Genomic DNA, 50784 nt, shown 5'->3' on the forward strand with positions numbered 1-50784 from the left:
AATATAAAACAGAATATATAAAATAAGTAATAAATCTATGGAAGAAATTAACGTAATAAAAGTTTAGAGAGTTTTTATAATAAATGGATAAATTGGAAAAATAAAAATGTGATTTATATAAATCAGGAGGTGATTATATGCTTTATAAAAAGAAATGGACTTTGAGACATTTCGGGAAAATAGAACAAGATAAAATGAGTGAAAAAATTGGTATTTCCCCGGAAATAAGCCAAATATTAAAAAATAGAGACATAATAACAGAAAAAGATGCGGAAATATTCATGAATCCATCTTTAGATTATTTAAGAGACCCATTTTTGATGAAAGATATGCAAAAAGGTGTAGATAGAATAAAAGAAGCTATCGAAAAAAATCAACGAATATTTATTTATGGAGATTACGACGTGGACGGCGTATCGTCAACTTCTGTATTAGTTTTATATTTTAAGTCGATAGGATATGATGTTAATTATTACATACCAAATAGATTAAAAGAAGGTTATGGAATTAGTGTTGAAGCATTAGAAAAAATCAATGAAATGGGATGCGATTTATTAATAAGTGTTGACTGTGGGATTACATCAGCAAAAGAAGTAGAATTTGCGAAAGAACTTGGAATGGATGTTATAATTACTGACCACCATGAATGCCAAGATGAAGTGCCAGACGCAATCGCAGTAATAAATCCCAAACAAGAAGACTGTACTTATCCATATGATTTTTTATGTGGATGTGGAGTAGCATTTAAATTAATACAAGCTTTAACACCACCAGAAGAATTTAAGACAACTATGTACAATTATCTAGAAATTGTGACATTGGCTACAATATGCGACATAGTGCCATTAAAAGATGAAAATAGAATAATTGTAAAAAATGGTCTTAAAATTATGAAAGATGGTAAAAATATAGGTTTAAAAGAGCTTATAAAAGTATGTGGCATAGACACTCACCAAATAAAATCATCACACATAGGATATTCTGTAGGGCCTAGAATAAATGCATCAGGTCGTCTAGGATATTCTTACTTAGGAGTAGAGCTTTTCACAGCAGATGACCCTAAAAAAGCAAAAGAAATAGCGCTTGATTTAGAAGAAAAAAACAGTGAAAGACAGTTAATAGAAAGCAAGATGTATAGTGAGGCTGAGGCGATTATAAATAGCGACCCGGCATACCAAGATGATAAAGTTTTAGTTATAGCTAATGAAGGTTGGCAACATGGAATAATAGGAATAGTAGCATCAAAATTAACTGAAAAATATTATAAACCAACAATCTTATTGACTATAGAAGAAGGTATGGCGACAGGGTCTGCAAGATCAATAAAAGGATTTAGCATATTTGATGCACTTGTCAAATGCAAAGACTTAATGACTAAATTTGGTGGACACGAACAAGCAGCAGGACTTTCTATGAATATGGAAAATATAGATGAACTTAGAAAAAGAGTAAATGAAATAGCTGACTACAATTTAAGCCAAGAAGATCTAATTGAAAATGTAAAAGTAGAATATGAGCTACAAGAAGGTCAAGTAGATTTAAAATTAGTAGATGACCTTCATTTATTAGAGCCATTTGGAATGAGTAATCCAACACCGAGATTTATAATGAGGGATTTACTTCTTTCTAATATAGGGTTTGTTGGAGCAGCAAAACAACACCTTAAATTAACTCTTCAAAAAGACCATGTCTATGAGGCTATAGGATTTAATATGGCTTATTTAGCAGATGATTTTACTAGAGGAGATAAGGTAGATGTATTGTTCCAACTTGATGAAAATAACTATAACAACAATAGAAAAGTACAATTTTTACTTAAAGATGTAAGAATGGCACATCCAAAATCTGCGATAAAGGATTTTAATTCTATTAAGTTATTTTCAAAGATTGTTCCAAAAGATACGAACAATTTATACCAAATAGATTACAATTTAGAAAATAAAAGAATAAAAGAGAATAATTTTGGAGAAAATGAAATATCAGATAATTTTTATAATAAAAGTAATGATATAAAAAATATAAATATATTTGAGTATTTCAAAGAAGACACTTTAGTAATGTGTAATACGTTAAATGGATTTTTTAGAGCATATTCAGACTTATCACTTATAGAAGAAGAATTTGATGTCGAATTTGGCAAAATATCTAAAAATACACATAAAATAAAACTTATATTTTCTCCTAATCTTGATAAATTAGATTTAAACATATATAATAGTATTATTCTTTACGATGTTTTATATAATAAACAAGAATATTTGTATTTATTAGATAATATTGGTACAAATAGTAAAATTATGAAGTATTATGACGAAAAAAGTAAATTATATTTAAATAATATAATGGAAAACATAGTACCTACGAGACAAGAATTTATATTTGTATATAAATATTGTATTACAAATAAACATATAGATATCACACTTAATAAGATAAAGGCTGTATTTGGAATTATGCCACTTAAATTATTTACTATATTAAGTGTATTTAGAGAATTTAATTTATTAAATTATGAAATAAACGATAAAAACAATAATTTAATTATAGATTTTACAGAAGAATCTGTATCTAAATTTAATCTTGATGAAAGTTTGATACTTACGAATATGAAACATCTAAGAGAGAGTTGCTTAGAACGCTATTAGGAGGAATCTAAAATGGATTTAAAAAAATGTGTAAGGGTTATTGAAGATTTCCCAAAAGAGGGAATTAGTTTTAAAGACATAACAACTTTATTACAAGATGGAGAAGCTTTAAAATATACTATTGATCAAATAGCAGAAGATTTAAAGGATAAAAACGTAGATATAGTTGTTGGGCCAGAAGCAAGAGGATTTTTAATAGGAACTCCAGTTGCTTATGCATTAGGTGTTGGGTTTGTACCTGTTAGAAAACCAGGAAAATTACCAGGAGAAGTTGAAAGATTTGAGTATGATTTAGAATATGGATCAAACATATTAGAAATACACAAAGATGCAATAAAACCAGGTCAAAGAGTAGCAATAGTTGACGATTTACTAGCTACAGGAGGAACTACTGAAGCAGCAATAAAACTAATAGAACAATTAGGTGGAGAAGTAGTTTCAACACAATTCTTAATAGAATTAGAAGATTTAAATGGTAGAGATAAATTACAAGACTGCCATGTAAATGCTCTAATTAAATACTAGAATAATAATAGTTGGTATATACCAACTATTTTCATATATATAAAAATATAGGATAATCAGGTGGTAATATGTATGACAAGGAATTACAAGAAATTTTAGATAAAATTAAAAAATACGCTCCTAACGCCGACGTAACACCAGTTATAAAAGCATACGAATTAGCAAAATCTGCTCATGCAGGCGTATTTAGAAAATCGGGTGAGCCATATATAATTCATCCAATAGCTGTTGCAAATATCTTAGCCGATTTAGAGCTAGATATGGAAGTTATAGCAGCAGGTCTACTACACGATGTCGTAGAAGATACACCTTACACATATGAAGACATTACAGAACTATTTGGAAAAGATATAGCCGACTTAGTAGACGGAGTAACTAAATTAGGTAAAATTAAGTATCAAACAAAAGAAGAGTCTCAAGCTGAAAACCTTAGAAAAATGTTCTTAGCAATGGCTAAAGATATTAGGGTTATATTAATTAAATTAGCTGATAGACTTCACAATATGAGAACTCTTAAATTTATGCCAGAGGAAAAAGCTAAATATAAAGCTAAAGAAACTCTAGAAATATATGGTGGAATTGCTCATAGAATAGGTATCTCAAAGATTAAATGGGAATTAGAAGACTTAGCTTTAAAATATATCGATCCAGAAGGTTATCGAGAACTTTCTGATAAGATAACAATGAAAAGAAGTCAAAGGCAGGAATACATAGATAAAATAGTACATTTATTAGAAGAAAAATTCAAAGAAGTCGATATAAATTGCGAAGTATCTGGTAGACCAAAACATTTTTATAGTATCTATAAAAAAATGAAAAAGAAAAATAAAACGTTCGAAGAAATTTATGATTTAACTGCTGTAAGAATAATTGTCGATACAGTTAAAGATTGTTATGCTGTTTTAGGAATGGTTCATACAATGTGGATTCCAATGCCAGGTAGATTTAAAGATTATATTGCTATGCCAAAACCAAATCTTTATCAATCTCTTCATACAACGGTAATTGGTCCTGATGGAGAACCTGTAGAGATACAAATTAGAACGCATGAAATGCATGAAATAGCTGAAAACGGTATAGCTGCCCACTGGAAATATAAAGAGGGAATCACAGGCAACCAAGATGCTAAGATGGAACAAAAATTAAAATGGCTAAGACAAATGATGGAATGGGAAAAAGACGTCCAAGACCCACATGAGTTTTTAGATGCATTAAAAGACGATGTATTTAATAGCCAAGTTTATGTATTTACACCAAAAGGAGATGTAATCGAATTACCAGCAGGTTCAACTCCAATTGACTTTGCTTATAGAGTGCATACAAACGTAGGAAATAAGTGTACTGGTGCAAAAATAAACGGTAAAATTGTTCCTATAAATTATAAATTACAAAACGGCGAAATTGTTGAAGTTATAACATCTTCAAATTCAACTGGACCTAGTCGTGACTGGCTAAATATAGTACAGACACCAACTGCTAGAAATAGAATAAGACAATGGTTCAAAAAAGAAAGAAGAGAAGAAAATATCGAACGTGGTACTGATATATTAGAAAAAGAATTTAAACGTTACAATATACCATACAAAAATTCAAGCATTCAAAAATTCTTAAATCAAGTTGCAAAAAAATTCAATCAACCAACATTAGAAGATTTAATTGCAACTATAGGATATGGTGGTATAGCAACATCACAAGTTATGCCAAAAGTCAGAGATTTCTACAATAAAGAAGTCAATCGACAAGAAAAAGAAAAAAGAATGCAAGAAAAAGAAGACAAAATTAAGAAAAACTTTGATGAGCATGAATATGCTAAGAAAAGAAAGAAAAAAGACAACGGTATAACTGTAAAAGGATTAGACAACATACTTGTAAGATTTGCAAAATGTTGTAACCCACTTCCAGGTGATGATATAGTAGGATATATCACTAAAGGTAGAGGTGTTGCAATCCACAGAAGAGACTGTACTAATATAAAACTAGACGATGAATTCCTACAAAATAGACTTGTAGAAGTTGAGTGGAATAATCCTGAAAAGAGCAAATTTGAAGGAGAAGTAAAAATCATCGCAGTAGATAGAGTAGGTCTTTTAAATGACATTATACATGTTGTATCTATGGAAAAACTAAGCATAAGCGGTATAAACTGTAGAGTCCTAAAAGACAACACAGCAAATATCAGCTTATTAGTCGAAGTTAACGATATATCAGAATTAAAACAACTTATGAAAAAAATAAAATCAATTCCAGGGGTTGACGACGTTTCAAGAATGAGAAATTAATCCCAGAATTTTATATACTCATAAAATAATTTGAAATTTAGGGAGGCAGATATGAGAGCTGTTGTTCAAAGAGTAGCGAGTTCGAGAGTTACTGTAGATGAGAGAGTAACTGGAGAAGTTAAAAAAGGGTTATTAGTATTATTAGGGGTAACTCATGACGATACTTCTAAAGACGTAGACTATATGGTAGATAAGGTAACTAACTTAAGAATATTCGAAGATGAAAATGATAAAATGAACTTATCTTTAAAAGATATAGGTGGAGAGGTAATGGCAGTATCTCAATTTACACTTTATGGAGATGCGAGAAAGGGAAGAAGACCAAGTTTTTCTGATGCAGCAAGACCAGATGTAGCAAATCCTTTATATGAAGAATTTGTAGAAAAATTAAGAGCTCAAGGAATAACTGTAGGGACAGGGGAATTTGGTGCTCATATGATGGTTGAACTTACAAATGATGGACCAGTAACAATCTTATTAGAATCGAAAAAAGCTTTCTAGGAGGGGATTTTGATGATAATTGAAAAAGTTGTAGATAGATTTATGGATGAAAATACTTACATCATTGGAGATGAAAAAACAAAAAAATGTGCAATAATAGATCCAGGTGGAAGTACTATAGATATATTCAATAAAATAAAGCAACATGGACTTACTGTAGAATATATAATATTAACTCATGGACATGGAGATCATATATGCCGTGTACCAGAAATTAAAAGCAAAACAAATGCTAAAGTAATAGCTCATGTAAATGAAGAAGAAGTATTAATAGATAGAAATAAAAATTTAAGTGCTCAACTTCCAGGACCTTTAGTTGAATTTGAAGCGGATAAATATGTTCAAGAAGGTGATATTATAGAACTTGGAAGCCTTAAATTAAAAATTATACACACTCCAGGTCACACAAAAGGTGGAATGTGCATAAAAGTAGGAGAACACATATTCACAGGGGATACTTTATTTGCAGGAAGCATAGGAAGAACTGATTTTTATGGCGGAGATTACAAACAAATGATGAAATCTTTAAGAAAATTAGCTAAATACGATGATAATGCAGTAATATACCCAGGACATGGACCTACATCTACAATTGGAGTAGAAAAAAGAATGAATCCATATATGCAACAAATTTAAGTTTTTCCAGTACTGTTTTAGCTAATCAAGGCAGTACTGGTTTATTTTTTAATAAAATAGAAATAAAAAAGGAGACATAAAATGATAGGAGTTGTTCTAAAAGGACATGATTATAAATATGAAGTAAGTGAACTTATAAAATTATTCACTTCTGATTTTAGATTTATAGACGAGAGAGACTGCATGATGGTAATAGAAAACAGCATTTTCTATCATGGAGATAAAGTTTTTTCAAGAACTGTTTATTGTGAAAACTACGAAGAAATACTTAGCAATGTAGACCACAGAGACTTAAGTGGTTTAGATGAAAGAGCTCGTAAAAAAACAATAAAAGAAACAATTAAAAGAAGTATGTTCAAAATACTTGAACAAAAATTTAAATCTAATGTGCCTTGGGGTATTCTTACAGGAATAAGACCTGTAAAAATTGTCCATGCTTTATTAGACGAAGGAAAAGACGAAGAATATATAAAAGAAAAGTTAAAAGAAGATTATTATATAAAAGATGATAAAATAGAATTAGCATTAAACATAGCAAAAAGAGAACGACAATTTATCTACCCAATTGATGAAAATAAGGTATCATTATACGTAGGGATTCCTTTCTGTCCAACAAGATGTTATTATTGCTCATTCCCAGCAAATCCTGTTGATAAATTTGGTGGCAAAAAACCACTATATGTAGAAAAACTTCTTCAAGAAGCTAGAGGAGTGGCAGAACTTCTTAGAGATAATAATAAAGAAATAGAAACATTATATATCGGTGGAGGGACTCCAACAACTTTATCACCAGAAGAAATGGACACACTAATAAAAGGATTATATAAAGAATTTGATTTAAGCAAAATAAAAGAATTCACTGTTGAAGCTGGAAGACCAGACACAATAAACAGAGAAATCCTTGAAGTTCTTAAAAAACACGGTGTAGACAGAATTAGTATAAATCCACAGACTATGAATGACGAAACTCTACAAAAAGTAGGAAGAAAACACAGTGTAAATGATATAATTGAATGTTTCCAGTTGGCGAGAGAGCTAGGATTTGATAATATTAATATGGACATAATTTTAGGGCTTGTAGATGAAAATCTAGAAATGGTAGAAAACACTCTAAAACAAATAGAAAAACTTTCTCCAGAAAGTTTAACAGTCCATACACTAGCAGTTAAAAGAACATCTAAATTAAAAGAAAACATAGATGATTACGAATTAACTCAATTTGACGAAATGACTAAAATGATAGATTTATCTATGAAATATGCTAAAAAAATGGGACTTAACCCATATTACATGTATAGACAAAAACATATGCTAGGAAATCTAGAAAATATAGGTTATGCTAAAGAAGGATACGAATGTATCTATAATATTCAAATTATGGAAGAACGTCAAAGCAATATTGCCTTAGGGGCAGGTTCAATCACGAAATTTGTATATACAGATGAAAACAGAATCGAAAGAGTAGAAAACGTCAAAAATCTAGAACAATATATTGATAGAGTTGACGAAATGATAAATAGAAAATATGAGGAGGTACAGAAAAATGTTAAGTAAAGCACCTAGAGGAACTAAAGATATAACACCAAAGGATGTTTATAAATGGCATTATATAGAAAAGAAATTTAGAGAAATTTGTGCATTATATGGATATGAAGAAATAAGAACTCCTATCTTTGAACACACAGAAGTATTTTCTAGAAGTGTTGGGGACACAACTGACGTAGTTCAAAAAGAAATGTATACTTTCACAGATAGAGGAGATAGACAATTAAGTTTAAAACCTGAAGGTACTGCAGGTGTTATCAGATCATTTATAGAAAACAAAATGTACGCTGATACACAACCAACAAAATTATACTACATAACTCCATGCTTCAGATATGAAAGACCACAAGCAGGTAGACAAAGACAATTCCACCAATTTGGTATAGAAGTATTAGGAAGTGATGGACCATCAGTAGATGCTGAAGTTATAAGTCTTGCAGTTCAATTCTTCAATGAAATGGGACTAAACAACTTATCTGTTAATATAAACTCTGTAGGATGTCCTACATGTAGAGAAGAATACAACAGAAAATTAAAAGAATATCTAGACCAAAAAGTAGACGTATTATGTGAAACTTGTCTAGAAAGAAAAGATAAAAATCCAATGAGAGTTATCGACTGTAAGAACCCTCACTGTAAAGAAAACTTACAAGACATACCTTTCATGATAGACCACTTATGTGAAGATTGTAAGGATCACTTTGACAAATTACAAACTTACTTAAAAGAAATGGATATAAACTATGTAGTTGATAAAACTATAGTTAGGGGATTAGATTACTACAAAAAGACAGCGTTCGAAATTATATCTAACGACATCGGTTCTCAAAGTACAGTTTGTGGTGGAGGTAGATACGACGGACTAGTTGAAATGCTTGGTGGACCTAAAGGTATAAGCGGTATAGGATTTGCTCTTGGAGCAGAAAGATTATTATTAACTTTAGAAAATAACAATATAGAAATCGAAAATCCAAAATCAACTGATATATATATAGCAACTATAGGTGATGCAGCTAAGACTAAGAGCTTTAAATTAATAAAAGATTTAAGAACTAATCACATAAGTGCAGACAATGACCACTTAGATAAGAGTTTAAAAGCTCAATTTAAGTACTCTGACAAACTTAACGCTAAATACACAGTAGTTATAGGTGATGATGAGTTAGCTAACGATACAGCAACACTTAAAAATATGAAAACATCAGAACAAACAACTATAAAACTAAGCGAATTAGTTGACGAACTTAAAAAAAGATTATAATCTAATATATGAAAAATACTAGAGGGGCTGCTTATATTTTTGCTAACCACAAAATAGTAGTCCTCCTTTAGTGTGTAAATGATAAAGGAGAAAAACATGGAGACATTAAAAGGATTAAAGAGAACTCACTATTGTGGAGATCTTAGAATGGACAATGTTGGCGAAGAAGTTATTCTAAATGGTTGGGTTCAAAAGAAAAGAAACTTAGGCGGATTAGTATTCGTTGACTTAAGAGATATAAGAGGAATAAGCCAAATAATATTCGATGCTGACGTAAGTAAAGATGCATTTGAAAAAGCCGAAAAATTAGGTTCAGAATATGTTATAGCTGTAAAAGGTATAGTTCGTGAAAGACAAGCTAAAAACCCTAACATGGCTACTGGAGATATAGAAATATCAGCTACAGAACTTAGAGTTCTTAGCAAATCTCAAACTCCACCAATATATATAAAAGATGACGACAACGTATCTGAAGATAAAAGATTAAAATATAGATACTTAGACTTAAGAAAGCCTTCTATGCAAAATAACTTAATAATGAGAAGTAGAGTTGCTCAAATAGTAAGACAATACTTATCTGAAAACAACTTCTTAGAAATAGAAACACCTTTCTTAATAAAACCAAGTCCAGAAGGTGCTAGAGATTACCTTGTACCAAGTAGAGTTAACCCAGGTAAATTCTACGCTTTACCACAATCACCACAATTATTCAAACAAATATTAATGGTAAGTGGTATGGACAGATACTTCCAAATAGTTAAATGTTTCAGAGATGAAGATTTAAGAGCGGATAGACAACCAGAATTCACTCAAATAGACTGTGAAATGTCTTTCGTTGATGAAAATGATGTTATGACTATGATGGAAAACATGATAGGAAAAATATTCAAAGAAATACACAACATAGATATAGAATTACCACTTAAGAGAATGACTTATAAAGAAGCTATGGACAGATTTGGTTCTGATAAACCAGATACTAGATTTGCTATGGAACTTACAGATTTATCAGATTTAGTTAAAGACTGTGGATTTGGAGTATTCTCATCAGCTGCTAATACTGCTAACTCAAGCGTTAGAGCTATAAATGCAATCGGTGGAGCAGATGCATTCTCTAAAAAAGGAATGAAAAAATTAGAAGAACATGCTAAAACTTATAAAGCTAAAGGTTTAGCTTGGATAAAAGTTACTGAAGAAGGCATAGACTCTCCAATAGCTAAATTCTTCACAGAAGAAGAAATAAAAGCTATATTAGACAGAATGGACGCTAAAGCTGGAGACTTAATATTATTCGTAGCTGACAAAAACAAAGTTGTATACGATGCATTAGGTCAATTAAGACTAGAAGTTGCTAGAAAAATGGACTTAATAGACAAAAACAAATATAACTTATTATGGGTAACTGAATTCCCACTATTCGAGGAAGATGAAGAAACAGGTAGAATGATAGCAATGCACCATCCATTCACTTGCCCATTAGACGAAGATATAGATAAATTAGACCAAGAAGATAAAACTCAATTAAGAGCTAAAGCTTATGATATGGTATTAAATGGATATGAGCTTGGTGGAGGTAGTGTGAGAATATCTGATGAAGAAGTTCAAGAAAAGATGTTCAAAGCATTAGGAATGAGCCAAGAAACTGCTAACGAGAAATTCGGATATTTATTAGAAGCATTCAAATACGGTGTACCACCACATGCTGGTCTTGCATTCGGATTTGACAGACTTATGATGTTACTTACAGGAGCTGACAACATAAGAGAGGTAATAGCATTCCCTAAAAACCAAAATGCTATATGCCCAATGACTAATGCACCAGGATTACCAGAAGACGGTCAATTAGAAGAATTAAGCATAAAAGTTGAATTAGAAGAACAAGAATAATACAAACTATACTTAGTATAATTTGCATTATGAAAAGACTGCATATTTAATATGCGGTCTTTTTTAATTCTAAGGAAATTATACATTATCTGGTTTGTGGATAATGTATAATTTCCAACCTATTAACTTAAGCAACGGAATCTTTGATTCGTTGGCGCCATGAGCGAAGTGAATTTTAAGCAACGGAATCTTTGATTCGTTGGCGCTATGAACGAAGTGAATTTTTTGATTTCAATTACTTTCAAGATAATAGAAGTTAAGGTGTAATTGATAAATATTATCAATTATGGTTGACTTTTTGTAAAAGGTATTATAATATAATATTATATTATAATGATAATCAATATCATTTGTTTGACAAATAGAAATAAATAAACTAGAATTAAATTATCATAATGATAACGAGAATAAATAAAAGGGGTTGGAACGAATATGAGTTTAGTAGTAGTTGGTGGAAATGAAAGAATGAAAAGAGACTATATACAGTTAGCGAAAAATAGGGGATATAAAGCTAAGGTAGTTTTAAATATGTCGTCAAAAGTTAAGAGGTCGATTGGAAGTCCAGATGCAATAGTTATATTTACTTCAACAGTGTCACATAAACTAATGGCATCAGTAGAAACTCAAGCTAAAAAACAAGATATTCCTATAATAAGAAATAAAAACAATAGCAAATTTGCTTTTGAACAATCTCTAGATTTAGTAGACGAATGTACAGGTGTTTGTAGAGTTTGTAAAAATAAAAATTGTATAATGAAACATCAATAAACATATTACATATAAAGTTTAACATCAAAAGGATATTTATTTAAGAATATTATTTTATAAAAGATAATAACCAAATATTGATATAGGTAATATCAAAATATTACTATAAAAATTCATAAATTTAGGCTATAATATATATAGTAAAAAAATGGTTATAGAAAGTCATTAGGGTATAACCAAAAAAATCTCAGGATTCCTAGTCCCCTGAGATTTTTTTTATGAAAATATATTATTCAACGTAATGCTTAATTCCATATTGCAAAATTTTTGCATCAATTCCTAAAAATCTAGCATACAACCAAACAGCAGGACTGCGTAACCTACCTTGTGAACATCCAATTAATATTCTTAATTTTTTATTATTAGATATCTCTAGTAATTTTCTTTTTATAAACTGCCTATTTTTAAAGAGTCCATAAAAAACGATAATTCCAGCTAGATATAGATGTTTATGTAGTAGTTGATGTTGTGCTATATTTATTACAGGAACATTATGTTGTAGTAAAGTTGTAGAATTAAATTCTTCGGAGGATCTAACATCAACTGTTTGATTGTAATTATCATTATTTAAATCAGTAAATATGTCTTCTCCACAAAAGAGAAGTAGGATTTTATCTAAATTTAATATATTTGACAAATGAGCCTCCTTTCAATTAATTACATAATCGATTATATTTATTATACATCAAAATTAATTAATTCTATTATAATAAAATAAAAGGGATTATTAAATTTATGTTAAATTAATCCTAATAAATGATAATTATTATTAGGAGAGAAAAAAAGTATATATGCTATAATAAATTTAGGCAATTATATTATATAAAATTATAGTTTAAAAATTTTAGAACAATGAATAGAGAAGTTTCACTTATAGGAGTAGAGGATACTTTACAGGTTAGGGGGAATAGACATATGATATTTTATTACTCGGGGACCGGAAATTCTTTATGGGTAGCTAAAGAATTAGGTAAATATCAAAATGAGATGTTGATAGATATAGCTAGAGAAATGCAAAAAAATCAAGAAGAATATGTTTACGATTTAGGAAGAAAAGAAAAAATAGGATTTGTATTTCCCACATATTCATGGGCACCACCCCAAATAGTTGAAAATTTTATAAAAAAAGTAAAATTTAATGGATATAGACAACATTACCTATTTTCTGTATATACTTGTGGTACTGATACAGGATGTATGTCAAAGTACTTAGATAATATGTTTAAAGATAAAAAGATGGAAATATACTATACAACATTTATAAAAATGCCAGAGAATTTTATAACTATGTTTGATTTGGATTCAACTCTTTTAAGAAATAGAAAATTAGAAGAAGCTCAAAAAAGCATAGTTAGGATAAATGAACAGATTAAAGATAGACAACTGCATGCATTTGATAAAGATAAATACACCATAATGGATTATTTTAAAACATATATAGTAAAAAGATTATTTTATATTTGCTGTATGGGAACATCAAAGTTTAATGTTGATAGCAAATGTAACTCATGTGGCCTTTGTGTTAAAGTTTGCCCATATAAAAATATAGAATTGTATAAAGGAAGACCAATGTGGTCACAACACTGCACAAAGTGTATGGCGTGTATCTGTAGATGTCCTCAAGAAGCAATACAATATGGAAAAGGTACAAGGAAAAAGGGAAGATATTATAATCCGTTGTTGAAACAAGAAAATGAAAATAGTGAACAAGTATAGGATTTGTTAAGGAAAGATATTTATAAATAAAAAGCAACTTAGTAGTTGCTTTTTTATTTTTAAGGAAATTATATATTATTTGGTTTGTGGAAAATATATAATTTCCAACCTATCAACTAAATCAACGGAATCTCTGATTCGTTGGCGATATGAGTGAAGCGAATTTTTGTTTTGTAAAAATATTATGTGGTGATTTATTTTGTATCAAAATATATAATAAATAAATATAGAAAATGAACACAGGACAATAATTTTGTTACAATTTAAGAAATAATGGGTAGAATAAAGAGGAGGGATTTGAATGGATAAATTATTTTTTTATGATACGGAGTTAGGAAGACTAGGTATAAGAGATAATAGCCAAAATATAACAAATTTATATTTTGAATCAGAAAATATATCTAGAGACGACGTAATTATAGAAGAAAGTGATTTAACCAAACTGGCTTACACTCAAATAAGAGAATATCTAGATGGTCAAAGAAAGGTATTTGATTTGCCCCTTCATCCAAATGGGACAGAGTTTCAGATAAAAGTATGGAAGGCATTAACTGAAATACCTTATGGCGAAACTAGGTCTTATAAAGATATAGCCATTTCTATTGGAAATGAAAAGGCATGTAGAGCTGTAGGTATGGCTAATAATAAAAATCCAATTCCTATAATAATTCCATGTCACAGAGTTATAGGAGCAAATAAAAAATTAGTAGGATATGCAGGTGGATTAGATTTAAAGGAAAGGCTTTTAGATCTAGAAGGTATATCAGTACAAAAAAATAAAGTTAATAAGTAAAAGAAATCAAATTTTAATAAAAATATTAAATTAAATAAGATATATATAAATAGTAGAGGAGGATATCAATGGATTGTTGTAAAATTAACAAAAATCTATTGAAATTAAATTTATGTTAAATATAGGATGTCATTTATCAGTCTCAAAAGGATTTGAAAATATGGGAAAAGAAGCCCTAACAATAGATGCAAATACGTTTCAATTTTTTACAAGAAATCCAAGAGGAGGAAAAGCAAAACAATTAGATCAAAATGATATAAATAAATTTTTAAATTTAGCAAAAGAAAATAATTTTGTTCAATTATTAGCACATGCGCCATATACTTTAAATGCTTGTGCAGCGGATGAAAGTAAAAGGGAGTTTGCAGTAAATACATTTATAGATGATTTAAAAAGATTAGAACTAACTCCAAACAACTTATATAATTTCCACCCAGGAAGTCATGTTAAACAAGGAGCAGATGTAGGTATAAAATATATAACAGATATGTTAAATCAAGCACTTACAAAAGAACAAACAACAACAGTTCTTCTTGAAACTATGTCAGGAAAAGGAACGGAAGTAGGGCGTAATTTTGAAGAATTAAAAGCTATAATAGATGGAGTAGAATTAGATGAAAAACTAGGTGTATGCTTGGATACATGCCATGTATTTGATGCAGGATATGATATAGTAAATGACTTAGATGGAGTACTAGAAAGATTTGATAATCTTATAGGATTAGATAGATTAAAAGCAATACATCTAAATGATAGTTTAAATTCTTGTGGTAGTCATAAAGATAGACATGCTAGAATTGGTGAAGGTCAAATTGGGCTTGATGCTATAGTTAGAATTATAAATCACGATGCATTAAAACATCTACCATTTTTATTAGAAACACCTAATGAACTAGATGGATATGCTAGAGAAATAGAACTTCTAAAAAGTAAGTATAATGGATAAAAAAACACTATAACGGTTGACTTTGTATACTAAAAACTATTAAAAATATATTTATCAAAAAAAGTGGCGTTAAAAAAATATCAAATGTTGTGTCATGCAAATTGATGTGATACTATTTAAGTATAAATGGTAAATATTACATGTGAGATGTTGGGAGCGATATTAAAAAAGGCAGACCTGTCTTTACTTAGTATTGCTCTTTTTATTGACATATGAATTTAGGGGGTATTTTAGTAATACTAATTAGTATCTAAATTAAGAAATAAGTAGTATACAGAGGGAGTTTTAAATGGATATTAGATTTTATAATGAAATAGAAAGCAATCCAATAATAGCAGCAGTAAAAGATATGGATGGATTACATAAGGCTGTAAAAATAGATTCAATAAGAATCATATTTATTTTATTTGGTGACGTCTGTAATATAGCACAAATAGTAGACGAAATTAAAGAAAATAATAAAGTTGCAATGGTACATATTGATTTAATTGTGGGGTTAAGTGCAAAAGATATATCTGTTGATTTTATAAAGAAAAACACTAAAGCAGATGGAATAATAACTACGAAGCCTAATTTAATTAAAAGGGCAAAAGAATTATCATTATACACAGTTTTAAGATTTTTCTTAATCGATTCTATGGCTTTGGAAAACGTTTTTAAATCGCAAAACAACGTAAATCCAGATATAATAGAAATTTTGCCAGGAGTAATGCCAAAAATAATAAAAAGAATTTCAAAACAAATAAAATGTCCACTTATTGCTGGGGGATTAATCACAGACAAAGAAGATATAATGGATGCACTTTCATCAGGAGCTGTATGTGTATCTTCAACAAATCAGGACACTTGGAAAATGTAGTAGAATATCAAAGAGGCACAAAGGTATGAGGACAGACATTAATTTAGGGATATTATATATGACTATTTAAGTACAACTAGTCTATATAATTATATATATTTTTATTTATAATGTATAAGGTTTAGAAGGAGGATTTTGAATATGTCTAAATATGTAATGGCGCTTGATGCAGGTACAACTAGTAACAGATGTATTATTTTTAATGAAAAAGGAGAAATGTGCAGTGTAGCACAAAAAGAATTTACTCAATACTTTCCAAAACCAGGTTGGGTTGAACATGATGCAAATGAAATATGGTCATCTCAATTAGGTGTAGCTGTTGAAGCTATGGCTAAATTGGGAATAGGTGCAGATGATATAGCAGCTATAGGTATAACAAATCAAAGGGAAACAACTGTAGTTTGGGACAAAAATACAGGAGAACCAGTATATCACGCAATAGTTTGGCAGTGTAGAAGAACTTCAGAATACTGTGATACTTTAAAAGATAAAGGATTAACAGATAAATTTAGAGAAAAAACAGGTCTTATAATAGACGCATATTTCTCAGGAACAAAATTAAAATGGATACTAGATAATGTTGAAGGCGTAAGAGAAAGAGCTGAAAAAGGAGAATTATTATTTGGTACTGTTGAAACTTGGTTAATATGGAAATTAACTAAAGGTAAATCTCATGTAACAGATTACTCTAATGCATCTCGTACATTATTATTTAACATAAAAGATCTAACTTGGGATAAAGAAATATTAGAAGAATTAAACATACCAGAATGCATGTTACCAGAACCAAAACCATCAAGCTGTATATATGGATATAGTGATGCGTCATTCTTTGGTAAAGAAATACCTATTGCAGGGGCAGCAGGAGACCAACAAGCAGCATTATTCGGTCAAACTTGCTTTAATCCAGGTGAAGCAAAAAATACATATGGAACTGGATGCTTTATGTTGATGAATACAGGAGAAACTCCAGTTTATTCTAAAAATGGATTAGTAACAACTATAGCATGGGGCTTAGATGGAAAAGTTAATTATGCTTTAGAAGGTTCTATATTCGTTGCAGGGGCATCTATACAATGGTTAAGAGATGAACTTAGAATAATAGATTCTGCTCCAGATTCAGAATATATGGCTAAAAAAGTTAAAGATACTAATGGTTGCTACGTAGTACCTGCATTTACAGGTTTAGGTGCGCCTCATTGGGATCAATATGCAAGAGGAACAATAGTAGGTTTAACTCGTGGAGTTAACAAATACCATATAATAAGAGCTACATTAGAATCATTAGCTTATCAAGTAAATGATGTATTACAAGCTATGAAAGCTGACTCAGGAATTGACTTAGCTGCACTTAAAGTAGATGGTGGTGCTAGTGCCAATGATTTCTTAATGCAATTCCAATCAGATATAATAAATGCACCAGTTAAAAGACCTTGTTGTGTAGAAACTACAGCTATGGGTGCTGCATATTTAGCAGGTTTAGCAGTAGGATACTGGGGTAGTAAAGAAGACGTAATTAAAAACTGGGCAATAGATAAAGTGTTTACTCCAGCTATGGATGGAGAAGATAGAGAAGAAAAAATCAAAGGATGGAACAAAGCAGTTAAATGCTCATTTGGATGGGCTAAAGAAGATGAAGAAGCAACTTCAGAAGCATAGAAATACTTACGAAATTTAAAAAATACCAATGATAAGAATTAAAATTAAATAATATGAGTTAAAATAAGAAGGGGGAATATGTTATGTTAGCATATATAGCAGAATTTTTAGGTACTATGATTCTTATAATTTTAGGGTGTGGAGTTGTTGCCAATGTAAACCTAAATAAATCAGGTATGAAAGGTGCAGGACCTATCCAAATAACATTAGGTTGGGGGCTTGCAGTTATGATTCCCGCATATATTTTTGGTGCAGCATCAGGCGCTCACTTTAATCCAGCATTAACAATAGCACTAGCTTTAGATGGCACAATTTCTTGGTCAGTAGTTCCAGGATATATAATTGCTCAATTTGCAGGAGCATTTTTAGGTGCTTGCTTAGTATATGTATTATTTAAAGGTCAATTTGATGCAACAGAAGACGGCCCAACAAAAAGGGGGGTATTCTGTACAGCACCATCAATAGAAGACAAACCTTTAAACTTCTTAAGCGAAATTATAGGGACTTTTATTTTAGTATTTGCAATTAAAGGTATCAGTAATGTAGCAGGAGCAGGAGATATAGGACTAGGTAACATATTTGTATTTGGTATAATCGTTTCAGTAGGTATGTCATTAGGTGGTTTAACAGGATATGCTATCAACCCAGCTCGTGATATCGGACCAAGACTTGCACATGCATTATTACCAATCGAAGGTAAATGCGACTCTGGTTGGGGATATGCAATAGTTCCATTATTAGGACCAATAGTTGGTGCCATCATAGCTGTATTAGTATATGGAGCAATTCCATGGTAGAATAACACTGTTAAAAAGATATCATGGAAAAATGTTACAATTTTATTGTAATAAAAATTAATTTAAAGTATTATATAAGTGAGGAACTTTTGTAGCTTATACAAAAGTTGCTCATCTAGTTTATAAGAATAAAGAAAACGTATTCAAATGTAAAATTAAATATTAAGACTAGAGAATAGAGATAAAGTCAAGGAAATTAAAAGCCTATTAACGTAGGTTTTAATTTTCTTGGCTTTTTTAATACATACGAAAATTAATATTTAAAAAGGAGAATGGATTATATGTATGATGTAGTAATAATAGGAGCTGGTGTTTCAGGGAGTGCATCAGCAAGAGAATTATCAAGATATAAAGTAAATGCTTGTGTTATAGAAAAAACAGAAGATGTGTGTTCAGGAACATCAAAAGCAAATAGTGGGATTGTTCATGCTGGATTCGATGCTCCAGAAGGTTCATTAATGGCAAAACTAAATGTAGAAGGAAATTTAATGATGGAGGAGTTATCTAAAGAATTAGATTTTCCGTTTAAAAAGAATGGATCTTTAGTAATTTGCCTATCAGAAGAAGATATGCCAAAGTTAAAAGAGTTATATGACAGAGGGATAAGAAATGGAGTTAAAGAATTAAAAATATTAAATAAAGAAGAAGTTTTAGAATTAGAACCTAATATAACAGACGATGTTTACGCTGCATTGTATGCTCCTACTGGTGGTATTGTATGTCCTTTTGGTCTTAATATAGCACTTGCAGAAAATGCAAATACAAACGGTATAGAATTTAGATTTAATACAGAAGCTCAGGATATAGAAAAGATAGATGGTGGATTTATAATTAAAACAAATCAAGGGGATATAAAAACAAAATATATAGTTAATGCAGCAGGAGTTTATGCAGACAAGTTCCACAATATGGTAAGCCAAAATAAAATAAATATAACAGCAAGAAAAGGTGAATATTGCTTATTAGATAAGACTGCAGGAAATCATGTTTCAAGAACAATATTCGCGCTTCCAGGAAAAATGGGAAAAGGTGTATTAGTTTCTCCAACAGCTCATGGAAACTTAATAGTAGGGCCTACATCAACTGATATAGATGATAAGGAAGGAGTTAATACAACTAGAGAAGGATTAGATACAGTTATAGGAAAATCATCAATGAATGTTAAAAATATTCCTATGCGACAAGTAATAACATCATTCTCAGGGCTTAGAGCTCATGAAGATAACCATGAATTTATAATAAAAGAGCTTGAGGATGCAAAAGGATTTATAGATTGCGCTGGAATAGAATCACCAGGATTGACAAGTTCTCCAGCAATAGGAAAAATGGTAGCAGATATATTAAAAGAAAAATTAAACTTAGAAGAAAACCCTAATTTTGTAGGAACTAGAAAAGGAATACTTGACCCAAATACATTGAGTTTAGAAGAAAGAAACCAATTAATAAAAGAACAACCTGCATATGGAAATATAATTTGTAGATGTGAAATGATTACAGAAGGTGAAATTATAGATGCAATACGTAGACCTTTAGGTGCAAAATCATTAGACGGAGTAAAAAGAAGAACTAGAGCAGGGATGGGACGTTGCCAAGCAGGATTCTGTTCACCAAAGACTATGGAAATATTAGAAAGAGAGTTGAGTATTTCTATGTTTGATATAACAAAGGCCGGTGGAGAGTCAAATATGGTACTTGGTTTAGTTAAAGATTCAATATAAGGGGTGAATGAGGATGAAAAATTATGATCTTGTAGTAGTTGGTGGAGGACCAGCAGGGCTTGCAGCAGCAATAGCAGCAAAAGAAAATAAAATAGATTCAATATTAATATTAGAAAGAGATAACGAATTAGGGGGAATATTAAATCAATGTATTCACAATGGTTTTGGACTTCATACTTTTAAAGAAGAACTAACAGGACCAGAATATGCAGATAGATTTATTCAAAGAGCGAAAGAACTAAACATAGAGTATAAATTAAACACTATGGTTATGGATATAGATAGCAATAAAACAGTAACAGCAATGAATAGAGAAGAAGGATTATTTACAATAGATGCAAAATCAGTAATTCTTGCAATGGGATGTAGAGAAAGACCAAGAGGTGCATTAAACATACCTGGATACAGACCAGCAGGTATTTATTCAGCAGGAACAGCACAAAGATTAGTAAATATCGAAGGATTTCTTCCAGGACGAGAAGTAGTAATACTAGGTTCTGGGGATATAGGACTAATAATGGCTAGAAGAATGACATTAGAAGGAGCAGATGTTAAAGTAGTTGCAGAACTTATGCCTTATTCAGGTGGATTAAAGAGAAATATCGTACAATGCCTAGATGACAATGATATTCCTCTAAAATTAAGCCATACAGTAGTAGATATAAAAGGTAGAGAAAGAGTAGAAGGAATAACTATTGCAGAAGTTAAAGATGGAAAACCAGTTGAAGGAACAGAAGAATTCTATTCTTGTGATACATTATTATTATCTTGTGGACTTATACCAGAAAATGAATTATCTCGTGAAATAGGAGTAGAAATAAACCCTATAACAAATGGACCATGTGTAAATGAAAGCTTAGAAGCTAGTGTTGATGGTGTGTTTGCTTGTGGTAATGTGTTACATGTTCATGATTTAGTTGACTTTGTTTCACAAGAGGCAGCAACAGCAGGTAAAAATGCAGCTAAATATATACTTCAAGGAAAGAAAGAATCTAAAAAAACAATAGAGATAAAAGCAGTTGATGGAGTTAGATACACAGTTCCAAAAACTATAAACGTAGAGAATATGGATGATGAATTAACTGTACGTTTTAGAGTAGGGAATGTATTTAAAAATGCCTATATATCAACTTACTTTAATGATGAAAGAGTTGGGCACAAAAAACGTAGAGTTATGGCACCAGGAGAGATGGAACAAGTTGTTCTTAAAAAAGAAGAACTTGAAAACTTTACAAATTTAGATGATATAACTATAAGAATTGAGGAGGCTTAATTATGGGAGCTGTAGAAGTGAGTAATAAAATCGAATTGATTTGTATAGGATGCCCTTTAGGCTGCAATTTAACTGTTGATATGGATGGTTCAGAAGTTGTTGAAGTAAAAGGAAACACTTGTAAAAAGGGAAAAGAATACGCAGTAAAAGAAGTAACAAATCCAACAAGAATAGTTACTTCTATTGTAAGAGTTAAAAATGGAAATATAGCAGTAGTTTCGGTTAAAACTAAAGAAGATATTCCAAAAGCAAAAATACACGACTGTATAAAAGCGCTTAAAGATGTAGAAGTTGAAGCGCCTATAAAAATAGGTGATGTATTGGTATCAAATATTGCTGGAACAGGTGTGGATATTGTATCAACTAGAAATATAAGAAAAAAACAATAGAGATTTAGAATAAATAGTGTTAGAACATAATATCTAACACTATTTTTTTGATACAAAATAAATAGCTATATGAATAAAAATTCGACTTGAATAAAATACTATAATTGAAGTTTATTAGAAATATTAAGAGAATGTTAAGTTAATTAAGTACATTTTAAATCTATCTTAAGTTTGTTGAATACTTTATAACTTGGATTTATACTTAATTACATCATAACAAAGTAGTATATATTGATAATATTACAACTGAAAAGGGTGAGTCATAAATATGAAAAGAAGAAATTATCTTATATCAATAATTATTGCAGTTATGATAATTACATCATCTACAAATGTATTTGCTGTAGACAATAATAGCTGGACAGATGCGACAAAAACATCACAAGGCCAGAGTAAAAAGTGGAGTGAATGGTGTGACAAATGGGAAAAAATAAAAAACTCTCCAACACAAATGTCATTATCACCAGGTAGTGATGAAACACAACTGAATTTTGCATGGTATTCAAAAACATGTGAAATAAAGCCGAACTTGAAAATAAGTGATAATCCAGAAATGAAAAATTCTACAGCATTACAAGTCACAACAACAAATGCAACAGAAGGATTCAAAAGCAATAAAGCAACAGCAACAGATTTAAAACCAAATACTAGATATTATTATAGCTATACAATCAATGGGAAATGGACAAAACCAACACTATACCAAACTAAAAACTCCAAGAGATATAGTTTTGCTTTTGTTGGAGATCCACAAATAGGTGCATCATGGAGATGTATGCCAAAGGATTTGAGCGAAGATGAAATCCAGGATAGAGCAGTTAGAAACGACAGCTTTAACTGGAATAATACTATCGAAAGCATTATAAAAAGAGATTGTAACATAAGTTTTATAATATCATCAGGAGACCAAATACAATCGAGAGATAAAGGTAAATCTAATGCTTTATACAATAAAAATGAAATTGAATATTCAGGGTATTTAAGCCCATCACTATTAAAATCAATGCCTGTAGCAACTACGATTGGAAATCATGATTCACCAAGCGGTAACTATTCATACCACTTTAATACTCCAAACCAAAGCGGACTAGGGCAGACAACAGCAGGCAGTGATTATTATTATAGATATGGAAATACTTTATTTATAATATTAAATAGCAATAGTAAAAAATTTTCTGAGCACAAAGAATTTATAGAAAATGCAATAAAACTAAACGAAGATGCCACATGGAGAGTAGTATCAATGCACCACGATATATATGGCTCTGGAGAACATTCTAGCTCACCTAAATTAACTAGAATGAGATATAAAATCGTACCAATATTAGAAGCAAATAATATAGATGTTGTATTAACAGGGCATGACCACATATATTCAAGATCATATATATTAAAAGGTGCAAAGCTGGATGAATCATCTATGATTACTGAAAAAGACTATGAAAAATATACAAATGGAGAAAAAGAAAAAAATGAACAATATGAAAATTATATGAGGTCTATAGAAGACGATTATGCAGTAACAAATAAATCATTTATGGTAGTTAAAAAGCCTAAAGGAGTTTTATATCTTACTGCTGATTCATCTACAGGAAGTAAGTATTATAATTTATCAGAAAAACAAGAAGCCTATATAGCATCAAGATGGCAGGAAAGTGTGCCAACGTATTCAATAATAGATGTCACAAATAAAACATTTACAATAAATACTTATAGAACTGATAATAATAAAAAAATAGATTCATCATTTACAATAAAAAAATAAATTTAAAAGCAATTATCTAAAAGACTTATAAATTTAAAAAGATGCATGTGAGATAAATATTTATCATGCATCTTTTTTATTATTTAAAGTAATAGACGAAGTCGTTGGTGTTATGAATGAAGTGAATTTTAAGCAACGGACAAAGTCGTTGGCGTCATGAACGAAGTGAATTTTTTCTATTTATTTAACTTTGAAAGTATGCTATTTGCGACGCTAAGTCCATTGGCAGATGCTTGTTGTAACCCTCTAGTAACAGACGCACCATCTCCCATAGCACGAAGATTTTTAACACTTGTTTCAAAATCTTTATTTACAATTACTTTATTAGAGTAAAATTTGACCTCAACTCCATAGAGTAGAGTTTCATCACTTGCAATGCCGGGAGTAACTTTATCCAATGCTAAAATCATTTCTTTTATATCGACCATTATTCTATGAGGTATAACTAAAGATAAATCACCAGGGACTGCATCTTTAAGTGTAGGAATTAAGTTATTTCTACAAAGTCTTTTTTCTGTAGTTCTTCTTCCTCTTTGAAAATCACCAAAAGTTTGGACTAATATCTTGCCATCACACAGCATATTGCTAAGTTGAGCGATTTGCTTACCGTATTCTATCGGTGTTTTAAATGGTTTAGTAAAGTTTTTAGATACTAATAGTGCGAAGTTTGTGTTGTTAGTTTTAAATTCTTTTGATTTATATGCGTGACCATTTACAACAGCTAGCCCATCTTCATAATATTCAGTAGCGACTTCACCTGATGGATTAGTACAAAATGTTCTAACCTTATCGTCAAATGTAGGCGTATAGTATACCAATTTAGCCTCATATAGGTTTTTGTTTAAAAATTCCATAACTTCATCCCTAACTTCAACACGAACACCAATATCTACAGTACCTACTTGGGTCTCTATATGGTGTTTTTTACATATATTTGAGAACCATTCAGAACCTTCACGACCGATACCACTGACAATTTCATCACCAAAGAATTGTCGGCCATCATCTAAAATAACACCTTTTGCAACATTATCTTCTATGATAATATCATCAACCATAGTGTTGAAAATCATCTCAATACCAGCTGACAACAAGTGTTCTTGAAGTTTGGAATATATTTTATATCCCTCTTCAGTACCCAAATGTCTAATTGGACATTCGATTAATTTTAAGTTAGCATTTATAGCTTTTCTTCTTATTTCAGTAATTTCTTTTGCTTTATCGATGCCATAAACTTTAGTATCAGCACCGAATTTTAAATATATAGAATCAGATTCTTTAATAAGTTCAATAGTTTTATCATAGCCTAAAATTTCAGGAAGATTTCCACCTACATCTGGAGATAGTGATAACTTACCATCAGAAAAAGCCCCAGCACCTGCAAATCCAGTAGTTATAGAACAGGGTTTGCATCCAACACATTTTTTAGTTTTACGTTTAGGGCAATTTCTTTTTTCGATAGGTCTGCCTTTTTCAATCATTAATATATTTAGATTTTTGTTGTTCTCAATTAATTCATATGCACAGAAAATCCCGGAAGGCCCTGCACCTATAATAATAACGTCGTATTTCTTCATAGAAAATACTCCCTTTGTATAAAATGAAATTTATATTATTTAAGATAAAAATTATCTTTTCATCGATTTAATTATAGCCTTCATATCTTTATCAACACGAAGAGACTCACATATTTTTTGTAGTGATTTATTATATGTGAAATCATCTAATTTATTATTTTTAAGATAATTCATAGTTTTTTCCTCAAATTTTACAAAACACAGTGATATAGCCCAAGCAACAGCCATTTTTACATAATAGCCTTCATGTTTAACCTCGTCTAAAGTTTCTAAAATAAGATCTATGTAGTCTTCTGTAATGTAGTAATTTAAAATAATTACAACAGCAAATCGAATTTCAAATTCTTTATTTGATTTAAGATAGGGTTGTATAAATTCCCAAACTTTTTCCTTATTTTTATTTACAAATTTAAGGCTATTGCAAAAACTATCGCAAATAGCCCAATTATCTATCTTTGGAACAAAGCTTTCAATATAGTTTAATTTTTCATCAACATCACATTTTGCATATGCTATTACAAGGCCATTAATCATGACTTCTTCATAATAATCATTACTTGAAGTTGCTAAAAAATCTTTCCAATCCCCTTTGGCAATTTCTTTAGCAATTTCTCTTAACTTTGGCAGTCGAACTCCGATTATATTATCGGTATTTGGGCATAATCCGCTGTGAAATTTTTTATATTTCTCATCAGATAGTTCAAATAATTTATCTTTTAGGTTATTCATTAAATCACCTCGTTATGTTAATCTTTTACAAGAAAATAGTAGCATAAGATGTTTAAAATTTATAGCATATTGAGGTAAAGAATAAAAAGATTGTGTAAAATAAAACCTAATATATGAACCATTGTATGATAGTAAGTGCAATATGATATATTTTAAAATGTTAAGTTAGAACTATAAAAAATTATATCTTAAAAATGGTAAAAAAAGTTGCATTAAAGCCGAAAATTATATACAATAAATATATACATATAGTGCCCAGTTATTTAAATGTATTAATTATTTACCAAGAAGAAGGTGATTTTCACCTTCTATTTTTTTGAAAAATTTTTAGATGATTTTAGGCATAATTTATTCGAAAATTTAAAATATAATTGACACAACAAACTATATTATGGTAATATTCTTATTAGAAATGAGGAATGTTACTAATTACTAGGCATAACCAAATTCTTATTTATAGATGAATCTAAGTAATCTTTATAAATGGAGAAGAGGTGTGTCTTTTTTTATGCAATCAATTAATAACTGTGGGGGGATGTAATATGGAAATTTTAAGAGTTTATAATAATAATGTAGCAGCTGTCTTACAAAATGGTGATGAAATGATTGTTTCAGGCAGAGGAATATGTTTTCAAAAAAAGAAAGGCGATGTAATCGATGAAACTAAAATAGAAAAATATTTCACACTAAAAGATAAATTTGTAATATCACGTGTTGAAGAGTTACTTCAAAATATATCAACAGAATATTTAGACATAGCAGATGAGATTATAAAGATGATAAAAGAAAACTCTGACTTAGAACTTAGTGAAAATATCTATATTACATTAATAGACCATATTAGTTTATTTATGGAACGAGAAAAAAAGAACATATCTTTTGAAAATCCTCTATTAATGGATATAAAACATATCTATAGAAAACAATATGATGTAGCAAAAAAAGCTAGAACTATAATTGAAAATCACTTTGATATACGAGTATCAGATGATGAGGTGGGATTTTTAACCTTACATATAGTAAATGCATCAATGAATGAATCTTTTAATATTACTATGCGCGCGCCAAAGTTGATTCAAGTAATATTAGAAATTATTAGAGTTCATTTTGATATTACATTTGATGAAAAATCAATTAGATATGAAAGATTTCTTAGACATCTACAGTTCTTTGTCAGAAGAGTTTTAGATGAGAGTCTAATACAAGAGGAGGATACATTTTTATATAATATGAGTAAAAATGCTTATCAAGAAGCTATAGATTGTGTAAATAAGATAGCATTATTTATAGAGCTTAATTACAAAAAAAATGTAACAAAAGCAGAGATGGGTTATCTTGCATATCATATAGTTAATATAGTCAAAGAATTGAAACCAGAAGAATATTTTAATATAAAATAAGAAGGGATGAATAAGAATGGACTATAGAAAGATATCTACCGAAATATTAGAGTGTATAGGCGGTGAAGATAACGTTTCACACTTTGAACACTGTTCTACTAGATTACGTTTTACATTAAAAGATGTTAACAAAGTTAAAGTTGGTGAATTAAAACAAGTTAAAGGCGTGCTTGGGGTTGTAATGGGTGTACAATGTCAAGTTATAATCGGAAATAACGTTGTTGAAGTTTATGATGAAATATTAAAAATAGCATCATTTGATACAAAAAACTCTAGTGAAGAAACTAACAAAGATCAGAAGTTAGGGGCAAGAATTATGGACTTTGTGATAGGGGTATTTCAGCCACTAGTGCCTGCAATCGCTGGAGCAGGTGTATTAAAATCTATAATATCATTATTAGTATTATTAGGGGTTTTAAATAATACTAGTGTAGCATACACAGTTTTTAATAATATAGGTGATGCAGCACTATACTTTATACCATTGCTCGTAGCTAATTCAGCAGCTAAAAAATTAAAATGCAATCAAATGGTTGCGATAGCAGCAGTAGGAACATTGTTATTGCCTAATATAACTGCACTTCTTGCGACAGAAGGTGGAGTTAAGTTATTCGGTCTTACATTAAAGAATATAGCATATGCTTATCAAATTTTCCCAGCTTTACTAACTATATTCTTACTAGCATTTGTAGAAAAATTCTTTAATAAAATTACACCAAAACCAATACGTATATTCTTTGTACCAATGATGTGTTACATAATAGTTTTACCTTGTACATTATTATTCTTAGGACCACTAGGATATAATATAGGTACTTTATTAACAACATTAATATTAACAATTTATGCAAAAGTAGGGTTTATAGGGATAGGATTGTTTGCGATGTTATTACCATTATGTGTTGCAACAGGTATGCATAAAGCATTCCTTCCATATGCTATATCAACTTACTCAGAAGTAGGAAAAGAGTTTATTTATATGCCAGCATCATTAGCACATAATATAGCAGAAAGTGGAGCTTGTTTTGCTGTTGCAATTAAGTCAAAAGATACAGAGACTCGTTCAACAGCAGTATCAGCAGGTATATCAGCATTATTTGGAATAACAGAACCAGCACTTTATGGTCTTACACTTCAAAATAAAAAAATATTAGGAAGTGTTATGATTGGGGCAGGAATATCAGGTTTATTTTTAGGACTATTTTCTGTAGAAGCATTTGTTGTAGTTGGGCCAGGACTTGCATCTATGTCAATGTTCATAAATCCAGACAATAGTATGAATTTTATGTATGCAGTAATAGGTTTTGTAATAGCATTTGTAATTTCATTCATAGCATCTATAATATTATATAAAGAAGAAACTGCAACAAATGCTAAACAAGAACAAACAAGCAAAGTACAAGAAAATAATGATGTAATAGAAGAGGATGTAACTTTAGAAAGTCCATTAACTGGAGAAATGATAAATATTGAGGATGTAAATGATGGAGTGTTTGCAGGAAAAATACTTGGAGATGGAATTGCGATAATACCATCAGAAGGTGTTTTAAAATCACCAGGTAACGGAAAAGTAAGTATGATAGCAGATACAAAACATTCTATAGGATTAACTTTAGATAATGGGACAGAAGTATTAATGCATGTAGGATTAGATACAGTAAAATTAGACGGAAAATATTATAATGTTAAAGTATCAAATGGACAAACTGTAAAAACAGGAGACAATCTAATAGAATTCAATATAAATAAAATAAAATCAGAAGGTTATGAATTAACTACGCCAGTAATAGTAATTAACGGTGATAAATATTCAATTGCAAATTCAAAAACAGGTCCAGTTAAAGCTGGAGAAATATTATTTGATGCTATAAAGATGGAGGCTTAAATATGGGATTTCAACAAGGATTTTTATGGGGTGGCGCAGTAGCTGCCAATCAATTAGAAGGAGCCTGGGATGAGGCTGGGAAAGGGTTATCAGTAGCTGATGTTGCAACTTATAAACCTAATGTAGATGTAAAAGAATATAAAAAACATGTAGAAGTTTCTTTAGAAAAAATAAAAGAAGCAATGGCAGATAAAGATACAACTTATTATCCAAAAAGAAGGGGTATAAATTTTTATCATACATATAAAGAAGATCTAGCATTATTTGCAGAAATGGGATTCAAAGTATTACGTGTTTCTATAGCATGGAGTAGATTATACCCAACAGGAGAAGAATTAACTCCAAATCAAGAAGGGGTAAAATTCTATAAAGACATGTTCAAAGAAATGGTAAAACTTGGAATTGAACCATTGGTTACACTATCTCATTATGAAATGCCTCTTGAATTAGCATTAAAATATAATGGTTGGAATGATAGAAGTGTAATTGATATGTTTGTTAGATTCTCAAAAACTTGTTTTGAGGAGTTTGGAGAATATGCAAAATTATGGTTAACGTTTAATGAAGTTGATAGTATAATACGTCATCCATTTACAACAGCGGGAATAATACCAGAACTATGTGATGGAGATGAAATAAAATGTTGTTACCAAGCATTACATCATCAATTTGTTGCAGCAGCAATAGTTACTAAAATGTGTCATGAAATTATACCTGGCAGCAAAATGGGATGCATGCTTACAAAGCTAATGACTTATCCTAGAACTTGTGCTCCAGAAGATGTTTTAGCAACACAAGACAAAAATTTAGATAATAACTTCTATGCAGATGTAATGGTATTGGGTGAATATCCTAGATTAAAAACTGTTCAATTAAAAAATAATGGACATTATCCGAAAATGGAAGAAGGAGATTTACAAATTTTAAAAGAAGGAACAGTAGACTTCCTATCTTTTAGTTATTATATGACAATGACTGAATCAGTTGATCCAGATGCTGAAAGGGTACCAGGAAATACAGTTCTTGGAGTAAAAAACCCATATTTAAAATCTAGTGATTGGGGGTGGCAAATAGATCCTATAGGTCTTAGAATATCTCTTATAGAACTATATGACCGTTACAGAATACCTCTATTTATAGTTGAGAACGGAATAGGTGCAAAAGATGTGGTAGAAGATGATGGAAGTATACATGACCCATACAGAATAGACTATTTTAGAGCACATTTCAAAGAAATGAAAAAAGCAGTAGATGCTGGTGTTGAGTTGATGGGGTATACTAGTTGGGCACCAATAGACTTAATAAGTGCTTCAACTTCACAAATAACAAAAAGATATGGATTTATATATGTAGACCAAGATGATTTAGGAAACGGCTCACACGAGAGAAAGAGAAAAGACAGTTTTTATTGGTACAAAAAAGTAATAGAAACTAACGGTGAAGATTTAGATTAATTATTAAGATAAAAAGTATAGGATTATAAAATTTAGTCCTATACTTTTTAGTTATAAATTATTAATTGCTATAAAATAAATCATCTTTATCTCTAGGGCCATTTTGATTTGCTGATGAACCATTTTTGTTCAAGTCAGTTAAATCTGTAACATATTCTGAGTAAAAATGAGGATCTCTATTTATATTATTAGAATCATAATGCTCTGTGTTATCATATCTTGAATATGTTTCAGTTTCTTGTGCGCAGTGGGCACAAAGTTTTGTTTCTGGCAAGATATCGAGTCTTTCTGATTCTATTTTGTTATGACATCTTTCGCAATATCCAAATTCATCATTATCAATTTTATTTAGTGCATCATTGACTTTATCTAATTGGTATTGTTGATGGTCTGTTAAACTATTTTGCATATCGTTCATATAAACTTCAGTACCAATATCTCCTGGATGGTTATCATAACTAGATAATTCACCAGAACTATATCTTTCACTAGTGTGACGCGATGTATTACCAAATAGCGTATTATCCTTCATTTCTGATATTAAATTTTCGAGTTCTACCTTTTCTTTTTTTAATTGTTTTTTATAATTATTTGAGTCCATATTATCATCCCTCGCATAAAATATTTATTAAAAATGTCGATTCTATTATATGGAGTATTCAAAATCATATACCCGGGGATAATAGTAAAAAATATATTGTTTTTTAGGCTCTTAGAATCAAAAATGTCATAAATAAAAAAATAAATATACCAACTTTTTACAGATCGATGTAAAATTATGAAAAATTTAGTATAATATTAAGGTATAACAAAATATATATTTATTTTTTGGCAAGTGTTTTGTCGTTTGCAAATTAAAAAAATAATATTACAGTATAAACATAAATTATTTGTAACACAAATAAAATTTATGTATAAATTTTGTAATAAAACTGTAGGTATTTTAACGATTAATGGTATAATAATACTTATAGGATTAATAAGATAAACGTGTGAAAGGATGTATTATAAAATGACTAATGAATTATCAATGCAAGAGCTGTTAGACCAACAAGAACAACAGTTAGACAAATTAAAAGTAGGGGAACTTATAACAGGAACTATAACTAAAGTAACTCATGATGCAGTTGTACTTGGTTTAGATTGTGGATTTGACGGAGTAATCATATCAGACGATTTAAATATAGAAAAGGGCAAAGAAGTTGCTGATGTTTATAAAGTTGGCGACAAAGTATCTGCTGTTATAACTAAAGTATCTCCTAAAGATGGTACTGTAAGATTATCAAAAGTATTAGCAGATAAAGAACAAGACTTAAAAGATGTAGAAGCAGCATATAACGAACATAAAATAGTTACTGCATATGTTGAAAAAGCTATACCAAGAGGTGTATTTGCAAAATACAAATCAATTCAATTATTTATACCAATATCTCAAATAGACACTAAATTTGTAAACGATACAAAAGAATATGTTGGTGCAAATTTAGAAGTTTATATAATAGAATTCAACACAAACAGAAACAAATATGTTGCATCTCATAGAGAAGTATTACAAGAAAGAATAAACGTAGAAAGACAAGAAAGAAAAGAAAGAGAAAAAGCAGAAAGAGACGCAGAAAGAGCTAAAGTTAAAGCTGAAAGAGATGCAGAAAGAGCTAGGGTTAAAGAAGCTAGACAAAACATATTCGATTCTCTTGAAGTAGGACAAAAAATACATGGTAAAGTAACAAAAATAATGCCTTATGGAGCTTTCATAGATATCGGTGAAGGTTTAGAAGGATTAGCTCATATAAACAACTTAGCTTGGAAAAGAGTAGAGTCTGTTGAAGATGTAGTTTCTGAAGGACAAGAATTAGACGTTTATGTATTAGAAGTAAATAAAGAAAATAATAGAATAGCTTTAGCAGTAAAAGATATAAACAACGATCCATGGCAATTAATAGCTAAAGAAGTTGCTGTTGGTGATGTTATAACTGGTAAAGTTGTTAGAACTATAGATAGAGGAGCTTTCGTTGAAATAAAAGAAGGTGTTGAAGCTTATTTACCAATATCTCAATTAAGCGAAAAAAGAGTTCCAACAGTAAGCAGCGTAGTAAATCCTGGTGATGAAATAGAAGCTAAAATATTAAACTTCCATCCAGAAGAAAAAAGAATGTTAATATCTATAAAAGAAGTTAATGCAGAGCCAGAAGAAGATTACACTCAATTTATGAAACCTGAAGAATCTTTAGGTGCTACAATTGGCGACGCTATAAAAAAAGCTGGAAAATAATAATTAAACATTAAAATAAGAGCTGTCTCAGTATTGGGGCAGCTTGAATCATTTTATACTAAATATCATAGAGAGGAAGAATAATGAAAGCAATAATAGATATGCATACACATACTGTTGCAAGTGGACACGCTTACAGCACGATACATGAAAATATACAATTTGCTAAAAAACATGGCATGAAATTTCTTGGGACATCTGACCATGGTTCAACAATGACAGGCGGACCAGCAGAATACTTTTTTCACAATCTAAAAGTAGTTCCAAGAGAAATGGATGGCGTTAAAATATTAAGAGGTATGGAAGCTAATATACTTGATGTTAATGGAAATATAGACGAATTAGATTCAAAAGCTCTTGATGGTCTTGATTATCTAATAGCTAGTCTTCATATAGTATGTATAGAACCATCTACTAAAGAAGACAATACAATGGCAATACTTAACGTTATGGATAAAGAAAAAGTAAAAATAATAGGTCATCCAGATGACGCTAGATATGAGCTTGATTATGAAGCTATAGTAAAAAAAGCAAAAGAAAAAAATATATTATTAGAAGTAAATAATTCATCATTATCACCAAATACATCTAGAGAAGGCGCTAGAGAAAATATACTGAAATACCTAGAACTTTGTAAAGAATACGGTGTAAGAATAATAATGGGAACAGACTCTCATATATGTTATGATATAGGAGTTTTCCAATATGCAGAAGCAATAATTGAAGAAGCTAATTTCCCAAAAGAATTAGTAATCAATTATTGGGAAGATCAAATTATAGAATTTTTCGGAATTTAATGAATTGAAGAAAATATACAAAAACTTATTGACAATAAATGGTAAATAATATATTATTTTAATTAAGTTAAGAAAATACACAAAATAACAACAAAAACTAAACAAAGGCGTTGAGTAGAAGTAGTAGGAATTTATGAAACTTACAGAGAGCCAAAGTGTGGTGTGATTTGGCAGTGGATGAATCTGAACTTGTCTAGGAGCTGTTTACCTAGGGTAAAACGTTAGTCTACGTTATAAGGCATACAGTTTTAACTGTTACAGAGTGGGCTTTTTATAAGCTAACTAGAGTGGTACCGCGAGAATACAACCTCGTCTCTAATTTTTAGAGACGGGGTTTTTTTAACACAAAAAATAAAAGAGATAAGGCCAATCTCAATTAAATTTTAAATTTTTTTAATGTTTGGTAAATAACTAATAATAACTGGGACTCGATAAGAGAAAAATAATAGGGAATAAAAAAGCACAAAATAAAAAATAACTAGGGAATATAAACACATATAAAGGCACATATGTTAAATAAGTACATGGGCAAATAGTACAAATAACTGAGTAAAGCGGAAAAATACTCAAACTAAATATCAGAAAATACTGAATAATATACAAAATACACAATGTGAATAGTTAATACAGGGGGATAAAAAATGAGAAATAGTGAGTTTAATTATAAAAAATATGTAAAACCAGACTTTCAACCAAAAAACTTTACAAATCGTGAATGGCCAGACAAGGATATCACAAAAGCACCTATTTGGTGTAGTGTAGATTTAAGAGACGGGAATCAATCACTACCTACTCCAATGAGTGTAGATGAAAAAATGAAAATGTTTAAAATGTTGTTAGATGTAGGATTCAAAGAAATCGAAATAGGATTTCCATCAGCGTCACAAACTGAATACGACTTTTTAAGAAAGTTAATAGATGAGAACTTAATACCAGATGATGTTAAGGTACAAGTTTTAACTCAATCAAGAGAACACTTAATAACAAAGACTTTTGAGGCATTAAGAGGATGTAAAAATGCAATAGTGCATTTATATAATTCAACATCAGTATTACAAAGAGATGTAGTGTTCAATATGGAAAAATACGAAATAATAGGAATAGCTGTTAAAGGGGCAAAATTAATGAAAGAAGAAGCAGCTAAATATCCAGAAACAAACTTCCAATTTGAATATTCACCAGAAAGTTTTACAGGAACTGAGATGGAATATGCTCTTGAAATTTGTGAGGCTGTTATGGATGTTTGGGAGCCAACACAAGAAAATAAGATGATAATAAATTTACCATCAACTGTAGAAATGACTACACCAAACAGATATGCAGACCAAATAGAATGGTTCAGCAAAAATATTAAAAATAGAGATTGTGTGACAATAAGTTTACATCCACACAATGATAGAGGAACATCAACTGCAGCTGCTGAGTTAGGATTATTAGCAGGAGCAGATAGAATAGAAGGTACATTATTTGGAAATGGTGAAAGAACAGGAAACTTAGACATATTAATAGTGGGAATGAATATGTACGCACAAGGTGTAGATCCTGAGCTAGACTTTTCAAATATAAATGAAATAGCAGATATATACAAAAACTGCACAAAATTAAATATACATGAAAGACATCCATATGTCGGTGATTTAGTCTTTACTGCTTTTTCTGGTTCACACCAAGATGCAATCAGAAAAGGAATGAAAGCGAGAGAAGCTAGAGGTGAATATGTATGGCAAGTTCCATATTTACCATTAGACCCTCACGATTTAGGAAGGGAATACACAGAAATAATAAGAATAAATTCTCAATCTGGTAAAGGTGGAGCAGCATATATCATGGAAAGCGAATTTGGATATAATATGCCAAAAGCTATGCAGACATACTTTGGAAAAGTAGTAAAAAGATGTTCAGACTCAATGGGTAAAGAACTTTCTCCACAAGAGATATTCAACTTATTTAAAAAATGGTATATCGATATAGAAACACCATACAAATTAACAAAATATAAAATAAGCTCAGTAGATTCTGATTCATTTGATGTTGATAGCAATAATATAGAGACAAATAGCTTATCATTAGAAGCAGTAATAAACTTTGACGGCCATGATTATACAATTAAAGGAACTGGTAATGGTCCAGTAGATGCATTTAGTAATGCATTAATGCAACAAGATGAAAAAGAATTACAACCACTTAAAAACTATAAATTCGTTCACTACCATGAACATGCTCTTGGTGAAGGTTCACATGTTAAAGGGGTTGCTTATATTCAAATTGATACAGGTGCAGACGAACCATATTTCGGAGTTGGAATTTCTGAAAATATCAATACAGCAGCAATAAGCGCACTTATGAACGCTATTAATAAGAGCTATATAAAAATGAATGTAAACTAAGGATAATTGGGAGGATATGCCGATGGGGATGACAATGACACAAAAAATATTAGCAAAACACGCTGGTATGGATGAAGTAAAAAAAGGACAATTAATAGAAGCTAACTTAGATTTAGTTTTAGGAAATGATATAACTACTCCAGTTGCAATAACTGAATTTAATAAATTAGGAATAGATGAAGTATTTGATAATACTAAAGTCACAATAGTATGTGACCACTTCACACCAAATAAAGATATAAAAAGTGCAGAACAATGTAAAGTTGCTAGAACTTTTGCAAGAGGAAAAGAAGTCGTAAACTATTTTGATGTTGGTCAAATGGGAATAGAACATTGCTTATTACCAGAAAAGGGATTAGTAACAGCAGGTGATGTAGTAATCGGTGCTGATTCACATACTTGCACATACGGAGCACTTGGTGCATTTTCAACAGGTATAGGTTCGACTGATATGGCAGCTGGCATGGCGACAGGAAAGGCATGGTTTAAGGTACCTGGAGCAATCAAATTTGTTCTAAAAAATAAACCATCTAAATGGATAAGTGGTAAAGATATAATCTTACACATAATCGGCGAAATTGGAGTTGATGGAGCTAGATATATGTCAATGGAATTTGTCGGAGATGGTGTACAATACTTATCAATGGATGACAGATTTACAATATGCAACATGGCTATAGAAGCAGGGGCTAAAAATGGTATATTCCCTGTTGATGAAAAAACTAAAGAATATATAAAAACTCATCCATGCAAAACTATCGAAAAAAATCCAACTGTATATGAAGCAGACGAAGATGCTGAATATGACAGAGTGATTGAAATAGATTTAAGCGGGTTAAAACCAACAGTAGCATTCCCACATCTACCAGAAAACACAAAAACTACTGACGAAATAACTGAAGATATAAAAATTGATCAAGTTGTAATCGGCTCATGTACAAACGGTAGAATTGAAGATATGAGAATTGCTGCCGAAATAATGAAAGGTAAAAAAGTTGCTGATGATGTGAGATGTATAGTTTTCCCAGGAACACAAGCAATCTACCTTGAAGCAATAGAAAAAGGATATATAACTGATATGGTACTTGCAGGTGCTGCAATTTCGACACCAACATGTGGACCTTGTTTAGGTGGACATATGGGAATATTGGCAGCAGGCGAAAGAGCAGTGTCAACTACAAATAGAAACTTTGTAGGAAGAATGGGACATACGGAGTCTGAAGTTTATTTAGCAAGTCCAGCAGTTGCAGCAGCATCTGCAATAACAGGAAAAATATCATCACCAAGTGAAGTTTGTGGAGGGGAAAAATAATATGTTAGCAAGTGGAAAAGTTTTTAAATACGGAGATAATATAGATACAGATGTAATTATACCAGCGAGATACTTAAATACTCCTGATATGAAAGAATTAGCATCTCACTGTATGGAAGATATAGATAAAGAATTTGCTCAAAAAGTAGAAGAAGGAGACATCATAGTAGCAAACAAAAACTTTGGATGCGGTTCATCAAGAGAACATGCTCCAATAGCAATAAAAGAAAGTGGGATATCTTGTGTAATAGCATCAACTTTTGCGAGAATATTCTACAGAAATGCAATAAACATAGGTCTTCCAATACTTGAATGTGACGAAGCAGCAAAAGGAATTGAAGAAGGCGACAAAGTTGAAATTGACTTCAATACAGGTGTAATTAAAAATATAACTAAAAACGAAACTTATCAAGCAGAACCATTCCCAGAATTTATGCAAAATATAATTCAAAATGGCGGCTTAATTAAATCAATAGAAAAAAATAAATAAAATATACTACAAACATAAAAATAAATTATCAAATATAAGATAATAAATTAGTAAATATACTTGTAGAAATAAATTATATAAATAAATTAAAAATAATAAAAATATAAGGGAAAAGAAGTCAACTAGGGGGATTATTATAGATGGATTTTAATATAGCAGTAATAAAAGGGGACGGTGTCGGTCCAGAAATAGTAAACGAAGGATTAAAAGTTTTAGACAAAATAGCTCAAAAATATAATCATAAATTTAAATATACAAATGTATTAGGCGGTGGTGCAGCAATTGATGAAACAGGAGAACCACTACCAAAAGAATCGCTAGATATATGCAAAGCAAGTGATGCAGTTTTATTAGGTGCAGTTGGTGGACCAAAATGGGACAATATAGACAGCGAAAGAAGACCAGAAAAAGGTCTATTAGCTCTTAGATCTGGTCTTGGATTATTTGTAAATTTAAGACCAGCAACAATGCACGAAAGCATTAAAGAAACATCTCCACTTAGAGCTGACATAGTAGAAAGAGGTATAGATTTTGTCGTTGTAAGAGAACTTACAGGAGGAATCTATTTTGGAGAAAGAAAAACAGGAATAGAAGATTGCATTGAGTTTGCATATGATGTTGAAAAATACGACGAAAACGAAATAAGAAGAATAGGCAAAAAGGCTTTTGAAACAGCAATGATAAGAAATAAAAAATTAACTTGTGTAGATAAAGCCAACGTTCTTGATAGCTCTAAATTATGGAGAAAAATTTTAAATGAATTATCAAAAGAATATCCAGAAGTCGAATTATCATATATGTATGTAGATAATGTAGCTATGCAATTAATAAAAGACCCTTCTCAATTTGATGTTATAGTAACTAATAACATATTTGGAGATATAATATCAGATGAGGCATCAATGATAACTGGCTCTATTGGGATGTTACCATCAGCATCTGTCAGAGAAGACGACTTCGGGATGTATGAGCCAATTCATGGTAGTGCACCTGATATAGCATGTCAAAATATAGTAAACCCAATAGCTACAATATTATCAGTGGCTATGATGCTTAGATATAGTTTTAAATTAGAAGAAGAAGCAAAAGCAATTGAAGATGCAGTTGAAAATGTCTTAAATGCAGGATATAGAACAAAAGACATCTACAATGGTGTTGGAGAAGTAGTTGGAACAAAAGAAATGGGCGATTTAATAGCGAAGCAAATATAATAAATCAAATTTAATTATATTTAATATAAATAACTCATAAATATTATGATTAAAGTAAATAAACGAAACTAAAATCCATAAAGTCTATATACAGACTTTATGGATTTTAGTTTTTAATAAAAAAAAATCACCCTTGAGGTGATTGATTAAAATAAAAAATACATATTATAAAAAATACATATTATAAGACAGGGTTATTTTTCTATTCTATCTTTTGGGGAAAGTAGAATATGAATTAAGTTATAGAAAAATAAAAAAAGCCAAAAGACTACAAAGTCTTCTGACTTGATTTGCATGTTTTCAAACATATTTTATCAATAACTTAATTTATATTTAAATTGTATAGAAGAATGCAAACTATGTCAATTAAAATTGGAAAAATATTGAAAAATATTTGTAAATATGGAAGTACATAAGCAATATAGGACTGCAAAAAAGTGAAATTTATCTATTTGTTGACAATAAAAAAATATAGTGCTACTATTTAACTAAATTAACCACAAAAATATAAATTATGAAATTAAACCACGAAGGCTTAGAAGTTCTTTGAGAACTATATGTTTTTGTGGTTTTTTAAATTATAAGGAAATTATACATTATCTGGTTTGTGGATAATGTATAATTTCCAACTTATTAACTTAAGCAACGGAATCTTTGATTCGTTGGCGATATGAACGAAGTGAATTTTTTTAATGCTAATTTTAAGGAGATGGTATTTATGCATATGGCAGACGCTTTATTATCACCAGCAGTTGGTGGAGTTATGTGGGTAGCTGCAGCAGGAACATTGGCTTATTCTGCAACAAAATTATCAAAAGGTGATTTAGAAGATCTAGACAACCCTAAGTCAATTAGTTTTGATAAAAAAATACCTTTAATGGGGGTACTTGGAGCATTTGTATTTGCATCACAAATGATAAACTTCACAATTCCAGGTACAGGCTCAAGTGGACATATTGGAGGCGGAATTTTATTAGCATCATTATTAGGTCCTGAGGCAGGATTTTTGACAATAGCTTCCGTATTAGTAATTCAATGTTTATTCTTTGCTGATGGAGGACTTTTAGCTCTCGGCTGCAACATGATTAATATGGGATTTTTTGCATGCTTTATAGGATTTCCATTTATATATAAAAAAATCTTAAAAAATGGATTTACTCCTACAAAAATCATGATTGCATCCATAATTTCAGTTGTAATTTCACTTCAACTTGGAGCATTTGGAGTAGTTTGTGAGACAATGTTATCAGGTGTAACAGAACTTCCATTTAGTACTTTTGTGATCCTAATGCAACCAATACATTTAGCAATAGGTTTAGTTGAAGGAATCTTAACAGGATGCGTACTTATATTTATTTATAATGCAAAACCAGAACTACTTATTGGATATGATGGAAGTAGTGTAAAAGAAAATGTGAGTGTTAAAAAAGTTGCTTTAGTTTTAGTAGTTGTAGCAGCTTTAATAGGTGGAGGATTATCTTTATTTGCATCAGCAAATCCTGATGGGCTTGAATGGTCAATACAAAAAGTAACAGGAAGTACTGAGTTAGATAGAAGTAATAATGTATCAAAAACACTTGAATCAGTACAAGAAAGTACAGCGTTTTTACCAGACTATGCATTTAAATCAGACGCAGAAAATACTGCAGGGACTAGTGTTTCTGGTATAGTTGGTTCAGCTATAACACTTGGACTAGCTGCATTAATTGGATTTGGTGCAAGTAAGGTTAAAAAAACTTCAGATAATAACACTAAAAAACATGCTTAGTAAAATATAAGGAGATGCTTTAAATGTCTAGTTTGAGTGAGTCTATATATAAATTGAATAAAATTGATGATTTGGGAAAACAAAAGAGTATTATACATGGCATAAACCCTGTTGCAAAACTAATAATAACTATATTATACATAGTATTTGTAGTGTCTTTTCCAAAATACAATATTTCAGGATTGCTTCCATTTATAATTTACCCAATACTGATAATATATTTAGCTGATATACCTCTAAAATTAGTTCTTAAAGCATCTCTTATAGGTTTACCAATCATAACAGGATTAGGCGTTTTTAACTTAATCTTTGAAAGAACAGTAGCATTTTATTTTGGAATCGTTCCTATAACATTAGGGGCGATTTCGCTTATATCATTATTTATAAAAGGGATGCTCACTATTACTGCGGGTATTTTGCTTATTTGCACAACCGGAATAGAAGGTCTTGCAAAATCTCTTAGAGATATAAAAGTACCAAAAGTTTTTACAAATCAAATAGTGTTTATGTACAGATATATATTTGTGCTTATAGAGTCAGTTAGTGAAGTATATAATGCATATATGTTAAGAGCTCCAAACCAAAAGGGAATAAACTGTAGACTATGGGGTTCGCTTTTAGGTCATCTATTACTTAGAAGTTTTTCGAGAGCAGATAGAATATACAACGCTATGATTTTGAGAGGGTTTGATGGAGAATATGTTACATTTACTAATGAAAAAATGCTACTAAAAGATTATTTATATATGTTATTTTGGATTTTATTTTTTATAATAATTAAATTTATAAATATACCGCTATTTATAGGAAATTTAGTTGTAGGAATTTTATAAATAATTTAGACAGGGAGTATAGACAATGAGAGATATTAGTATTCAAATTAAAAATTTATATTATAAATATCCAGATGGTTATGAAGCATTAAAACATATAGATTTAACTTTATATAAAGGTGAATCGCTTGGTATTGTGGGACCAAATGGAGCAGGAAAATCCACTTTATTACTTCAACTAACTGGGATAAATAGACCCTCAAGTGGAAAAATAGAAATTAATTCATTGGAAGTAAATAAAAAAAATCTATCGCAAATTAGAAAAGATATTGGATTTGTATTTCAAAATCCAGAAGATCAACTTTTTACAACAAGTATATACGAAGATGTAGCTTTTGGCCCTAAAAATTATAAATTGAGCAGAGAAGAAGTGGATAAAAGAGTTACAGAGTCACTAAAAAAGGTCGGAATATTAGAATTAAAAAATAGGGCTCCATATAGATTATCAGGAGGACAAAAAAACTTAGCCGCTATTGCAACCGCTATATCAATGAACCCATCAATACTTATAATGGATGAGCCAACCTCTGCACTAGACCCAAAAGCGAGAAGAAATTTAATAAACCTTTTAAATAGTTTTGATTATACAAAAGTAATAGCTAGTCATGATTTGGACATGATATTAGATACTTGTGATAGAACAGTTGTATTAAAAGAGGGGCAAATATTTGCTGATGGAAATACACAAGATATACTACTAGATAATGATTTAATGCAAGAGTGTGATTTAGAATTGCCGCTATCGTGCCAAAAGAGAAGGTTTAATTGTAAAATTAAATAATTATTAACATATAAAAGGAGGGCGATTATGAGCCAAGTAAGCTTTTTTAATTCAATAGCTAAAGATTGGGATAATATTAGTAAAGTAGATGAATCAAAAATAAATTATCTTTTATCACAAATTGATATACAAGAAAATGATACTATTTTAGATATAGGAACTGGAACAGGTGTACTTATTCCATTTTTATCTAAGTTAAATTCAAAAGGAAATATAAAGGCAGTAGATATGTCATGTAATATGCTCGATATAGCAAGAAAAAAATTCAAAGATATAGATAATGTAGAATTTGCTTTATTAAATATTGAAAAGGATGAATTAGATGAAAAATTTAATAAAATAATACTTTACTCTATGTTTCCACATTTAGAAAATAAAACGAATACAATAAAAAAATTAATACAGAATAACTTATTAGAAGGTGGAAAACTTATTATAGCACATTCAGATAGTAGAGAATATTTAAATAATATGCATAAAAATAAAGATAAAATAGTTAGTGAATCTAGACTTATTGATATAAATGATCAAAAGAAGATATTTGAAGATGTGGGATTGAAAGTAGAAGCAGCTTTTGAAGATGACAATATTTATTATATAGTTTTAAAAAAATAAATAGAAAATTTTAAGGGGGAAATACTTATGAATCAAAAAACTATAGGAACAAAACAATTAATTTTATCGGGATTATTTATAGCATTTGGCATTATACTACCGATGTGCTTTCATGTATTTAATATGGGTGGGTCTATATTTTTACCAATGCATATACCTGTATTAATATCTGGATTTTTACTTGGACCAATTTGTGGTGCTATTGTTGGAGTTATAACGCCAATATTAAGCAGTTTTTTAACTGGTATGCCACCAGTTTTACCAACAATGCCTATAATGGCTTTAGAACTTTGTGGTTATGGTATTGTTTCTGGAATTCTATTTTCTAAAACAAATAAAATTTATATATCACTTATTTTAGCAATGATTGTAGGGCGAATTTTTGCATTATTTGGGGCTTTTTTAGCATCACTTACATTTGCACCAGATATAAACCCTATAATGTATATTGTAACAGGAGTTACAACAGCAGTTCCTGGAATGATAATTCAACTGATATTTATACCTATTTTGGTTAAGTTTTTAGTATCAAATCCTGAAATACGTAAATCTTTAGCGTCTTAAGAAGAAATTTTGAAAGAATACTATTATTAATAGGGAAAAAGAGGCAGTATGTTTATGTAGTTGCATAAAAGGAGGTTTAATTAATTGAAAAATAAAGTTTGGGATTTGTTGGGATATAAAGTTGATATAGGAGAAAAAATTTGCTTTACAATACATCCATATGATGAAAAGTATGATATACCAGTTACTGTGATAAATGGGATAAATTCTGGTAAAACAATTGTTGTAAGTGCTGGTATTCATTCAGGGGAATACCCAGGAGTTGCAGCTTGTGGCATACTTTCAGAACAAATAGATCCTTTAAAGGTAAATGGACGTATTATAATTTTGCACTGTATAAATACTAAGGGATTTTTTTCGAAACATGAAAGATTTATGCCAGAAGATGGCGGTAATATGAATGGTATTTTTCCAGGAGATAAAGAAGGAACAATTAGTAAAAAATTAGCTGCATTTCTTGAAGAAAATATTATGAGTGAAGCAGATTTTATAGTAGACCTTCATAGTGGTGGAGGTGAAGAACTTTTGTTACCATGTCTTTTCTTTCCTGTTGCAGCGAGTGAAGAGGTAAATGAAATATCATTAGAAGTGGCAAAGGCGACAACAATTAACCATTTAATTGCATCGACAGCAAAGGATGGATTTTATAGCTATGCAACAACTAAAGGTATTCCAGCTATATTACTTGAAAGGGGAGCTTTTAATAAATGCGATAGAATTGATTATGAATCTTATGTTGAAGATGTTTACTTAATTTTAGATTATTTTAAAGTTATAGATAAAAAAGAAAAAAAGTCATTAGGAGTGAAATTTATTTGGAGAAAAACAGAGTATATGACATGTAAACAAACAGGACTTTGGTATTCAGATATAGAAGCTGGTATGATACTAAAAAAAAATGATTTAATAGGGTGTGTTAAAGATTTTTATGGAAATCTTTTAGGCGAGTATAGAGTTACTGAAGATTGTAGAGTTATGTATAATCATGCTGGATTGATGATACAAAAAGATGGCGTTATAGGAGCTTTTGGAGATTTAAGACATGTTGAGATAATTGATTAATACTATTTAATGTTAACGTTAGTATTATATTTAAATATAATAAAAATAGCCACTTTTAAAGTGGCTTAAATATTTATTGAATATAATATAAAGTGATTATTATCATACTTATAAAATAGGTTATTTGTTATACATATGACATCTAACTCTTCTGTCTCCAATCTCCTTAATTTCAGGATTACAAGAATTACAAATTTCTATTCTATCTGGACACATTTCTTTAAATTTACATCCACCTGAATGTTGAAGCTTTTCATAATTTATATCTTTATTTTCATCAATATTATCTATCGTCATTATGCATGAAAGAAGAAGCTTTGTGTAAGGATGCATTGGGTTTTCAAATATATCTTCTGCATTTCCGCTTTCAACTTCGTTACCTTTATACATAACTAAAATTCTATCACATAAATATTTTGCTAAAATCAAATCATGAGTTATAAATATATAGGACATGTCCAATTTTTCTTTTAGTTCAACTAGTAGTTCGATAATTTGAGCTTGAACAGAAACATCAAGAGCACTAGTAATTTCATCACAAATTAATAGCTGTGGTTTTAAGATTATTGAACGAGCTATAGCAGCTCTTTGACATTCACCGCCGCTAATTTTGTTTATATGTCTATTTTTGTATTCTGACTTTAGTCCAACTAAGTTTAATGCTTCATCTACTTGGTTATTAATTTGATGTTTATTTAATCCTAAAGTGTATTTTAATCCAGCACTAATACTAGTTTTTAGTTTTTTTCGTGGATTAAAAGAATCAATAGGATTTTGAAAGATCATCTGAATATCTTTTCTTGTTTTTCTAAGTTCAGATCTATTCATAGTAACTAAATCTTTTCCTAAAAAGTTAATTTCTCCACTATCAGGTTCTACAAGCTTAACTAGCATTTTTGCAATTGTACTTTTACCACTACCACTTTCACCTACGATTCCAAGACATTCCTTTCTACCTAATTGAAAGTTTATGTTGTCAACAGCAGTAAAAACAGAATTATTTTTATTAAAGGTTTTTGTAAGATTTTTTACATCTAATATCATAGCACTTCTCCAAGATAAATATTATTTTCAACCTCTGTATATTTTAAACAAGATGTAAAATGTCCATTTGAAGTTTCTTTTAGTTCTGGTTTTGTCGTTTTACATTTTATATCACATATTTTACATCTATCATAGAAAGGACAACCTTCTATTACAGAACCAAATTCGGGTATTTTACCATCGATACCTTTTGGAGTCTCTCCATTTAATGTTGGAATGGATTTTAATAATTCAATAGTATACTGATGTTGAGGATTTTTTAAAATTTCTATTTTAGGACCAATTTCAAGTAGATGACCATAATACATAACCCCTATTGTATCTGAAATATTAGCGACAATACCCATATTATGTGTAACCATTATAATACTTGTATCAAAATTGTTTCTAAGTTCTTTTAGAGTTTGAACAACCTGTGCTTGAACTGTAACATCTAATGCTGATGTAGGTTCATCTGCTAATATCAGTTTTGGCTTATTTATCATAGCAAGTCCAAGGGATACCCTTTGATTAATACCACCACTAAGCTCAAAAGGATAGTTTTTTAATATTCTTTCAGCATCTTCAAGATGTAGATTTTTAAGTAAGTTTACAATGTCTTTATGCTTTTGTTTTTTACTTGTTTTATTATGTTTCATAATTTCAAGAAATTGATTTTCTATTTTAGTAATAGGGTCTAGGAATAATGTGGCTTGTTGAAAGACCATAGAAATATCTTTTCCATATATATTTTGATTTTCGTTTTTTAATAGATTTTTGTCTTCAAACGTGATACTACCGCTATCTACTTTTCCGTCATTTCCTAAAATATTCATAATAGCTTTAAGAACAGTACTTTTACCACTACCACTTTCACCGACTATTCCTAATATTTCACCTTTATTTATTTTTAAAGAAACATCCCTTACAATAGGGACACTATCGTAAGAGATGTTTAAATTATTTATTTTAAGCAAATTATCACTCCTATTCTTGTATATCTACATTAGCATCAAGTAAGTAGTATTCAGATGGATTTGCTACACAATTTTTAACTTTTTTATTCATAACGTATGTATAATTAGCATGACCTATAGCTATATATCCATAATCATCCATTACTTTATCAACTATATCACTAGCTAGTTCATCACGTTTTTTAGTATCGAATTCAGAATCAAGTTCTTTTGTTAAAGTGTCAACTTCGCTATTGCTATATTTTCCGTAGTTACTACTTCCGCTAGAAGCAAATGCTATATCTATAAAGTATTGAGGATCACCAGTTGGAAGCATAGTGAAGCTCCATAAAGATATATCGAAGTTACCATTTTTACATTCATCCATCATATTATCAACTATTTGAACATTTAACTCTACACCTATTTCAGCAAGTTGTGATTTTAAAGCCTCACTAAAAGTAGGTAATTCAGCTTTTGTAGAGTAAGTTATTAATTTTAGAGATAATTTTTCACCATCTTTTTCTAATATTCCATCATTATCAGTGTCTTTATATCCTGCATCTTTTAATAATTTTTTAGCTTTTTCTACATTAAATTCATACCCTGAACCACAGTAAGAAACATAAGTTGGATATAAACCTTTAGCAGCAGTAGAACCACCATTATTTAAAGTTTCATTGTATTTATCTCTATCTATACATAAACTTATAGCTTCACGAACATTTTTATCTTGGATAAACTTATTACTGTAGTTTAAAAATAACATTTGAGCTCTAGAACCTGCGTTACTAGATATAGTATAGTTATCGTCGTTTTTATAATCATCTAAGCTAGTATTTGGCATACTTACAGCAACATCAACTTCACCAGATTTAGTAGCCATATCAAGAGCACTTGTATCAGCTAAAACTTTAAATGTAGCAGAATCTAATTTTACATCCCCATTCCAGTAATTTTCATTTTTAGCTACATCAAATTGAGTTTTTTCTTTGTAACCAGTTGCAACAAATGGACCAGTACATATTGGATTTGTATCACTATTTTCTTTATCACTTACATCTACTATTATTCCCATTGGTTCGCATAGACTGGCAGGTAAGCCAGGATTAGCATCTTTAGTTTTTATAGTAAGTGTTAAGTCATCAGCTTCTATAGTATCTACATTATAAAGTTCTACTGCACGTTCATTTACCTTTAGAGTGTCTTCTAAAGATGCTTTAACAGCCTTAGCGTCAACTTTATTACCATTAGAGAATGTAATACCATCTTTTAATTTAAACACCCAAGTTGTATTATCCGTACTTTCATATGTATCTACTAAAAATGGAGTTACATTTAATTTATCATCTGATTTGAAAAGTGTTTCTCCGATACCATATCTACTAACATACCAACCATTCCAGTCTTGGTGAGGATTTAGATTGTTAGGTGATTGAGTATCAGCAAATACTAGAGATTTTGCTGAATTATTTCCTGAATTTCCTCCCGAAGAAGAGTTACTAGTGCTGCTGCATCCTGTTAAAACTCCTAGCGACATAATCAATGCGCTTGATACAGCTATTAATTTTTTTAATTTCATTGTGAAATTACCCCCTAAATATATATTTTTTATTTAAAATTTAAAAATTTTATACTGTTTTAATAAGCATCTAACTAAAGTAAAAAATGCTTATTGTTTGATATCAAATCTATCTCTTAACTCATCTCCTAAAAGATTGAACAAAAATACTACTAATAATATTGCAATACCAGGGAAAATAATCATCCAAGGTGCATTGTATATATATTTTCTAGCTTCATTCATCATAAGTCCCCATTCCGGAGTAGGTGGTTGTGCCCCTAAACCTAAAAAACAAAGCCCCGCAATTTCAAGTATCATTCCCCCTATATCTAACATAGCCATAACTAGTAGAGTAGAAGCTATGTTTGGAATTATATCAGTTAGGATAATTTGATAACCTTTTGCTCCACATAATAAAGCAGATTTTATATAATTTGATTCTTTCGCTGAAATAGCTAAACTTCTCGCCATTCTAGCGTATTTTGTCCAGTTAATAATACAAATAGCTATTATTGTATTTTTTAAACTTGGTCCAAGCATACCAGCTACAGCTATAGCTAAGATTAAACTTGGAAAAGATTGTAGTATTACTGTTATTTTCATTAAAATATTGTCTATTATTCCACCATAATATCCAGCTGTAACACCAATTATCATCCCAAATGCAAATATAAAAACGGTTATAATTAAGGATGAAAATAAAGAAGTTTTTAAGCCACAAATAACTCTAGAAAATAAATCTCTTCCTAGGTTATCTGTTCCAAATATATGCGTATTAGACGGTGAAAGCAAAACAGTAGTTAAATCAGCCTTAATTGGGTCATAAGGTACAATTTTGTCAGAAATAAGTGCTATAATAAATAGCATTATTATTAAAGAAGAATAAATTAATATTTTTCTATTTTTTTTGTCTACAATTATATTTATCAGATTGTTTGTAACTGACTTTTTAACTAAACTATTTCTTTTATCAGATGTTGGACTTATCATTTTGAATTTTCACCTCTCCTTCTTTTTAAGCGAGGATCAAATAAATAATATGATTTATCTGTTAAGTAATTTATAAATAAGAAAATAAAAGACATCCAAACAATATATCCTTGTACTACAGGATAATCTCTACTTGATATAGCCTCAACTGCATATTTACCTATACCTGGCCACATAAATACTGTCTCAACAATAGTTGCTCCTCCTAATAGACTTCCAAAAGATAGTCCAATCATAGTGATTATTGGAAGTGCACATCCTTTTAGAACATGTTTAAATAAAATTTCTTTTTTTGATACACCACGGACTTTAAGTCCTATAACATATTCCTTATTTAGCTCTTCTAGAATAATACTTTTTATTTGTCTTATGAATTTTGATGCTATCCCGACAACCATTGTAATAGTAGGTAAAATTATAGCACTTGGTCCATCGTTTGATACCGGAAGAAGTCTAAATTTATAACATACAAAATACATAAGTATAAGAGCTATAAAAAATGACGGCATTGAAGGACCAAATAAGCTTAAAATCCTTATTATTTTTTCAGATAATTTATTATTATTTGATGCTGCAAATATACCTATTGGTAGAGCAATGATAACAGAAATTATTAGAGATAATAATGCTAAATATAAAGTTGCGGGAAGTTTAGATAATATTTCTTGGCTAACAGGTCTATTATATTTTATAGAAGTACCTAAATTACCTGTAGCTAGACCCTTTAACCAAGTTGTATATTGTTCTAAAAAAGACTTATTTAAACCTAATTCTTCTTTTTTCGCATTTATTACTTCTTGTGAAATAGTAGAGCCGTTTGAAGACATCATTATTTCTACTGGATCGCCAGGAGATATATACATAAGCGCAAATGAGATAAAGGTTACACCTATAATGATTATTAATGCGCTTAATAATTTTTTTAGGCTTAAAATATTAAATATTTTTTTTATTAAAATCACATCCTTTCTATTTAAAATGCCAAAAAAGGCAAAAAAAGGCCCAATACTATCTCTGATAGTAATAGAGCCTTCATAACCCAATTATAATTACTTACAAATAATAACATGAATGTATAAAAATGTAAAAAAATTATAATATAATTTATGTTATGATGATTTATTCTTAAAAATGGTATATAATAATAATAAG

At 30.0% G+C, this 50784-nt stretch carries 43 protein-coding genes and 1 other annotated feature; of the genes, 34 read left to right on the forward strand and 9 right to left on the reverse strand.

All coding sequences use genetic code 11. The features are described 5' to 3' along the window. The first annotated feature begins 137 nt into the window (after positions 1-137). From recJ to I4U58_RS00755, 9 genes are all read left to right on the forward strand, one after another. On the forward strand, positions 138-2645 hold the full coding sequence (gene recJ, locus I4U58_RS00715) for a single-stranded-DNA-specific exonuclease RecJ (RefSeq protein ID WP_195928952.1): 2508 nt from the start codon (positions 138-140) through the stop codon (positions 2643-2645). A 12-nt stretch (positions 2646-2657) separates the two neighbouring features. Continuing rightward, entirely contained in the window at positions 2658-3170 is a 513-nt protein-coding gene (locus I4U58_RS00720) for an adenine phosphoribosyltransferase (protein ID WP_195928954.1), read from the forward strand. A 68-nt stretch (positions 3171-3238) separates the two neighbouring features. Beyond that, positions 3239-5449 carry a bifunctional (p)ppGpp synthetase/guanosine-3',5'-bis(diphosphate) 3'-pyrophosphohydrolase gene (locus I4U58_RS00725; protein ID WP_195928956.1) on the forward strand — a complete coding sequence of 737 codons (2211 nt, stop codon included), beginning with the start codon at positions 3239-3241 and terminating at the stop codon, positions 5447-5449. A 51-nt stretch (positions 5450-5500) separates the two neighbouring features. Then, positions 5501-5950, forward strand: a complete 450-nt coding sequence (gene dtd, locus I4U58_RS00730; RefSeq protein ID WP_195928958.1) for a D-aminoacyl-tRNA deacylase — start codon at positions 5501-5503, stop codon at positions 5948-5950. Positions 5951-5962: 12 nt separating this feature from the next. Further along, complete coding sequence (locus I4U58_RS00735; RefSeq protein ID WP_195928960.1) at positions 5963-6586, forward strand: MBL fold metallo-hydrolase; 624 nt, start codon at positions 5963-5965, stop codon at positions 6584-6586. 81 nt (positions 6587-6667) lie between these two features. Then, positions 6668-8140 carry a coproporphyrinogen dehydrogenase HemZ gene (hemZ, locus tag I4U58_RS00740; protein ID WP_195928962.1) on the forward strand — a complete coding sequence of 491 codons (1473 nt, stop codon included), beginning with the start codon at positions 6668-6670 and terminating at the stop codon, positions 8138-8140. Further along, entirely contained in the window at positions 8130-9392 is a 1263-nt protein-coding gene (gene hisS, locus I4U58_RS00745) for a histidine--tRNA ligase (RefSeq protein ID WP_195928964.1), read from the forward strand. The genes hemZ and hisS overlap by 11 nt, the downstream gene beginning before the upstream one ends. A 96-nt stretch (positions 9393-9488) precedes the next feature. After that, positions 9489-11279, forward strand: coding sequence for an aspartate--tRNA ligase (gene aspS, locus I4U58_RS00750; RefSeq protein ID WP_195928966.1), 1791 nt, complete (start codon positions 9489-9491; stop codon positions 11277-11279). 432 nt (positions 11280-11711) lie between these two features. Further along, positions 11712-12047 (forward strand): DUF2325 domain-containing protein, encoded by a 336-nt coding sequence (locus tag I4U58_RS00755; protein WP_195928968.1) that lies wholly within the window; start codon positions 11712-11714, stop codon positions 12045-12047. 229 nt (positions 12048-12276) lie between these two features. On the opposite strand, the gene I4U58_RS00760 is transcribed toward I4U58_RS00755, so the two are convergent. Next, positions 12277-12684 carry a hypothetical protein gene (locus tag I4U58_RS00760; RefSeq protein WP_195928970.1) on the reverse strand — a complete coding sequence of 136 codons (408 nt, stop codon included), beginning with the start codon at positions 12682-12684 and terminating at the stop codon, positions 12277-12279. Between the two features lie 278 nt (positions 12685-12962). On the opposite strand from I4U58_RS00760, the gene I4U58_RS00765 reads away from it, so the two are divergent. The 10 genes from I4U58_RS00765 to I4U58_RS00810 all read left to right on the forward strand — a co-directional run bounded on the left by I4U58_RS00765 (position 12963) and on the right by I4U58_RS00810 (position 23962). Beyond that, a complete protein-coding gene (locus I4U58_RS00765) occupies positions 12963-13763 on the forward strand; it encodes an EFR1 family ferrodoxin (RefSeq protein WP_195928972.1) in 801 nt (266 codons plus the stop codon). Between the two features lie 301 nt (positions 13764-14064). Beyond that, a complete protein-coding gene (locus I4U58_RS00770; protein ID WP_195928974.1) occupies positions 14065-14556 on the forward strand; it encodes a methylated-DNA--[protein]-cysteine S-methyltransferase in 492 nt (163 codons plus the stop codon). Between the two features lie 112 nt (positions 14557-14668). After that, the gene (locus I4U58_RS00775) at positions 14669-15502 is read left to right on the forward strand and encodes a deoxyribonuclease IV (protein ID WP_195928976.1); all 834 of its coding nucleotides are present in this window, start codon (positions 14669-14671) and stop codon (positions 15500-15502) included. 289 nt (positions 15503-15791) lie between these two features. After that, positions 15792-16361 carry a glycerol-3-phosphate responsive antiterminator gene (locus I4U58_RS00780; protein ID WP_195928978.1) on the forward strand — a complete coding sequence of 190 codons (570 nt, stop codon included), beginning with the start codon at positions 15792-15794 and terminating at the stop codon, positions 16359-16361. 141 nt (positions 16362-16502) lie between these two features. After that, positions 16503-18020 carry a glycerol kinase GlpK gene (gene glpK, locus I4U58_RS00785; protein ID WP_195928980.1) on the forward strand — a complete coding sequence of 506 codons (1518 nt, stop codon included), beginning with the start codon at positions 16503-16505 and terminating at the stop codon, positions 18018-18020. Between the two features lie 83 nt (positions 18021-18103). Next, positions 18104-18817, forward strand: a complete 714-nt coding sequence (locus I4U58_RS00790) for an MIP/aquaporin family protein (protein ID WP_195928982.1) — start codon at positions 18104-18106, stop codon at positions 18815-18817. A 281-nt stretch (positions 18818-19098) separates the two neighbouring features. Further along, positions 19099-20535, forward strand: coding sequence for an NAD(P)/FAD-dependent oxidoreductase (locus tag I4U58_RS00795; protein WP_195928984.1), 1437 nt, complete (start codon positions 19099-19101; stop codon positions 20533-20535). 13 nt (positions 20536-20548) lie between these two features. Beyond that, on the forward strand, positions 20549-21808 hold the full coding sequence (locus I4U58_RS00800; protein WP_195928986.1) for an FAD-dependent oxidoreductase: 1260 nt from the start codon (positions 20549-20551) through the stop codon (positions 21806-21808). Positions 21809-21810: 2 nt separating this feature from the next. Next, a complete protein-coding gene (locus I4U58_RS00805) occupies positions 21811-22197 on the forward strand; it encodes a DUF1667 domain-containing protein (protein WP_195928988.1) in 387 nt (128 codons plus the stop codon). Between the two features lie 268 nt (positions 22198-22465). After that, positions 22466-23962, forward strand: coding sequence for a metallophosphoesterase family protein (locus I4U58_RS00810; protein WP_195928990.1), 1497 nt, complete (start codon positions 22466-22468; stop codon positions 23960-23962). A gap of 176 nt (positions 23963-24138) precedes the next feature. Here I4U58_RS00810 and I4U58_RS00815 read toward each other — a convergent pair whose 3' ends face one another. After that, positions 24139-25539: an NAD(P)/FAD-dependent oxidoreductase gene (locus I4U58_RS00815; RefSeq protein WP_195928992.1), complete on the reverse strand. Its 1401-nt coding sequence runs from the start codon at positions 25537-25539 to the stop codon at positions 24139-24141. Positions 25540-25590: 51 nt separating this feature from the next. Next, the gene (locus tag I4U58_RS00820) at positions 25591-26268 is read right to left on the reverse strand and encodes a DNA alkylation repair protein (protein ID WP_195928994.1); all 678 of its coding nucleotides are present in this window, start codon (positions 26266-26268) and stop codon (positions 25591-25593) included. Positions 26269-26810: 542 nt separating this feature from the next. On the opposite strand from I4U58_RS00820, the gene I4U58_RS00825 reads away from it, so the two are divergent. From I4U58_RS00825 to I4U58_RS00835, 3 genes are read left to right on the forward strand one after another with little or no spacing between them, the layout of a single operon-like run. Continuing rightward, positions 26811-27668: a PRD domain-containing protein gene (locus I4U58_RS00825; RefSeq protein WP_195928996.1), complete on the forward strand. Its 858-nt coding sequence runs from the start codon at positions 26811-26813 to the stop codon at positions 27666-27668. Positions 27669-27684: 16 nt separating this feature from the next. Further along, on the forward strand, positions 27685-29553 hold the full coding sequence (locus I4U58_RS00830) for a beta-glucoside-specific PTS transporter subunit IIABC (RefSeq protein WP_195928998.1): 1869 nt from the start codon (positions 27685-27687) through the stop codon (positions 29551-29553). Positions 29554-29555: 2 nt separating this feature from the next. Then, positions 29556-31007 (forward strand): family 1 glycosylhydrolase, encoded by a 1452-nt coding sequence (locus I4U58_RS00835; RefSeq protein ID WP_195929000.1) that lies wholly within the window; start codon positions 29556-29558, stop codon positions 31005-31007. 61 nt (positions 31008-31068) lie between these two features. On the opposite strand, the gene I4U58_RS00840 is transcribed toward I4U58_RS00835, so the two are convergent. Next, positions 31069-31608 (reverse strand): TraR/DksA C4-type zinc finger protein, encoded by a 540-nt coding sequence (locus I4U58_RS00840; protein WP_195929002.1) that lies wholly within the window; start codon positions 31606-31608, stop codon positions 31069-31071. A gap of 411 nt (positions 31609-32019) precedes the next feature. Between I4U58_RS00840 and I4U58_RS00845 the strand changes: the two genes are divergently transcribed. From I4U58_RS00845 to I4U58_RS00900, 12 genes are all read left to right on the forward strand, one after another. Next, entirely contained in the window at positions 32020-33279 is a 1260-nt protein-coding gene (locus I4U58_RS00845; RefSeq protein ID WP_195929004.1) for a S1 RNA-binding domain-containing protein, read from the forward strand. 83 nt (positions 33280-33362) lie between these two features. Then, positions 33363-34076: a phosphatase gene (locus I4U58_RS00850; protein ID WP_195929006.1), complete on the forward strand. Its 714-nt coding sequence runs from the start codon at positions 33363-33365 to the stop codon at positions 34074-34076. Between the two features lie 101 nt (positions 34077-34177). After that, positions 34178-34396, forward strand: a binding site (T-box leader). A 321-nt stretch (positions 34397-34717) separates the two neighbouring features. Then, positions 34718-36463 (forward strand): 2-isopropylmalate synthase, encoded by a 1746-nt coding sequence (gene leuA / locus I4U58_RS00855; RefSeq protein WP_195929008.1) that lies wholly within the window; start codon positions 34718-34720, stop codon positions 36461-36463. Between the two features lie 16 nt (positions 36464-36479). Next, positions 36480-37775: a 3-isopropylmalate dehydratase large subunit gene (gene leuC, locus I4U58_RS00860; protein ID WP_347708153.1), complete on the forward strand. Its 1296-nt coding sequence runs from the start codon at positions 36480-36482 to the stop codon at positions 37773-37775. Position 37776: 1 nt separating this feature from the next. Beyond that, on the forward strand, positions 37777-38265 hold the full coding sequence (leuD, locus tag I4U58_RS00865; protein WP_195929012.1) for a 3-isopropylmalate dehydratase small subunit: 489 nt from the start codon (positions 37777-37779) through the stop codon (positions 38263-38265). Positions 38266-38405: 140 nt separating this feature from the next. Continuing rightward, positions 38406-39476 (forward strand): 3-isopropylmalate dehydrogenase, encoded by a 1071-nt coding sequence (leuB, locus tag I4U58_RS00870; protein WP_195929014.1) that lies wholly within the window; start codon positions 38406-38408, stop codon positions 39474-39476. Positions 39477-40194: 718 nt separating this feature from the next. After that, entirely contained in the window at positions 40195-41244 is a 1050-nt protein-coding gene (locus I4U58_RS00875) for an energy-coupling factor ABC transporter permease (RefSeq protein ID WP_195929016.1), read from the forward strand. Positions 41245-41267: 23 nt separating this feature from the next. Next, the gene (cbiQ, locus tag I4U58_RS00880; RefSeq protein ID WP_195929018.1) at positions 41268-42077 is read left to right on the forward strand and encodes a cobalt ECF transporter T component CbiQ; all 810 of its coding nucleotides are present in this window, start codon (positions 41268-41270) and stop codon (positions 42075-42077) included. 25 nt (positions 42078-42102) lie between these two features. Continuing rightward, on the forward strand, positions 42103-42858 hold the full coding sequence (locus I4U58_RS00885; protein ID WP_195929021.1) for an ABC transporter ATP-binding protein: 756 nt from the start codon (positions 42103-42105) through the stop codon (positions 42856-42858). A 27-nt stretch (positions 42859-42885) separates the two neighbouring features. Further along, positions 42886-43473 (forward strand): class I SAM-dependent methyltransferase, encoded by a 588-nt coding sequence (locus I4U58_RS00890; protein ID WP_195929023.1) that lies wholly within the window; start codon positions 42886-42888, stop codon positions 43471-43473. A gap of 27 nt (positions 43474-43500) precedes the next feature. Next, positions 43501-44037 carry an ECF transporter S component gene (locus I4U58_RS00895; RefSeq protein ID WP_195929024.1) on the forward strand — a complete coding sequence of 179 codons (537 nt, stop codon included), beginning with the start codon at positions 43501-43503 and terminating at the stop codon, positions 44035-44037. A gap of 84 nt (positions 44038-44121) precedes the next feature. Continuing rightward, positions 44122-45099 carry a M14 family metallopeptidase gene (locus I4U58_RS00900; RefSeq protein ID WP_195929026.1) on the forward strand — a complete coding sequence of 326 codons (978 nt, stop codon included), beginning with the start codon at positions 44122-44124 and terminating at the stop codon, positions 45097-45099. Positions 45100-45219: 120 nt separating this feature from the next. Here the strand turns inward: I4U58_RS00900 and I4U58_RS00905 are convergent, their stop codons facing one another. The 5 genes from I4U58_RS00905 to nikB all read right to left on the reverse strand — a co-directional run bounded on the left by I4U58_RS00905 (position 45220) and on the right by nikB (position 50594). Then, a complete protein-coding gene (locus I4U58_RS00905) occupies positions 45220-46143 on the reverse strand; it encodes an ABC transporter ATP-binding protein (RefSeq protein WP_195929028.1) in 924 nt (307 codons plus the stop codon). Further along, positions 46140-47099, reverse strand: coding sequence for an ABC transporter ATP-binding protein (locus I4U58_RS00910; protein ID WP_195929030.1), 960 nt, complete (start codon positions 47097-47099; stop codon positions 46140-46142). The genes I4U58_RS00905 and I4U58_RS00910 overlap by 4 nt, the downstream gene beginning before the upstream one ends. Positions 47100-47109: 10 nt before the next feature. Beyond that, a complete protein-coding gene (locus I4U58_RS00915) occupies positions 47110-48660 on the reverse strand; it encodes an ABC transporter substrate-binding protein (protein WP_195929032.1) in 1551 nt (516 codons plus the stop codon). Between the two features lie 90 nt (positions 48661-48750). After that, on the reverse strand, positions 48751-49632 hold the full coding sequence (gene nikC / locus I4U58_RS00920; RefSeq protein WP_195929034.1) for a nickel transporter permease: 882 nt from the start codon (positions 49630-49632) through the stop codon (positions 48751-48753). Beyond that, a complete protein-coding gene (gene nikB / locus I4U58_RS00925; protein ID WP_195929036.1) occupies positions 49629-50594 on the reverse strand; it encodes a nickel ABC transporter permease in 966 nt (321 codons plus the stop codon). The genes nikC and nikB overlap by 4 nt, the downstream gene beginning before the upstream one ends. Positions 50595-50784: the final 190 nt, after the last annotated feature.

Origin of the sequence: Clostridium sp. 1001270J_160509_D11, from assembly GCF_015667935.1 — a bacterium.
Lineage (GTDB): Bacteria > Bacillota > Clostridia > Peptostreptococcales > Peptostreptococcaceae > Intestinibacter.

Bases quoted from the DNA above. Each gene is read 5' to 3' on its own strand.
- recJ (WP_195928952.1), top strand. From the start codon at position 138: ATGCTTTATAAAAAGAAATGGACTTTGAGACATTTCGGGAAAATAGAA.
- I4U58_RS00720 (WP_195928954.1), top strand. From the start codon at position 2,658: ATGGATTTAAAAAAATGTGTAAGGGTTATTGAAGATTTCCCAAAAGAG.
- I4U58_RS00725 (WP_195928956.1), top strand. From the start codon at position 3,239: ATGTATGACAAGGAATTACAAGAAATTTTAGATAAAATTAAAAAATAC.
- dtd (WP_195928958.1), top strand. From the start codon at position 5,501: ATGAGAGCTGTTGTTCAAAGAGTAGCGAGTTCGAGAGTTACTGTAGAT.
- I4U58_RS00735 (WP_195928960.1), top strand. From the start codon at position 5,963: ATGATAATTGAAAAAGTTGTAGATAGATTTATGGATGAAAATACTTAC.
- hemZ (WP_195928962.1), top strand. From the start codon at position 6,668: ATGATAGGAGTTGTTCTAAAAGGACATGATTATAAATATGAAGTAAGT.
- hisS (WP_195928964.1), top strand. From the start codon at position 8,130: ATGTTAAGTAAAGCACCTAGAGGAACTAAAGATATAACACCAAAGGAT.
- aspS (WP_195928966.1), top strand. From the start codon at position 9,489: ATGGAGACATTAAAAGGATTAAAGAGAACTCACTATTGTGGAGATCTT.
- I4U58_RS00755 (WP_195928968.1), top strand. From the start codon at position 11,712: ATGAGTTTAGTAGTAGTTGGTGGAAATGAAAGAATGAAAAGAGACTAT.
- I4U58_RS00765 (WP_195928972.1), top strand. From the start codon at position 12,963: ATGATATTTTATTACTCGGGGACCGGAAATTCTTTATGGGTAGCTAAA.
- I4U58_RS00770 (WP_195928974.1), top strand. From the start codon at position 14,065: ATGGATAAATTATTTTTTTATGATACGGAGTTAGGAAGACTAGGTATA.
- I4U58_RS00775 (WP_195928976.1), top strand. From the start codon at position 14,669: ATGTTAAATATAGGATGTCATTTATCAGTCTCAAAAGGATTTGAAAAT.
- I4U58_RS00780 (WP_195928978.1), top strand. From the start codon at position 15,792: ATGGATATTAGATTTTATAATGAAATAGAAAGCAATCCAATAATAGCA.
- glpK (WP_195928980.1), top strand. From the start codon at position 16,503: ATGTCTAAATATGTAATGGCGCTTGATGCAGGTACAACTAGTAACAGA.
- I4U58_RS00790 (WP_195928982.1), top strand. From the start codon at position 18,104: ATGTTAGCATATATAGCAGAATTTTTAGGTACTATGATTCTTATAATT.
- I4U58_RS00795 (WP_195928984.1), top strand. From the start codon at position 19,099: ATGTATGATGTAGTAATAATAGGAGCTGGTGTTTCAGGGAGTGCATCA.
- I4U58_RS00800 (WP_195928986.1), top strand. From the start codon at position 20,549: ATGAAAAATTATGATCTTGTAGTAGTTGGTGGAGGACCAGCAGGGCTT.
- I4U58_RS00805 (WP_195928988.1), top strand. From the start codon at position 21,811: ATGGGAGCTGTAGAAGTGAGTAATAAAATCGAATTGATTTGTATAGGA.
- I4U58_RS00810 (WP_195928990.1), top strand. From the start codon at position 22,466: ATGAAAAGAAGAAATTATCTTATATCAATAATTATTGCAGTTATGATA.
- I4U58_RS00815 (WP_195928992.1), bottom strand. From the start codon at position 25,539: ATGAAGAAATACGACGTTATTATTATAGGTGCAGGGCCTTCCGGGATT.
- I4U58_RS00820 (WP_195928994.1), bottom strand. From the start codon at position 26,268: ATGAATAACCTAAAAGATAAATTATTTGAACTATCTGATGAGAAATAT.
- I4U58_RS00825 (WP_195928996.1), top strand. From the start codon at position 26,811: ATGGAAATTTTAAGAGTTTATAATAATAATGTAGCAGCTGTCTTACAA.
- I4U58_RS00830 (WP_195928998.1), top strand. From the start codon at position 27,685: ATGGACTATAGAAAGATATCTACCGAAATATTAGAGTGTATAGGCGGT.
- I4U58_RS00835 (WP_195929000.1), top strand. From the start codon at position 29,556: ATGGGATTTCAACAAGGATTTTTATGGGGTGGCGCAGTAGCTGCCAAT.
- I4U58_RS00840 (WP_195929002.1), bottom strand. From the start codon at position 31,608: ATGGACTCAAATAATTATAAAAAACAATTAAAAAAAGAAAAGGTAGAA.
- I4U58_RS00845 (WP_195929004.1), top strand. From the start codon at position 32,020: ATGACTAATGAATTATCAATGCAAGAGCTGTTAGACCAACAAGAACAA.
- I4U58_RS00850 (WP_195929006.1), top strand. From the start codon at position 33,363: ATGAAAGCAATAATAGATATGCATACACATACTGTTGCAAGTGGACAC.
- leuA (WP_195929008.1), top strand. From the start codon at position 34,718: ATGAGAAATAGTGAGTTTAATTATAAAAAATATGTAAAACCAGACTTT.
- leuC (WP_347708153.1), top strand. From the start codon at position 36,480: ATGCCGATGGGGATGACAATGACACAAAAAATATTAGCAAAACACGCT.
- leuD (WP_195929012.1), top strand. From the start codon at position 37,777: ATGTTAGCAAGTGGAAAAGTTTTTAAATACGGAGATAATATAGATACA.
- leuB (WP_195929014.1), top strand. From the start codon at position 38,406: ATGGATTTTAATATAGCAGTAATAAAAGGGGACGGTGTCGGTCCAGAA.
- I4U58_RS00875 (WP_195929016.1), top strand. From the start codon at position 40,195: ATGCATATGGCAGACGCTTTATTATCACCAGCAGTTGGTGGAGTTATG.
- cbiQ (WP_195929018.1), top strand. From the start codon at position 41,268: ATGTCTAGTTTGAGTGAGTCTATATATAAATTGAATAAAATTGATGAT.
- I4U58_RS00885 (WP_195929021.1), top strand. From the start codon at position 42,103: ATGAGAGATATTAGTATTCAAATTAAAAATTTATATTATAAATATCCA.
- I4U58_RS00890 (WP_195929023.1), top strand. From the start codon at position 42,886: ATGAGCCAAGTAAGCTTTTTTAATTCAATAGCTAAAGATTGGGATAAT.
- I4U58_RS00895 (WP_195929024.1), top strand. From the start codon at position 43,501: ATGAATCAAAAAACTATAGGAACAAAACAATTAATTTTATCGGGATTA.
- I4U58_RS00905 (WP_195929028.1), bottom strand. From the start codon at position 46,143: ATGATATTAGATGTAAAAAATCTTACAAAAACCTTTAATAAAAATAAT.
- I4U58_RS00915 (WP_195929032.1), bottom strand. From the start codon at position 48,660: ATGAAATTAAAAAAATTAATAGCTGTATCAAGCGCATTGATTATGTCG.
- nikC (WP_195929034.1), bottom strand. From the start codon at position 49,632: ATGATAAGTCCAACATCTGATAAAAGAAATAGTTTAGTTAAAAAGTCA.